The sequence below is a fragment of the Pullulanibacillus pueri genome, assembly GCF_014639255.1.
Classification (GTDB): Bacteria; Bacillota; Bacilli; order Bacillales; family Sporolactobacillaceae; genus Pullulanibacillus; species Pullulanibacillus pueri.
Window position 1 is genome coordinate 1 of the sequence record NZ_BMFV01000002.1, and the last position, 55,780, is coordinate 55,780.

The 55,780-nt window shown below is 39.9% G+C and carries 66 protein-coding genes, 1 tRNA gene and 2 riboswitches (1 of these 69 cut by a window edge); of the genes, 16 read left to right on the top strand and 51 right to left on the bottom strand.

Annotated features, from left to right (window positions below; translation table 11 throughout):
- Positions 1 to 77: 77 nt before the first annotated feature.
- Positions 78 to 254, bottom strand: a complete 177-nt coding sequence (locus tag IEV91_RS01830) for a hypothetical protein (RefSeq protein WP_188495505.1) — start codon at positions 252 to 254, stop codon at positions 78 to 80.
- Between the two features lie 1,105 nt (positions 255 to 1,359).
- Here IEV91_RS01830 and IEV91_RS01835 point away from each other — a divergent pair.
- From IEV91_RS01835 to IEV91_RS01845, 3 genes are all read left to right on the top strand, one after another.
- Positions 1,360 to 1,827, top strand: a complete 468-nt coding sequence (locus IEV91_RS01835; RefSeq protein WP_188495507.1) for a GNAT family N-acetyltransferase — start codon at positions 1,360 to 1,362, stop codon at positions 1,825 to 1,827.
- 52 nt (positions 1,828 to 1,879) lie between these two features.
- Positions 1,880 to 2,023, top strand: coding sequence for a hypothetical protein (locus IEV91_RS01840; RefSeq protein WP_188495510.1), 144 nt, complete (start codon positions 1,880 to 1,882; stop codon positions 2,021 to 2,023).
- A gap of 102 nt (positions 2,024 to 2,125) precedes the next feature.
- On the top strand, positions 2,126 to 2,647 hold the full coding sequence (locus IEV91_RS01845) for a hypothetical protein (RefSeq protein WP_188495512.1): 522 nt from the start codon (positions 2,126 to 2,128) through the stop codon (positions 2,645 to 2,647).
- Between the two features lie 6 nt (positions 2,648 to 2,653).
- Here IEV91_RS01845 and IEV91_RS01850 read toward each other — a convergent pair whose 3' ends face one another.
- Positions 2,654 to 3,133 (bottom strand): GNAT family N-acetyltransferase, encoded by a 480-nt coding sequence (locus tag IEV91_RS01850; protein WP_188495514.1) that lies wholly within the window; start codon positions 3,131 to 3,133, stop codon positions 2,654 to 2,656.
- Between the two features lie 78 nt (positions 3,134 to 3,211).
- Complete coding sequence (locus tag IEV91_RS01855) at positions 3,212 to 4,111, bottom strand: AEC family transporter (RefSeq protein ID WP_188495516.1); 900 nt, start codon at positions 4,109 to 4,111, stop codon at positions 3,212 to 3,214.
- Positions 4,112 to 4,364: 253 nt separating this feature from the next.
- Between IEV91_RS01855 and IEV91_RS01860 the strand changes: the two genes are divergently transcribed.
- On the top strand, positions 4,365 to 5,561 hold the full coding sequence (locus IEV91_RS01860) for an MFS transporter (protein ID WP_188495518.1): 1,197 nt from the start codon (positions 4,365 to 4,367) through the stop codon (positions 5,559 to 5,561).
- Positions 5,562 to 5,674: 113 nt separating this feature from the next.
- Here IEV91_RS01860 and IEV91_RS01865 read toward each other — a convergent pair whose 3' ends face one another.
- The 5 genes from IEV91_RS01865 to IEV91_RS01885 all read right to left on the bottom strand — a co-directional run bounded on the left by IEV91_RS01865 (position 5,675) and on the right by IEV91_RS01885 (position 10,146).
- Positions 5,675 to 7,339 (bottom strand): glycerol-3-phosphate dehydrogenase/oxidase, encoded by a 1,665-nt coding sequence (locus tag IEV91_RS01865; protein ID WP_188495520.1) that lies wholly within the window; start codon positions 7,337 to 7,339, stop codon positions 5,675 to 5,677.
- A gap of 189 nt (positions 7,340 to 7,528) precedes the next feature.
- The gene (locus IEV91_RS01870; RefSeq protein ID WP_188495522.1) at positions 7,529 to 8,068 is read right to left on the bottom strand and encodes a glycerol-3-phosphate responsive antiterminator; all 540 of its coding nucleotides are present in this window, start codon (positions 8,066 to 8,068) and stop codon (positions 7,529 to 7,531) included.
- Positions 8,069 to 8,475: 407 nt separating this feature from the next.
- On the bottom strand, positions 8,476 to 8,841 hold the full coding sequence (locus IEV91_RS01875; protein WP_188495530.1) for a RepB family plasmid replication initiator protein: 366 nt from the start codon (positions 8,839 to 8,841) through the stop codon (positions 8,476 to 8,478).
- A 59-nt stretch (positions 8,842 to 8,900) separates the two neighbouring features.
- Entirely contained in the window at positions 8,901 to 9,098 is a 198-nt protein-coding gene (locus IEV91_RS01880; RefSeq protein ID WP_188495532.1) for a DUF5370 family protein, read from the bottom strand.
- Between the two features lie 307 nt (positions 9,099 to 9,405).
- Positions 9,406 to 10,146: a YqcI/YcgG family protein gene (locus IEV91_RS01885; RefSeq protein WP_188495534.1), complete on the bottom strand. Its 741-nt coding sequence runs from the start codon at positions 10,144 to 10,146 to the stop codon at positions 9,406 to 9,408.
- 343 nt (positions 10,147 to 10,489) lie between these two features.
- Here IEV91_RS01885 and IEV91_RS01890 point away from each other — a divergent pair.
- Both IEV91_RS01890 and IEV91_RS01895 read left to right on the top strand, forming a co-directional pair.
- Positions 10,490 to 10,563: transfer RNA gene (locus tag IEV91_RS01890), tRNA-Ala, on the top strand.
- 440 nt (positions 10,564 to 11,003) lie between these two features.
- The gene (locus IEV91_RS01895) at positions 11,004 to 11,354 is read left to right on the top strand and encodes a transposase (RefSeq protein WP_444544432.1); all 351 of its coding nucleotides are present in this window, start codon (positions 11,004 to 11,006) and stop codon (positions 11,352 to 11,354) included.
- Between the two features lie 251 nt (positions 11,355 to 11,605).
- Here the strand turns inward: IEV91_RS01895 and IEV91_RS01900 are convergent, their stop codons facing one another.
- The gene (locus IEV91_RS01900) at positions 11,606 to 11,854 is read right to left on the bottom strand and encodes a hypothetical protein (RefSeq protein ID WP_188495536.1); all 249 of its coding nucleotides are present in this window, start codon (positions 11,852 to 11,854) and stop codon (positions 11,606 to 11,608) included.
- A gap of 165 nt (positions 11,855 to 12,019) precedes the next feature.
- Between IEV91_RS01900 and IEV91_RS01905 the strand changes: the two genes are divergently transcribed.
- Entirely contained in the window at positions 12,020 to 12,355 is a 336-nt protein-coding gene (locus IEV91_RS01905) for an antibiotic biosynthesis monooxygenase family protein (RefSeq protein ID WP_188495538.1), read from the top strand.
- A 127-nt stretch (positions 12,356 to 12,482) separates the two neighbouring features.
- Here the strand turns inward: IEV91_RS01905 and fumC are convergent, their stop codons facing one another.
- The 4 genes from fumC to IEV91_RS01925 form a co-directional block, all read right to left on the bottom strand.
- Entirely contained in the window at positions 12,483 to 13,871 is a 1,389-nt protein-coding gene (gene fumC / locus IEV91_RS01910; RefSeq protein ID WP_188495540.1) for a class II fumarate hydratase, read from the bottom strand.
- A gap of 102 nt (positions 13,872 to 13,973) precedes the next feature.
- Positions 13,974 to 14,270, bottom strand: a complete 297-nt coding sequence (locus IEV91_RS01915) for a YggT family protein (RefSeq protein WP_188495542.1) — start codon at positions 14,268 to 14,270, stop codon at positions 13,974 to 13,976.
- A 267-nt stretch (positions 14,271 to 14,537) separates the two neighbouring features.
- Positions 14,538 to 15,887, bottom strand: coding sequence for a glucose-6-phosphate isomerase (locus IEV91_RS01920; protein WP_188495544.1), 1,350 nt, complete (start codon positions 15,885 to 15,887; stop codon positions 14,538 to 14,540).
- Between the two features lie 185 nt (positions 15,888 to 16,072).
- Positions 16,073 to 17,236 carry an iron-containing alcohol dehydrogenase gene (locus tag IEV91_RS01925; RefSeq protein ID WP_188495546.1) on the bottom strand — a complete coding sequence of 388 codons (1,164 nt, stop codon included), beginning with the start codon at positions 17,234 to 17,236 and terminating at the stop codon, positions 16,073 to 16,075.
- A gap of 199 nt (positions 17,237 to 17,435) precedes the next feature.
- Here IEV91_RS01925 and IEV91_RS01930 point away from each other — a divergent pair, with 199 nt between their 5' ends.
- Complete coding sequence (locus IEV91_RS01930; protein ID WP_188495549.1) at positions 17,436 to 17,666, top strand: DUF378 domain-containing protein; 231 nt, start codon at positions 17,436 to 17,438, stop codon at positions 17,664 to 17,666.
- Positions 17,667 to 18,009: 343 nt separating this feature from the next.
- Here the strand turns inward: IEV91_RS01930 and yugI are convergent, their stop codons facing one another.
- The 3 genes from yugI to IEV91_RS01945 form a co-directional block, all read right to left on the bottom strand.
- A complete protein-coding gene (gene yugI, locus IEV91_RS01935; RefSeq protein ID WP_188495551.1) occupies positions 18,010 to 18,432 on the bottom strand; it encodes a S1 domain-containing post-transcriptional regulator GSP13 in 423 nt (140 codons plus the stop codon).
- A gap of 102 nt (positions 18,433 to 18,534) precedes the next feature.
- Positions 18,535 to 20,418, bottom strand: coding sequence for an asparagine synthase (glutamine-hydrolyzing) (asnB, locus tag IEV91_RS01940; RefSeq protein ID WP_188495552.1), 1,884 nt, complete (start codon positions 20,416 to 20,418; stop codon positions 18,535 to 18,537).
- Between the two features lie 385 nt (positions 20,419 to 20,803).
- Positions 20,804 to 21,010: a helix-turn-helix domain-containing protein gene (locus tag IEV91_RS01945; protein ID WP_188495553.1), complete on the bottom strand. Its 207-nt coding sequence runs from the start codon at positions 21,008 to 21,010 to the stop codon at positions 20,804 to 20,806.
- 167 nt (positions 21,011 to 21,177) lie between these two features.
- On the opposite strand from IEV91_RS01945, the gene IEV91_RS01950 reads away from it, so the two are divergent.
- Positions 21,178 to 21,546 carry a helix-turn-helix domain-containing protein gene (locus IEV91_RS01950; RefSeq protein ID WP_188495554.1) on the top strand — a complete coding sequence of 123 codons (369 nt, stop codon included), beginning with the start codon at positions 21,178 to 21,180 and terminating at the stop codon, positions 21,544 to 21,546.
- Positions 21,547 to 21,711: 165 nt separating this feature from the next.
- Here IEV91_RS01950 and IEV91_RS21825 read toward each other — a convergent pair whose 3' ends face one another.
- From IEV91_RS21825 to IEV91_RS01965, 4 genes are all read right to left on the bottom strand, one after another.
- A complete protein-coding gene (locus IEV91_RS21825) occupies positions 21,712 to 21,846 on the bottom strand; it encodes a hypothetical protein (protein ID WP_268236341.1) in 135 nt (44 codons plus the stop codon).
- Between the two features lie 152 nt (positions 21,847 to 21,998).
- Positions 21,999 to 22,328, bottom strand: a complete 330-nt coding sequence (locus tag IEV91_RS01955) for a YuiB family protein (protein WP_188495555.1) — start codon at positions 22,326 to 22,328, stop codon at positions 21,999 to 22,001.
- A gap of 147 nt (positions 22,329 to 22,475) precedes the next feature.
- Positions 22,476 to 22,613, bottom strand: coding sequence for a YuiA family protein (locus IEV91_RS01960; RefSeq protein WP_188495556.1), 138 nt, complete (start codon positions 22,611 to 22,613; stop codon positions 22,476 to 22,478).
- 536 nt (positions 22,614 to 23,149) lie between these two features.
- Entirely contained in the window at positions 23,150 to 24,379 is a 1,230-nt protein-coding gene (locus IEV91_RS01965) for an NAD(P)/FAD-dependent oxidoreductase (protein WP_188495557.1), read from the bottom strand.
- A gap of 255 nt (positions 24,380 to 24,634) precedes the next feature.
- Between IEV91_RS01965 and IEV91_RS01970 the strand changes: the two genes are divergently transcribed.
- Entirely contained in the window at positions 24,635 to 25,024 is a 390-nt protein-coding gene (locus IEV91_RS01970) for a hypothetical protein (RefSeq protein WP_188495559.1), read from the top strand.
- 49 nt (positions 25,025 to 25,073) lie between these two features.
- Here IEV91_RS01970 and IEV91_RS01975 read toward each other — a convergent pair whose 3' ends face one another.
- From IEV91_RS01975 to IEV91_RS01995, 5 genes are all read right to left on the bottom strand, one after another.
- Entirely contained in the window at positions 25,074 to 25,430 is a 357-nt protein-coding gene (locus IEV91_RS01975) for a HesB/IscA family protein (RefSeq protein ID WP_188495560.1), read from the bottom strand.
- 99 nt (positions 25,431 to 25,529) lie between these two features.
- Complete coding sequence (dapF, locus tag IEV91_RS01980; protein WP_188495561.1) at positions 25,530 to 26,399, bottom strand: diaminopimelate epimerase; 870 nt, start codon at positions 26,397 to 26,399, stop codon at positions 25,530 to 25,532.
- A 122-nt stretch (positions 26,400 to 26,521) separates the two neighbouring features.
- Positions 26,522 to 26,758: a hypothetical protein gene (locus IEV91_RS01985; RefSeq protein ID WP_188495562.1), complete on the bottom strand. Its 237-nt coding sequence runs from the start codon at positions 26,756 to 26,758 to the stop codon at positions 26,522 to 26,524.
- Positions 26,759 to 26,866: 108 nt separating this feature from the next.
- Positions 26,867 to 27,103, bottom strand: coding sequence for a YuzB family protein (locus IEV91_RS01990; RefSeq protein WP_188495563.1), 237 nt, complete (start codon positions 27,101 to 27,103; stop codon positions 26,867 to 26,869).
- A 110-nt stretch (positions 27,104 to 27,213) separates the two neighbouring features.
- Positions 27,214 to 27,525, bottom strand: coding sequence for a DUF1462 family protein (locus tag IEV91_RS01995; RefSeq protein WP_229745361.1), 312 nt, complete (start codon positions 27,523 to 27,525; stop codon positions 27,214 to 27,216).
- An 806-nt stretch (positions 27,526 to 28,331) separates the two neighbouring features.
- Here IEV91_RS01995 and IEV91_RS02000 point away from each other — a divergent pair.
- Entirely contained in the window at positions 28,332 to 28,556 is a 225-nt protein-coding gene (locus IEV91_RS02000; protein WP_188495566.1) for a NifU family protein, read from the top strand.
- Between the two features lie 50 nt (positions 28,557 to 28,606).
- On the opposite strand, the gene IEV91_RS02005 is transcribed toward IEV91_RS02000, so the two are convergent.
- Positions 28,607 to 29,581, bottom strand: coding sequence for a 2-hydroxyacid dehydrogenase (locus tag IEV91_RS02005; protein ID WP_188495567.1), 975 nt, complete (start codon positions 29,579 to 29,581; stop codon positions 28,607 to 28,609).
- A 21-nt stretch (positions 29,582 to 29,602) separates the two neighbouring features.
- On the bottom strand, positions 29,603 to 30,565 hold the full coding sequence (locus IEV91_RS02010; RefSeq protein ID WP_188495568.1) for a YutH/CotS family kinase-like spore coat protein: 963 nt from the start codon (positions 30,563 to 30,565) through the stop codon (positions 29,603 to 29,605).
- 121 nt (positions 30,566 to 30,686) lie between these two features.
- On the opposite strand from IEV91_RS02010, the gene IEV91_RS02015 reads away from it, so the two are divergent.
- Positions 30,687 to 31,172 carry a phosphatidylglycerophosphatase A family protein gene (locus IEV91_RS02015; protein ID WP_188495569.1) on the top strand — a complete coding sequence of 162 codons (486 nt, stop codon included), beginning with the start codon at positions 30,687 to 30,689 and terminating at the stop codon, positions 31,170 to 31,172.
- Between the two features lie 7 nt (positions 31,173 to 31,179).
- Here the strand turns inward: IEV91_RS02015 and nucF are convergent, their stop codons facing one another.
- Both nucF and IEV91_RS02025 read right to left on the bottom strand, forming a co-directional pair.
- On the bottom strand, positions 31,180 to 31,944 hold the full coding sequence (nucF, locus tag IEV91_RS02020) for a 5' nucleotidase NucF (RefSeq protein WP_188495570.1): 765 nt from the start codon (positions 31,942 to 31,944) through the stop codon (positions 31,180 to 31,182).
- Positions 31,945 to 32,094: 150 nt separating this feature from the next.
- Positions 32,095 to 32,547 carry a DUF86 domain-containing protein gene (locus IEV91_RS02025; protein WP_188495909.1) on the bottom strand — a complete coding sequence of 151 codons (453 nt, stop codon included), beginning with the start codon at positions 32,545 to 32,547 and terminating at the stop codon, positions 32,095 to 32,097.
- Positions 32,548 to 32,627: 80 nt separating this feature from the next.
- On the opposite strand from IEV91_RS02025, the gene IEV91_RS02030 reads away from it, so the two are divergent.
- Positions 32,628 to 32,933, top strand: a complete 306-nt coding sequence (locus IEV91_RS02030) for a cytosolic protein (RefSeq protein WP_188495571.1) — start codon at positions 32,628 to 32,630, stop codon at positions 32,931 to 32,933.
- A 112-nt stretch (positions 32,934 to 33,045) separates the two neighbouring features.
- On the opposite strand, the gene IEV91_RS02035 is transcribed toward IEV91_RS02030, so the two are convergent.
- Entirely contained in the window at positions 33,046 to 33,345 is a 300-nt protein-coding gene (locus IEV91_RS02035) for a YutD family protein (RefSeq protein WP_188495572.1), read from the bottom strand.
- A 130-nt stretch (positions 33,346 to 33,475) separates the two neighbouring features.
- On the opposite strand from IEV91_RS02035, the gene IEV91_RS02040 reads away from it, so the two are divergent.
- On the top strand, positions 33,476 to 34,156 hold the full coding sequence (locus IEV91_RS02040) for a YhcN/YlaJ family sporulation lipoprotein (RefSeq protein WP_188495574.1): 681 nt from the start codon (positions 33,476 to 33,478) through the stop codon (positions 34,154 to 34,156).
- Between the two features lie 68 nt (positions 34,157 to 34,224).
- Entirely contained in the window at positions 34,225 to 35,193 is a 969-nt protein-coding gene (locus IEV91_RS02045) for a M23 family metallopeptidase (protein ID WP_373284387.1), read from the top strand.
- A 49-nt stretch (positions 35,194 to 35,242) separates the two neighbouring features.
- On the opposite strand, the gene yunB is transcribed toward IEV91_RS02045, so the two are convergent.
- The 4 genes from yunB to IEV91_RS02065 all read right to left on the bottom strand — a co-directional run bounded on the left by yunB (position 35,243) and on the right by IEV91_RS02065 (position 37,521).
- On the bottom strand, positions 35,243 to 36,142 hold the full coding sequence (gene yunB / locus IEV91_RS02050) for a sporulation protein YunB (RefSeq protein ID WP_188495577.1): 900 nt from the start codon (positions 36,140 to 36,142) through the stop codon (positions 35,243 to 35,245).
- A gap of 180 nt (positions 36,143 to 36,322) precedes the next feature.
- Positions 36,323 to 36,628: a YunC family protein gene (locus IEV91_RS02055; protein ID WP_188495579.1), complete on the bottom strand. Its 306-nt coding sequence runs from the start codon at positions 36,626 to 36,628 to the stop codon at positions 36,323 to 36,325.
- A 106-nt stretch (positions 36,629 to 36,734) separates the two neighbouring features.
- Complete coding sequence (locus IEV91_RS02060) at positions 36,735 to 36,986, bottom strand: transcriptional regulator SplA domain-containing protein (protein ID WP_188495581.1); 252 nt, start codon at positions 36,984 to 36,986, stop codon at positions 36,735 to 36,737.
- A gap of 91 nt (positions 36,987 to 37,077) precedes the next feature.
- Positions 37,078 to 37,521, bottom strand: a complete 444-nt coding sequence (locus IEV91_RS02065; protein ID WP_188495583.1) for an NUDIX domain-containing protein — start codon at positions 37,519 to 37,521, stop codon at positions 37,078 to 37,080.
- Between the two features lie 107 nt (positions 37,522 to 37,628).
- Here IEV91_RS02065 and IEV91_RS21590 point away from each other — a divergent pair, with 107 nt between their 5' ends.
- Complete coding sequence (locus IEV91_RS21590; protein WP_229745362.1) at positions 37,629 to 37,961, top strand: hypothetical protein; 333 nt, start codon at positions 37,629 to 37,631, stop codon at positions 37,959 to 37,961.
- 658 nt (positions 37,962 to 38,619) lie between these two features.
- Here the strand turns inward: IEV91_RS21590 and sufB are convergent.
- The 17 genes from sufB to IEV91_RS02155 all read right to left on the bottom strand — a co-directional run.
- A complete protein-coding gene (gene sufB, locus IEV91_RS02075; RefSeq protein ID WP_188495585.1) occupies positions 38,620 to 40,017 on the bottom strand; it encodes a Fe-S cluster assembly protein SufB in 1,398 nt (465 codons plus the stop codon).
- A 106-nt stretch (positions 40,018 to 40,123) separates the two neighbouring features.
- A complete protein-coding gene (gene sufU / locus IEV91_RS02080) occupies positions 40,124 to 40,564 on the bottom strand; it encodes a Fe-S cluster assembly sulfur transfer protein SufU (protein WP_188495587.1) in 441 nt (146 codons plus the stop codon).
- Complete coding sequence (locus IEV91_RS02085; protein WP_188495589.1) at positions 40,554 to 41,774, bottom strand: cysteine desulfurase; 1,221 nt, start codon at positions 41,772 to 41,774, stop codon at positions 40,554 to 40,556. The genes sufU and IEV91_RS02085 overlap by 11 nt, the downstream gene beginning before the upstream one ends.
- On the bottom strand, positions 41,774 to 43,084 hold the full coding sequence (gene sufD / locus IEV91_RS02090; RefSeq protein WP_188495591.1) for a Fe-S cluster assembly protein SufD: 1,311 nt from the start codon (positions 43,082 to 43,084) through the stop codon (positions 41,774 to 41,776). Before sufD ends, IEV91_RS02085 begins: the two co-directional genes overlap by 1 nt.
- A gap of 12 nt (positions 43,085 to 43,096) precedes the next feature.
- Complete coding sequence (gene sufC / locus IEV91_RS02095) at positions 43,097 to 43,882, bottom strand: Fe-S cluster assembly ATPase SufC (RefSeq protein ID WP_188495593.1); 786 nt, start codon at positions 43,880 to 43,882, stop codon at positions 43,097 to 43,099.
- Between the two features lie 207 nt (positions 43,883 to 44,089).
- Positions 44,090 to 44,248, bottom strand: coding sequence for a YuzK family famiily protein (locus IEV91_RS02100; RefSeq protein ID WP_188495925.1), 159 nt, complete (start codon positions 44,246 to 44,248; stop codon positions 44,090 to 44,092).
- 511 nt (positions 44,249 to 44,759) lie between these two features.
- Positions 44,760 to 45,749, bottom strand: coding sequence for a homoserine dehydrogenase (locus tag IEV91_RS02105; RefSeq protein ID WP_188495596.1), 990 nt, complete (start codon positions 45,747 to 45,749; stop codon positions 44,760 to 44,762).
- Between the two features lie 33 nt (positions 45,750 to 45,782).
- A complete protein-coding gene (locus IEV91_RS02110) occupies positions 45,783 to 47,081 on the bottom strand; it encodes an O-acetylhomoserine aminocarboxypropyltransferase/cysteine synthase family protein (RefSeq protein ID WP_188495598.1) in 1,299 nt (432 codons plus the stop codon).
- A 234-nt stretch (positions 47,082 to 47,315) separates the two neighbouring features.
- Positions 47,316 to 47,423: riboswitch (SAM riboswitch) on the bottom strand.
- 137 nt (positions 47,424 to 47,560) lie between these two features.
- Positions 47,561 to 47,667: riboswitch (SAM riboswitch) on the bottom strand.
- A 94-nt stretch (positions 47,668 to 47,761) separates the two neighbouring features.
- Positions 47,762 to 48,112: an SCP2 sterol-binding domain-containing protein gene (locus IEV91_RS02115; RefSeq protein ID WP_188495600.1), complete on the bottom strand. Its 351-nt coding sequence runs from the start codon at positions 48,110 to 48,112 to the stop codon at positions 47,762 to 47,764.
- Positions 48,113 to 48,244: 132 nt separating this feature from the next.
- Positions 48,245 to 49,144, bottom strand: coding sequence for an anti-sigma-I factor RsgI family protein (locus IEV91_RS02120; protein ID WP_188495602.1), 900 nt, complete (start codon positions 49,142 to 49,144; stop codon positions 48,245 to 48,247).
- A gap of 70 nt (positions 49,145 to 49,214) precedes the next feature.
- Positions 49,215 to 49,958: an RNA polymerase sigma-I factor gene (gene sigI, locus IEV91_RS02125; protein WP_229745363.1), complete on the bottom strand. Its 744-nt coding sequence runs from the start codon at positions 49,956 to 49,958 to the stop codon at positions 49,215 to 49,217.
- Positions 49,959 to 50,225: 267 nt separating this feature from the next.
- Positions 50,226 to 50,537, bottom strand: a complete 312-nt coding sequence (locus IEV91_RS02130) for a thioredoxin family protein (RefSeq protein WP_188495605.1) — start codon at positions 50,535 to 50,537, stop codon at positions 50,226 to 50,228.
- Positions 50,538 to 51,542: 1,005 nt separating this feature from the next.
- A complete protein-coding gene (gene gcvH, locus IEV91_RS02135; RefSeq protein WP_188495607.1) occupies positions 51,543 to 51,938 on the bottom strand; it encodes a glycine cleavage system protein GcvH in 396 nt (131 codons plus the stop codon).
- Between the two features lie 69 nt (positions 51,939 to 52,007).
- Complete coding sequence (locus tag IEV91_RS02140) at positions 52,008 to 52,367, bottom strand: arsenate reductase family protein (RefSeq protein WP_188495608.1); 360 nt, start codon at positions 52,365 to 52,367, stop codon at positions 52,008 to 52,010.
- Positions 52,368 to 52,391: 24 nt separating this feature from the next.
- On the bottom strand, positions 52,392 to 52,676 hold the full coding sequence (locus tag IEV91_RS02145) for a hypothetical protein (RefSeq protein ID WP_188495610.1): 285 nt from the start codon (positions 52,674 to 52,676) through the stop codon (positions 52,392 to 52,394).
- A gap of 241 nt (positions 52,677 to 52,917) precedes the next feature.
- Positions 52,918 to 54,699, bottom strand: coding sequence for an acyl-CoA dehydrogenase FadE (locus IEV91_RS02150; RefSeq protein ID WP_188495612.1), 1,782 nt, complete (start codon positions 54,697 to 54,699; stop codon positions 52,918 to 52,920).
- A gap of 51 nt (positions 54,700 to 54,750) precedes the next feature.
- Positions 54,751 to 55,780, bottom strand: partial view of an acetyl-CoA C-acetyltransferase gene (locus tag IEV91_RS02155; RefSeq protein WP_188495614.1) — the 3' portion only. The gene runs 143 nt beyond the window's last position; 1,030 of the gene's 1,173 nt are visible here — the last part of the coding sequence; its start codon lies beyond the right edge, outside the window — the gene reads right to left on this strand; the stop codon is at positions 54,751 to 54,753.

The following is a 55,780-nucleotide window of genomic DNA, read 5'->3' on the forward strand; positions in this document are numbered from 1 at the left end:
GGAATCATCTTCTAGTTGCTTAACCTCTTTTTTTATTGTGTCCTTGACATAGGTGCCAGATTAGTTCGGGCGCCTTTTTATTTTTCTTTTATAAGTTCTTTAATATCATTGATCAATGCTTCATTATTTTCGCGGATCAGAACCACTAACCCTTCACGCAAGCGCTCAACGTCCATTGTCTCGCCTTGTTTGAGAACATATTGATCCATTATTCTTTGAATTTCAGCATTTCCAATACCATATTCTTTAGTCAAACTTATCATCTCCTTATCTAACCTAACTCTATGGTAATCAATTTTTATTAAAATATCAAAGATTTGGATGAGATAAGCCCCTAAAACAAGCCTTATTGTTTTTAATTTTTACTCTGGTACTTACTTTTCAGAAGTCGTTGGGAAAAAAATGATTGTTCCCCCCAAATTAACCACGCTAATGATTAGTTTTTTCCCAATACCAAAACCCGCTTAATCATGTTATTGTTATTACATACCAACCATAACTTCTTTTAGAAGACCTTATCTTTTATAAGAAGTTGCGATATACCTTCTTGAATTGTAGATGGGGAATCTAATCTTGTCCACCTCTTATTGAAGTGGACAACCTATTCAATAAGCGTATGTCAATGGTTCATCTTTTAAGTATGACCCCTTTTATAACTCGGCATAAAGTTTTTGGGCTAAGCGACTCCCCCTCGCTTAGCTCCTTTTTTTTGAATTTGTATTGAAGATTAACGCTCTCACCAATCAATCCTAAAATTGAGGAGGTACTTGTTAAGCTGAGAAAGGAAAATCTTTAGTCGTAAATGACTCTAAAATACATTTAAAAAAGGAAAAGCGTCCGGTGCGTCCGGTCCTTACTCAGAGGCTTCGGAACAGTTTTAATCTAAAGTGCATCGATAGGCAACACATTGATTGAAGCGGAAGGTGCTCTGACTCCTACGGGAACAGCACGCGTCCGAAGATCCACTTTGGAGCACCAAAAAACTGACTCTAAAGTTAGCTGAGGTCGTGCCCGTGGAAAGCGAGCAGCCTGGAGCGGAAATCAACACCCGTTCACTCCCATCCAACTTGAAATTGTATGCTTTCCTATCACCTAAAAAAAAAGCCTGAAATGCTTCTTTGCTTAGAGTTGCCTAAAAACAGATCAACACCCAATTGAGTGGGGGGACTTGACAGTTTCGTTCATATCAGGAGGCTCACCAGCGCCCGCGGAAAGCGGAGTGTATTTCCGTAGTGGTGCTTATGTGTGGTAAGTTACGTCGCCATTCCTTCAATTATGCCTTTCATTAAAAGGAAATGAATTTTCTTTAGCGAAATCCTTTATAGGCAACTGATATTCCAAGAGAAAGGGCGAAAGCGGATGACAATAGAATTAAAAGCCATGGATGCGACAACTTTTCAAAATTATATTTCACAATCTATTGAGGCCTATGCAAACGAACATATACGAGCAGGCAATTGGCAAGAAGAAGAGGCTTTAGAAAAAGCTAAAAGACAATTTGAACAGCTCCTACCTAACGGTTTAAACACAAAGGGCCATTTACTTTTTTCTATTTATCATAAACATGAAGCTATTGGTCACCTATGGCTTCATGTAAATCATCAAGGGCTTTATAAAAAAGCCTTTATTTATGATATTGAACTTCTGGAAAACTATAGAGGCAAAGGATTGGGAAAGGCAACGCTAGAAGCACTCGATCAATACGCTCAGAAATTAGGGATAAAGGAAATAAGACTTCACGTCTTTGCTCATAATAAAAGAGCCATCGCACTCTATCAAAAAATGGACTATAAAACAACAGATTATCACATGATGAAAACATTTTAGAGGTGGATAAAAACCTCCACATCGTTGAAGACTATGATGTGGAGGTGTTCAAATGGCAACGCGAAATAAAGAAATCAGAGCAAATAGTGGAAAAACAGCATCAAGTGTCAATCCTCAAGGGCTCTCCGAGGATGTAAAGGATCAACAGCCCCATACAGAATTAGAAGAACGGGCGAAAAAGAATCCAAAAAAATAAAAGCTACGGGTGAAATCCCGTAGCTTTTCCTTTACACTTGGGATAGAATCGAAACTAACAAAACAAATCACCTAAGCTCTACTTTTTTGGGGAGGAAAAAAAATGTTTGATCCAACTGTTTTTGATAATCTTAAGGTGGTTTTAGAAGGCGCCATCTACGACCTTGACTTAAATGAAAATGAACATATCGAGATCATTGATCGTAGTGATACTGTTGACCTCGCCAAAATGTCACGTTCATATAGTATTAGTTTATCTAGAGGAAAAGTTGAATCTGTAATAGAGCTCAGTACGGATGCCTTAAATTGGTCAGGAGAGATTCTCGCACCCGACCAAGATAATTATCCCTGCCAGCTTTATGTTGAATTTTTACTTAAAATAACTGACGTAAACCATGATTGTTCAGCCATTCGTTTTCGTCTGAATCAAATTTGGAAAACGTTCAAGCCAAAAATAGAACAAAATATCAGTTTCCTTTATGGAGATGCCTCAGAGATCTATGATAATCAAATCATTCTTTCCTTTAAAGAAGAAATTGATGAAAGTTTTATCATTGACATTCCCTTTATTATCGAATGCGCTTTAAACACTTTAGAGGCACTGGAAATGTTTGCCCATCAGTAAAAGGTTCTAGAGCTGCTTTCGCATTCTGATCACTTTTTGTGTGAGGTACTCTGTCATCATGGGCTTCATCCCATGTTTCTCATAAAAGCGCAGAGCCCTCTTATTCGTAGGCGAAACTCTTAAATGATACTCTGAAAGTCTCTTATTTTTAAAATAGTTTTCGGCATAATCTATCTGGATTTTTCCATAACCTTTGCCCCGAAACTCTGGTATTAAGTAAAATAGGTCAACATAACCAATAGGACGTCCCTCATAAACGATCATTTCAAGTTCTATTTGTCCAACTGGAACACCTTTGTACTCCATGATGACAAAGCCCTTAGGATACATGGAGGCAGCCATCGCCATCCAGGCCACATACATGTCTTCATCTCCAAGTTCTTCTGGAGTACCAAAACTTACAATATAAGAATCCTTTCGGAAATCAATAATAGTTTGCCGATCACGAAAGACATCAATCGGTCGGAAAGTAAAGTGTCGAGCCATAACAATCCCCCTCAAACACCACTATATTCATAAAGGCTGGCTCGTGTTCCCTTATGAGGGTTTTTAAGCTTTGACGTTCTATAGTAATAAGTGAATGAGGACTGGAATCGTCACTACACTTAGCAAAGTGCTTAAGAGTGTTGTGGATGTAACAATATTAGGCTTTGTATTAAACTGAAGCGCATAGATGGTTGTATTGGCAGCAGTGGGCATGGCTGCAATCAAAAGGATGACTTTAGCTACCATCCCGCTAACTGGGAGTATCCAAATAAGAACCAGGGCTATGAGGGGTGAAATAAATAATCGCGCGACCACCGCAACAGTCACTTTTTCAATTTGCATATTCTTCAAGGTAATATTGGCCAGTTGCATCCCTAATAACAGCATGACCATGGGAATGGTAGCATCAGAGATAAGATTAACAGGTCGTTCTAAAGTCTCTGGAAGGCTAAGAGACAGACTGTTAAATCCGACACCAAGTAGCGCTCCATAAGCAATAGGAATCTTTAACACCCGTCGCCAAGGGGCAAGCTTCTCACCCTTATCTCCACCTTTAGCCGCAAAATAAATCCCTACTGTACTCATTGACAACGATTGTATGACCATTAAAATTACTGCTGTATGTAGACCAGCGTCCCCGAAAGCAAATAAAGCAACAGGGACCCCATAATTTCCTGCATTCATAAAAACAGTGCCTAAAACCAATGCACAATAATCTTCCGTTGAATGCTTTCTAATACGTGAATAGGCATAGATAAGTGCAAGCAATACAATAGTTAAGGAAAATGCATAAATCACCAAATAAAAGGTATCCATATTTAAATCAGCTTCATAAAACGTTTTAAAGGCTAAAAAAGGCGACAATATATAAATAATCGTTGTCGATAGTGACCGCAATTCTAGGTGAAACAATTTTTGAACAAGATACCCTGCGCCAAATACAATAAATACTGGAACGACAATATTTAAAAAAACCATAGGCACTCCCCTTCTTCTCCTAAAGCTTATTTCAATTCCTCACGTCGTGACTTCGAGAAAAAGCAATACTCCTCATAAACGGCCTTTTCTATTTATTTCTATTTTCATTCTATTATAAATGAGTAATTGAACACAGTTCATTTTTCAAATCTTTATTCCTTCTATAAGAGATTGTACTAAAAAAGCATTGCGAAGGTCATGAAGGAATGATAAAATTTCTAGAATGACTTCATTAGAAGAAGGGATAAACAAAATGAAATCGTTTACCTTAGCCTCTTATGCGACTTATTTTTTGGCCGGATTAGTGGTCACAACGCTTGGTTCTGTCATGCCTCAATTGCTAGACTTTTACAACCTTTCTTATACTAAAGGCGGACAGTTAGTTTTTATCGGCTCGATTGGCTTTTTATTAGGAGTCCCGATATCGACTTTCTTATTGTATAAGTATAATGAGAAAACAATTTTATCTCTTGGTGCCTTTTTAATCGCCATGGCTCAAATCGGCTTTTTCTTCCTGCCGTCCTTTTATTGGCTCTTTGTATTAAATTTTATAAATAATACTGGTGCCGCGATCTTTGAAACCATTGTCGCTACACTGATTATGGAAGTCTTTGTAGGGCGAAGAGCGGTCATGATGAGTTATTTAGAAGTCTCCTTTGGATTGGGTGCCTTAGTGATGCCGATTATTGCCAGTGGTTTTATCGCTTTGGATCATTGGAGATATTCCTTTTTAATCACAAGTTTGACTGCTTTAGTCATGATGATATTCTGGAGTGTTATCAAATATTCTAAGACAGACATTGACGACTCCAAAGCACGGGATGCTGCTGCCCCATCTCCAGTTAAAATGTCCACGAGTGTGAAATGGGTTGTTTTATCTTTGTTTGTTTTTATGATCTGTCTATACACTGGCGTTGAAGGAAGTCTTAATAATTTTCTTTCTTCAATCTTCATCAATTACATTCATGCCATTCCTTACATAGCTTCGCTTAGCATCGGAGCCTTTTGGGTTACAATGGTCATTGGGCGAATGGCAACAGGCTTTATTATTCGGAAGGTCACTTATGATCATTATTTATTATGGAGTATGAGTATCACAGTCCTTTGCTTTATTGCCTTTATTCTGTTAAAAAATCAACTCATTGGATTTGGTCTTATTCTTTGTTTAGGCTTTACCATGTCTGGTGTTTATTCCATTACAATGGTGTATGCCAATCATAGTTTTCCGGGCTTTTCCAGACAAATTACCAGTGCTATCACTGCTTTTGCAGGCATCGGTAATGCGGTCTTTCCTGCTTTAGTGGGTTTGACAATGGATGCTCTTAACATTCAGATGGCACTATGGTTAATTGTTATCTTTTCAACGGTCTATATCATCGGCTTAATCTCTATTTCAAGACTCCATAGAAGGAAAAAACAAGGCCATTTACAAGCAAAAACAGGGGCTTAATTTGTAGGTCAACAAAGCGAACTGAAGTAAACCATTAGAGACAGAAAATATTTCTTTAAAGTAAAAAAGGTTACCGAGATTTCTCGGCAACCTTTTTTCATTCATTCTTTATTTTATTCCTCTGGAGAAACGGATTGTTTAATCATGGCATCGAGTTCTTGTTCGTATTTCTCACGAACTTCAGAAGTCCAGTTAAATTCATTCGCCATGAAATCAATAACAGGCTTTTTCCACTCATAAACAAAGTCAATATTAAAGAGAAGCGCTCCGGTTCTTCTTAAGAAGAAGTCTAATGGTGTTACGGTTAATTCATTGTCAATGCTATAGCGAAGGACCGCATAAACATCCATTGAAAGACCGAAGCTTTCACCTAGATTCCCTTGTTCTTTGATAATGCTATAGATGTACTGAATATTACTGCCGTAACGATGAGCCAACTCTTCCGCTTTTTCCTCAGTCAAACCAAGAGCCTTACCTTCTTTAACCTTCTCAGCAATGAACGCTGGCAATTTGTCCGAACCGCCGATGTCACCGCCAGATAACCGTTCATTCTTAGTTTGGCAGCCTGGGAAGGAGCGTCCTTCTTCTTTACTAATTTGTTCCCCCACAAAGTCAACCACTTTTTCTGCCATTTTACGATACCCTGTCAGCTTACCCCCAGCAATGGTAATTAAACCAGAGTCTGAATGGAACATTTCATCCTTACGAGAGATTTCAGAAGGTGATTTTCCTTCCTCATGAATAAGAGGTCTTACGCCTGCCCAGCTTGATTCAACATCGTCTTTTGTCAGACCAAGGCTTGGGAAGAGTCCATTGACAGCTTCTAAAATATAATCACGGTCTGCTTTTGTCATTTTGGGATTCTTAGGATCATCTTTGTAGTTGGTATCTGTTGTCCCGATGTAAACCTTACCCTCTCTAGGGATTGCAAAGAGCATCCGGCCATCGCCATTAGGTGTATCAAAGTAAACGGCGTTATGAAGAGGGAATCTTTCCCCATCAATGACAAGGTGAACACCTTTAGTTAGGTGAAGCATTTTTCCTTTTTTAGAATGGTCAATTTCTCTTAGCGTATCCACCCAAGGTCCAGCAGCATTGACAATCTTCTTCGCATAGAGATTATATCTTTCACCAGAAATTTGGTCGACTGCTTCAACACCGATAATTTTTCCATTATCATCATAAAGAAGATTTTCCGCCTTGACGTAGTTGACCGCCTTAGCTCCTTTAGCTACAGCTGCTTTCATGGTTTCCAAAGTTAATCGGGCATCGTCTGTACGGTATTCAACATAAACACCGCCACCCTTTAGATCTTCGGATTTTAATAAAGGCTCTCTTTTCAACGTTTGTTCTTTGTTAAGCATGGAGCGACGCTCTTCACGCTTAACTCCAGCAAGAAAGTCATACACCCTTAAACCGATTGAAGTCGAGAAAGTCCCAAAGGTACCTCCTTTATAAAAAGGTAATAGCATCCACACTGGTGTTGTCACGTGAGGCGCATTTTCATAAACAATCGCTCTCTCTTTACCAACTTCAGCCACTAGCTTCACTTCAAATTGCTTAAGGTACCTTAAACCACCGTGTACAAGTTTTGTGGAACGACTAGAAGTACCTGCCGCGAAATCCTGCATTTCGATTAAACCTATATTCAGACCACGGGTGACAGCATCAAGTGCAATACCAGCTCCCGTGATCCCACCTCCGATAACTAAGAGGTCCAAATTCCCTTCCTGCATAGCTTTCATATATTCGCTTCTTTTCAAGCTTGAATAAGTCATGTTTTGTCCACCTCATTGATATAGTACAAAATCAAAAAAGAGACCACAAGTAATCCAATGCACAAAATATACATTAGAATTCTCGTAGTCTCTCAATTGACTCATACGACCTTATTAACTTATCTTTATTATACCCCTTTTGATAGGTATTTTCAATGGTCATTTTAAAAATAAATGGTTTCATCCTTTTTAGTCCCAGAGCTCTGGATTAGACGTTGTCACAGCCGTTGCTCCACAAGCCAGGGCATCTTCCACATTTTGCTTAGTCCTTATTAATCCACCTGCGATCACTGGGATGCCTGTTTTTTCATTGACTTCCCTAATCAGGTCAGGTACGAGGCCTGGTAACACTTCAATATAATCCGGATTGACTTTATTCGTCAGGCGATAGCTTGTCTCTAGGGCAATAGAATCGAGCAGGAATAGACGTTGAACGATCAAAAGCCCTTTTTTCTTTGCGGTTTGCAAAACATTTGCTCGCGTTGAAATAATGCCGTCGGGTTTGAACTCCTGGCAAATAAACTCTGTCGCTTGTTCATCACTTTTTAATCCGTGGATGAGATCGGCATGCACGAATACTTTTTTTCCTTCTTGATGAATCGCTTTGACTATGTTTTTTAAATTTGCTAGATGTGCATCTAATAAGACCACATATTCATGATCACTTTTAATCCCTTTTTCAAAATCTTTGAACTTGCGTATAGCTGGGACAATACTTTGGTTTAACATGGCTATTCATCTCCTAGTGGAGTATTCATTATGATTAAAATTATTTTAACATCTGTGTATAAAATAGTGGAGAACGTCAATAATGAAAGTAAGCTATCTATCTTCTCCCCCTTGTATTCCCCCAAACGAAGGTTTGGGGGTTTTTTAAAGAATAAGAATGTATAAAATTATGGTCATCAGGAAAGCGTGGGTTTCCGATTAGAACGCTCGCCTTCCTCATGCCCACACGACATGGGTAGGATTGACGTTCGCCGCACCATCGCGGTCCCCGAAAAGTGTTCTTTACTTTTTGGGGTGGTTGATGTGCTAGCTTCGGCGGTGTCACCACGGACGCAAAAAACTTTTTCCGTGTTTTAATAAGGACCGGGCTTTGGCCCGGTTTTTCTTATTGCCCAAACTATGAGAAACTATAAGGAGTAAGGATGGTCCAGATAATCGAGGACATCCCTAAGCTCAAGATAATAAGGCTTTAATAGAGAGTTAAAGGTCAATATAACTTTTTTATCATGATCCTCATACTTCATGTGCGTTAATAAAGGAACATAAGCAAGCTCTCCATCAATGGATACCTTCACGGATACTTTTACTAATTTCTTTAGGCGCTCGGTAATATCAGAAGGATTGAGATGATCCAATCCAAAATCGATCAGGTTAATAAGATACGCTTTTGTGTCTTCATCATCTCTATTCACTTGTTTAATAATACCGTTAATAATTTTTTGGTCAAATAATGTGAGTTTATTATAGATTTTGATCACAGGATTATTTTCCATATGTCTCCCCCATTTTTGTCTTTTCTCTCTGACTAAAGCATACCCAATGTGTCTAAATTTCAGCCTTCTTTTTCTTCTTCAATAAAAAATTGATCAACCATTCGGTCGATGTCTTGTGGATCTGGCTCCTTCCCGGTAAACTCAAATGGTATTTCTTTAAGAAAAACACCATTTTGGTACACATGGACGGCCGCTCTCTGATGCGTCACACTGTATTCTACATCAAATGTATAACCGTCTCTTTGGATTGCCCCCATTTGTATCACCCTTTTTTCTATAGTTTAAAACAAATGGAAAAGCTTATACCTTAAATCTTTATCCACGATCTTTTGGATTCAAAAAGCAACTATCATTATTCCTCGTTCTATTAATCCTACGATTTGGAGACCTATAAATATTCCCTCTCACTATTCCTATCTCTAACCCTAGATTTTAGTCATCAAATTTCATAGTAAAAACTTGCTGTAAACCTTCAGCATAAAAAAGCACCTCCATTTGTTAGTCATTCTAACGATTGGGGCGCTGTTCATAAACATTATTTAGTAAATAATCCTTGAGTTTAAGCTAATGTTTCGAGTAACTTGAAAAAGGACAGCTTAATGGCGACGTCTCATCGTCCCTTAAGAAATATTGTTTCCATTCAAAATTATCCTTATCACCATATTCTTTGAGGTCAGGATGAATGTCGACAGCATCATAAGCCTGTAGACGCTCATGAATTTTCTTTTGAATCTGATGTGCATGTTTACTGTCTTTTCTAAATTCCTCAAAGACCCATCGCGGTGTTATCGCCAACATGAAGTAAGGAAAGTGACGACTTTTTCTTTTTTCATGAGAAGGTGTGGCACAATACATAAATAATGGCTCTCCATGAAAACAAAATTGCCAAAGAGCCTCTTCAGGCTCTTTCGGGATAGGGTCTGGCCATGGTTTTTCATCATGTTCCTTTAAACGATTTAACAAGTCCCAAAATAAATAAAAAAAATCCTCTGTCGCGATTGAATTCGCCTTTTCATGTATCCCTTCTATGAAAATAATTAATGATGTATACTTTCCATATTCTTTAGCATGGTTAATATATTCCTTGAGAACTAAACTGAACACTTCATCCACATGGTCACTCCAGAGGATAAAGCCATAATTCAATTGATTTAAAGCAAATCCCTGTGTCGCAGGTATGCAAGGAAATCGATTTTTCTTATCTGTTATCTTTTGCTTAAAGTGTTCGTAAGCCTCTTGTTCCCAGTCTTGTAATAGAGAGAATTCACTTTCAAGTGTCACTTGATCTAAAAGTCGTTCATGCATTCGACACCACACCACCATTTCTTTTCCTTTCTCATCAAGATATGAAAAAGAGCGGAATTGGGTGAATGTTCCTATGCAGTTATTCCTGTTCAATGGCACACTTTCCCTAGCTTAGAGAAAAGCAAAAACGTTCAAGTGCATAGATGAATGACTGATGCTTGTTAATGTAGAGAAATGATGTAAATAAAAATGGGATGCCTGCCCAAAAGTCAAGCTGAGTTCCTCATTTTCCTTCTTGACGAAATTCTATTTAATTGGTATAGTAATTTTGGCTAATACATAGGGTTATACCCTTCGATACTTAGCCTGGAGAGTTCACCAGGCATAGTATTACATATCATTTGGGGCTATAGTATAGCGGGAATACGCCACAATGGCATTGTGGAATCAGGGGTTCGATTCCCCTTAGCTCCACCATTATATTGAGAGACAACGGGGTTATCGCATTTGCGATGCCCTGTTTTTTATGGCTCTATTATATATGTTGGGGTTTGTAGAAAATTTACAATGCTGTTTTGGTTAAGTGAAAAATAACTCGCTTTCCGCGGGCAATCCGCAAGCCTCCTCGGACTTATCCTTTTGTGTCCTGCAGGGCCTTGCCTGGCTTGCTGCTCCCGCAGGAGTCTCGCCATTTTTCACTTTGTGTTCTTGAACCTTTTAAAAGACAGCAAAAAATACACGTAAGCTCCTATATCCTTTACACTTGAATTGACGAGAAACAAGGACAAGGATTGGAGTTACGTGTCTATGCAGTTTAACATGAATTTACCTGGATTAGAAGACGTTAAGATTACCAAAACAGAAGAAATTAATGGTAGCTTTTATCTTTATATTGAGGTCCCAAGAAAAAAACACAAATGCCCAGTATGTGGGAGCGAACCAACAAGGTACATGATTACCGTACTCAAAAGATGCAACAACTTAAGGTGTTTGAAAGAACTTCCTATCTGTTTTATAGAAAGCGAAGATATGTATGTTCATGTGGAAAGCGTTTTTTAGGGACTGAGTTTGTGAAGGCAATTCAAACAATTAAAAATTGGCAAGTTGATGTTTTAAATAGTTTTGCCTTTGGCTATAGTAATGGATTTATTGAAGGCTTAAACAATCAAACAAAGGAAATAAAACGAAATGCCTTTGGTTTCCAATGTTATGATCGTTTAAGATTAAGGGTTTTATTGCATCAGCAATATAAATGGTTAGATTTTTAAGTGGGGATAAAGAGTAGGAGTTTTACCCCTACCCCAAGAACCAAAAAAACAGGGAAAGAGTATACATGGCTCTTATTAAAAGTTTTTTCATATCACATTGGAGAATATGCCGAAACCTCATTAACGTTCACTCTTTTAATACATATATACAGTTATTTTTTCAAATGAAAACTGGTTCACTATGAACCAGCCTCAAAGAAATCTATATTTTTATATAACGAAGCTTTGCAATACATTAAGTATGAAGTGAGTTAAGTTGCCAAGTGCTTTTCATTGTAATGCTTTATGGTATCTCGTGCGATTTCCATTTTACTGACCGCATATGATTTACTATGTCGAGACATCCCCTCATCGGTTAATGCCTTTACCACCCGGCAAAGATGGTCAATAACATAAATTAAATCTTCCTTATTATATTTTTCTACCTCCGAACCGAACCGTGTCATTTCTGAAAAAATCTCTTCTGACATCAACTTGATTTGTCGATTCTCGCTGCCCATCTCATCCCCTCCTAGTGTGAATTTTATGCATTTCACCTGTCTTTATTACCATCAATTAGGAGGACAAGTTGGGTATTTTTATGGAAGAGGATGCATTGATAATAATTGAAAATGATTCTCATTATAGTTATAATTGAACACATAGAAAATAAGGAGGGATTGCTTATGTTCGTGATGCAAGCCAAATTTGAAATCGAGAAAGAACATGAAGAACGCCTTGAAAGAAAAGCACAAAACAATAAGCGTGAAATTGAAAACGCTGAGGGATTGCTTTCTTATGAATGCTGGAGACGTGAGTTAAAAGAAACCGTGGAATACGCCTTCGTATCAAAGTGGGAAACTCAGAATCATTTTAAAGCTTGGATTTCTCGTGAAGAGCACGTGAATCAACATAAGGCGGCCAATGCCCAGCGTAAAGAAGGTATTATTGATCCCGTAAAAATGAAAAAAACACTCCATAGTTATGAAGTCTTAAACGAAGGCCTTCAAATACAAGCATAATTATTGATAAAAAATTTTAAAAAATCCAGGTATGAGCACGGAGAGTTATTTTTGACCCCCAAGCTGATCATTTTACCTATAAAGAACAAAGGATGGCCAAAACATGGCCATCCTTTATTTTGCTTGCTTATGCTTTTGGTCCAATCATTTCTTCTGGGCGCACGAGCTTGTCAAATTCTTCTTCTGTTAAAATTCCCGTTTTAATCGCTGCTTCTTTAAGTGTGGAACCCTCTTTATGCGCTGTTTTTGCAATAAGTGCTGCTTTCTCATAACCAATATGCGGATTTAGCGCAGTAACAAGCATTAATGAATTATGCAGATATTCATCAATTTTCTCTGTTTCTGGCTCGATGCCCACAGCACAGTTATCATTAAAGGAAATCATCGCATCCGCAAGTAAACGTGCAGATTGCAAGAAATTATAGGCAATCACTGGTTTAAACACATTAAGTTCAAAATTTCCTTGACTTGCTGCAAAACCAATGGTTGCATCATTCCCAAAGACTTGCGCGGAGACCATCGTCACTGCTTCAGATTGTGTAGGATTCACTTTTCCTGGCATAATAGATGATCCGGGTTCATTAGCTGGAATCGAAATTTCACCAATGCCACATCGTGGACCACTTGCTAACCAACGAACATCATTCGCAATTTTCATGAGATCCGCAGCTAGAGCTTTAAGCACGCCGTGAACCGTTGTAATTTGATCATGACTTGTTAGGGCATGGAATTTATTATCCGCAGAGGTAAACGTTTTTCCAGTAATAGAGGAAATCTCCTCAGCGGTCATGCGTCCAAAATCAGGATGGGCATTTAGACCCGTACCAACAGCTGTTCCTCCGATCGCAAGCTCCTTAATATGCTTTGTTGTTTCTGTGAGCATGGTTTCACATTTTTCAAGCATTGCTACCCAGCCACTGATTTCTTGTCCTAAGGTAAGCGGTGTCGCGTCTTGTAAATGTGTACGGCCAATTTTAATAATCGCATTAAATTGCTCCGACTTTGCCTGAAGGGTTGCTTTCAATTTATGTAAAGCTGGAATCACGTCGTCCTCAACGGCAATAACAGCAGCTACATGTAACGCTGTAGGGTAAGTATCATTAGAACTTTGTGATTTATTGACATCGTCATTTGGGTGAACTTTGCTGTCAATCCCTTTTTCTTTTAGGATTTGATTCGCACGATTGGCAATCACTTCATTCACGTTCATATTTGATTGCGTGCCACTTCCCGTTTGCCATACCACAAGCGGAAAATGCTCATCTAATTGCCCTGAAATGACCTCATCAGCGGCTTGGACAATGGCGTCCGTTTTGTCTTGGTCAAGTTTTCCTAATTTGTTGTTTGCGAGTGCTGCTCCCTTTTTTAAATTCGCAAAGGCTTTCACAATTTCTAGAGGCATTTTCTCCCAACCAATTTTAAAGTTTTCCTTGCTTCGTTGGGTTTGAGCTGCCCAAAGCTTATCGGCTGGAACTTTGATTTCACCAATAGTATCTTTTTCAATTCTATAGTCCATTTGGGACCCTCCCTGATTTTCAAAACGTTCACCCCTAGTATATCAAATCATGTAGAAAAATGATGCTAAAAACCATCCTGTCCCAAAACTATTTTTCATGCTTTATCTCGATTCAATCGCCATGACGAGACGAATAATAATATAACCGACAATACTATAGATAATTAAAGCAAAAAGGGCGGACAAATCTAATAAATATTCCTCCTGAAACAAAATCGGTTTGAATACCCCCTCAAAGGGAGCCAGGAAGGGTTTACTTAAATCATAAATCCAACGTACAAAAGGGACCTCAGCCGCGCCAAACAATTTTAAGACAATATATAGTCCGAGGAGAATTTGAACGGCGGACACTACAACATTTAAAATTTTTGTCACTAAAAATCTTTTTCGACCTGCCACGTCCGCATACCCTCCTTCCCATTCCTTCATCTCAGTTGCCATTAGGTCGCTATTAAAACAATGCTAATGGACTCCTAAGATGCATCCACTTTACTAGCACATAGTTTACTCAAGGAATAAAAAATTCATTCTGGTTTTTAGAAAACCTGGCTTATGGGCCAAGACCTTAATGGCAAAAACCAAAATTGCATTTATAGGATCTTTTACAAGGTTGTACATTCCGATTTACGAAAAAAGGATCGCCATGAAAGGCGACCCTTTAAAAATTTATTTTAAACGTTTTTCAAGCTCTGCTTTTTCTTTTTCAAATCCTGGCTTACCAAGCAATGCAAACATATTCTTTTTGTAAGCCTCAACTCCTGGTTGGTCAAACGGGTTAACGCCGAGGAGATAACCACTCACAGCACAAGCCTTTTCAAAAAAGTAAACAAGATAACCGAAATAATAAGGCGTAAGTTCTGGGATATTCACCACTAAATTAGGAACATCGCCGTCAGTGTGAGCCAACAAGGTCCCCTGTGCGGCTTTCTTATTGACAAAATCCATCGTCTTTCCAGCAAGATAGTTGAGTTTATCCAAATTATCAGCATCTTCTTCAATCGTGATTTCCTGCCGAGCGGATTCCACCATAAGAACAGTCTCTAAAAGATGCCGACGCCCTTCTTGAACATATTGTCCCATTGAATGTAAATCGGTTGAAAAATCAACAGAAGCAGGGAATAAGGCTTTTTGGTCCTTCCCTTCACTTTCCCCAAAGAGTTGTTTCCACCATTCAGAGAAGTAATGTAGCCCTGGTTCATAATTAACGAGAAGTTCAATCGCCTTCCCTTTGTTATAAAAAATTTGCCGACTCGCCGCATATTGATAGGCAGCGTTCTGACTTAATTCGGGAACTGAAAAGTCAGTTTGAGCATCTTGTGCCCCTTTCATAATCTCTTCAATGTTAATCCCAGCAGCAGCAATCGGAAGTAAACCTACTGGAGTCAGAACCGAATAACGCCCACCGACATCATCAGGGATGACAAAGGTTTCATAGCCCTCTTCATTTGCTAAAGTTTTTAATGCCCCTTTTTCACGATCAGTGGTGGCGTAGATCCTTGCTTTCGCTTCTTCTTTCCCATATTTCTCTTCAAGTAGGGATCGGAATATACGGAAAGCGATAGCCGGTTCCGTCGTTGTCCCTGATTTCGAAATGACATTGACGGAAAAATCTTTGTCCTTTAATACATCAATAAGCTCTTTAGTGTAAGTAGAACTAATGGTATTCCCAACAAAAAAGACTTGAGGTGCTTGCCGTTCTTCTTTGCTTAGAAGGTTATAAAAACTATGATTAAGCATCTCAAGAGCAGCTCGCGCGCCTAAATAAGAGCCACCAATTCCAATAACAAGAAGAACATCGGAATCAGCTTTAATTTTTTCCGCAGCCTTTTGAATACGAGCAAATTCAGCCTTATCGTAATTCGTAGGCAAGTCTACCCAACCGAGAAAATCATTGCCGGCCCCAGTCTTATTATGTATGGTCTCGTGAGCTGTTTTTACCGCACTCTCCATTTGCCCGAGTTCTTGTTCTGAGAAAAAAGAAAGGGCATTATGGTAATCAAAGGTTACTTTATTCATGTCGTCAACCTCCATATAAGGGCTTGTCCAATAAAACACTGAAGCTATTAGTATTTAACTATGCTTTCTGTTTTATTGAAACGCCGCTTTAATCTCTCTATTTTACTTTACAGAAAAGTTGATTATTAAGCAAACAAAAATGAAAGCCCCCTCTGAAAAAGGAGGCCTGTGATCCACTCTATTGATCAGAGCGCCATTTTATAGATCGCCGCAACATCTTTTCTATCGAGGGTTGCAAACCCACCAAACGGCCCATTGGCCATGGCACGATCCACCATAAGCTCTAGCTTCTCATCATTGATATTATACTCACGCAAAGTTGAAGGAGCCCCTATACTATCCCAGAAGGCACGCAACTTCTCAATCCCTTCAAGCGCAATATCTCGATCTGATTTGCCTTCAGGATTGACATTGAAGACTCTGATTGCGAGTTGCTTTGTTTGTTTCAAGCCCTGATCTAATGTGTATTTTAGCCAATTAGGGAAAAGAATTGCCAACCCACCACCATGTGGAATATCATAAACCGCAGACACTGCATGTTCGAGGTTATGAGTGCCCCAATCGCCTTTCGTTCCCATCCGAATCATATTGTTTAATGCCATGGTTCCACAATAAAGAATCGTCTCTCTATATTCGTAATTTTGCAAGTCATTAATCAGCTTAGGTGCTGTTTCAATAACGGTTTGCATCACTGACTCACATAACCGCTCTTGTAATGGAGAGTTTGGAGAATGGAAATAATATTGTTCAAGGACATGACTCATCATATCAACGATTCCGTAAACGGTTTGGTCCTTAGGAACCGTATATGTATTTTGTGGATCCAAAATTGAAAACTTCGGAAATAAAAGTGGTGAACCCCAGCCATATTTTTCATTGGTTTCCCAATTAGTTATGACGGCACCAGAATTCATCTCAGAACCAGTAGCGGCAAGAGTAAGCACCACTCCAAGCGGAAGAGCCTCTGTAGGTATTGCTTTGCGTGTAACTAAATCCCAAGCATCCCCATCATATTTTGCCGCCGCTGCAATCGTTTTAGCACAGTCAATGACACTGCCCCCACCAACAGCTAAAATAAGATCGATGTTTTCTTTTTTACAAATATCTGCCCCTTTATTGACAGTGGTCACTCTTGGATTGGGTTCTACTCCGCCAAGTTCAAATGCCGACGCATTTACCGCTTCGAGTTCAGTCTTTACTTGATCAAGCAGACCATTCCGCTTCACGCTCCCCCCACCATAAACAATTAACACTTTATTCCCATATTGAGGAACTTCCTTACGAAGGGCCTCAATTTGATCTTTACCAAAAATAAGTTTTGTAGGATTTTCAAACACGAAATTATCCATTTATAAGCCTCCATTCACAATACGTTCTTAAAACAGTAGGTACAGCACTTAATACTCTTCTGACCCTTTTTTATTATCTTATTTATTATGACCATATGTAAAGCAAGAAACACTACGGATAATTATGCCCATCAAAAGAGATTCTAAAAGGAAGACACTTTTAAGTTTTTTTAATTTCATTCAGAAAGGAGGTTAGACCATGAATGGACTACAACGAACAGCTTTAGCGCTCATTATCATCGGCGGCATCAATTGGGGGCTCATCGGTTTCTTTCAATTTGACCTTATTGCGGCCATCTTTGGAAGTCAATCCGCCACCCTCTCTCGAATCATTTATGGGATTGTCGGACTCTCAGCCCTTTATTGTCTTACCCTTTTATTCAAGCCATCAGCTGAATTCAGCACTGAACCTGAAAAACAATTCCGTTAGTCTCCGTGCCAAAATAAATAAGGCTGAGCTTTTTTCTAAATGGATTTAGATCACAACCTAAAAGCGAGGCTGTACGAAACACGGGGGAAAATTTAAAAAAAGGGCCTCGCTCCCGCACATAAGAAGAAGCAGCTGACTAATAAAAGAGCATCGTGCCCGTGGAAAGCGAGCGTCCTGAAGCCGAGATCCACACTATCGACTCGGGTAGTTATCATTCTGGGGTTACGTCGGAATTTCTTTCAACTCCTAACATTGAGTCAGTAACACCCTTCCCTGAGTTTATTGCTGCTTAAGTCCAATATATTAGTAAAGCATAAAAATAAAGGTATCCCAAAGGATACCTTTATTTTTTTAATCTTTTATTTAATTGTGCTTGTTTCTCATTGGATTCCTTGATCCAATTTTTTAATTTTTGCTCCAATGTATTAAATCCGCCTGTGTTATCATTGGATCCACGTCGGTTATTGTTGCTGCTGCCACTGGCTTGCGTTGTACGTTTAGTCGCTGCAGGACGCTCTGGTTTGGGCTGTGTCTGACGAATAGATAAAGACACCTTTCCCGCGTCTTGATCAATCTTAAGGATTTTCACTTTTACTGTATCTCCGACGCTGAGTTTCTCATTGATATCCTTAACAAAGTCATGTGAAATCTCCGAAATATGCACAAGACCTTGGTGTTTGTCGTCCAAGGCAACAAAAGCTCCAAATGACTTAATTCCCGTAACCTTGCCTTCGACGATATCTCCGACGTTGTATTGATCCAACATGCAAACAACTCCTAAGGTTTTTTAACTTTTAAAGTATAACATAGGCCCTTTTCTATTTAAAGCAAAGCGCCTATACCTGTAAACGGAATACCCCAAAACCGTTTATCTTAAACGTGCTTTTTCCGAACTTTGTTGCATAGCCTTTTCAACATAAATTTGATGCCAAAGCATGAAGATAAGTGTCGTCCAAATTTTACGGCTATTATCCCTTTTATCATTCCTATGGTCATCAAGAAGTTTATATACATAGGATTTATTAATCCACTCATCGGTTCCACTTTCACGGATTAAATTCTTCGCCCAATCATAAAGTTCGTTCTTTAGCCAGACGCGAATAGGCACAGGGAAACCAAGTTTTTTTCTATACAAAATAGAGTCAGGAACAATGCCACGCATGGCTTCGCGCAATGCATATTTCGTTGTTTTATTGGCTGTTTTTAATTCTGATGGAATTTTTGACGCAACAGCAAAAACTTCTTTATCCAAAAAAGGTACCCGTAATTCAAGAGAATGCGCCATGGTCATTCGATCAGCCTTTACAAGAATATCGCCACGTAGCCATGTATGAATATCCACATATTGCATGGTTTCAACATCCGTATAGCGATTAGCCCGAGCATATATATCCGAAGTGACTTGCGTAAAGTGTGTCGTTTCTCTATGGTGCTTCATGATAAAACGCTTCTCATCTTCATCAAACATGAAGGCATTGCCAACATAACGTTCTTCCATTGGTGTACAGCCACGAATGAGGAAACTGCGTCCTTTCATGTCACTCGGTAGCTTATTCGCCACACTCTTAATGAAGCGCTGCGTGCCCTTAGGCATTTTCTTTAACCATTTTAAATCCAATGGCTCACGATAAATATTATAGCCCCCAAATAATTCGTCAGCCCCTTCACCGGAAAGCACCACTTTCACATGCTTACTGGCCTCTTTTGCCACAAAATATAATGGGATTGCAGCAGGATCAGCAACAGGGTCATCCATATGCCAAATAATTTTGGGAAGTTCCTCTATAAAAGCCTCTGGCGTAATCACAGTGTGAATATTTTCAACACCGAGCTTCTCCGCAGAATCTTTGGCAATATCAATTTCACTATAGCCTTCACGTTCAAAGCCGACGGTAAATGTTTGAATGTTAGGATGAAATTCCTTTGCTAATGCCACAATACTCGTTGAATCAATCCCACTGGATAGGAATGCACCTACAGGCACGTCACTGCGCATATGCATTTGTACGGAATCACGTAGTGCTTCTCTTATACTTTTCTTGGCTTCATCTAACCCTTGATTAGACGGACTAAAAGTCGGCTTCCAATAAGATTTAATAACCATCTCTTCGCCGACTTTCTTAGTTAAATAATGACCAGGAGCAAGACGACGAATATTAGCATTCATGGTTTCAGGTTCAGGAACAAATTGGAACGTTAAATAGTGCTGCAAAGCTTCTTGGGCAACCGGATGAGGCTCCTCACCTATGAGCAAACTTTTCTTTTCCGAGGCAAAAAAGGTCCCATCGTTTGTTTCCATATAGTAAAAAGGTTTGATCCCAAAAGGATCTCTAGCAGCAAAGAGTTTTTTCTCTTGTTTGTCCCATATCACAAAGCCAAACATACCACGTAGGCTTTTAACTGCTTCTTCTCCACGGGTCGCATATAAAGCGAGGATGACTTCCGTATCGGAAGTTGTGGAAAAAGTGACACCTTCTTTAACAAGTTCCTCTTTTATTTCAAGGTAATTATAGATCTCACCATTAAAAATAATGTGGAAACGATCATCTTCAAAGCTTAAAGGTTGATGACCACCTTCCAAATCAATAATACTCAAGCGACGAAAGCCAAATTGCACAGTATCATCGGTATAAAACCCATTGTCATCGGGTCCACGATGTGTGATGATATTCGTTCGCTCCACCATATTATTTTGTTCATGCTTTCCTGGTTCCAATAATCTATTTGAAACAAATCCTACAAATCCACACATATTACAAACTCCTTTCGAAGAAGCCACAAATATTTCTTCATATTCATTTATTCGCAACTTACCCATATCTATACAGTCGTCGTACGAAAATTTTTTACTAAGATAGTTTACCACTCTCTTAAGTAAATGCCTAGTATCGAAGCATAATTTATCAAGGGCTAGCTATTCATCGAAATCATCCTATTAGACATTCATGGCATTAGAAAACTTCGCTTATCCTTCACCGCTTCGTTAAGCACAACCTGATGTTCAGACATCTGTGTTCACACATTAAAGGTGTCACCAATTCTTAATAGCGAAAGCCAAAGGTCTTCCACAAAGGTATAAATATTGACATAAAAAAAAGAGCGATGAGCTCCTTCGCAATCAGGTACAAATCCTGCTTCTATTTTTTTGTAAAAAGCTCCTGAATGTCTACTTCTAATACTTCTGCCACTTCAGCAAGCTTTTCAGCAGAGATTTTACTTCTGCCTTTTTCAAGGTAATAATACCCATTCGGACTGCGAAACCCTAGAGTCTTTGACATTTCTTCAAGAGACATTTTCTCTTTTCTCAGTCTCTTCATTTTTTCTAAATCAACCACACGCTTCATCACACACATCCCCTTTTGTATTTTCCGTTATGGTAACATATTTTTACTTATATTCACAGTTATTTGTGTGAATAAAATAACTTTTTACCTTTTTGGAAATATCATAGAGGATAAATACTTTCTCATGATAGAATTTTACACAAAATTATCGAGACAGGGTGCAGGCTATGGGGGATTTTTTAGGAGATCGTATTCGTTTTTTACGGGAAAAACATCAATTATCTCAAAAGCAATTGGCAGCACATTTGAATATCAGTAATGTCCAGCTCTCCCGATATGAATCAGGATCTCGTACACCTGATCCCGAAATCATTACGCGCTTTGCTTCTTTTTTTAAAGTATCCACTGATTTTCTTTTGGGTCTTACACCTTCAATACAAGAAAATCATATGCCCTTTATCAAGAATGAAGACATCCAATTTCTCCAAGCGATTAAATCGATAGCAGGGCTTGAGGAATTCATTCGTTCAGTGATTCAAACGCCTAAAGACTTCGAGAAATTGAATCAAATATGGAAAATAATAAAAGATCAATAGCACTGAAGTCTCTGTACATAAAGTTTAAGAAGAGGATGACATTAAAGGGCCCTAGGACCTGATGATGTCATCCTCTTTCTTCTAAACTTGCTTTTTAACAAGAGATGGACTATGTGATATTTTCATTCATACACTGAAAGTCAAGCTAATCGTGAAAGAAGCAATTTATAAGACAAAGAAGATTGTTTTTAGCATTTCAATCGGATGAAGCCCAGAAATAGACTCAATCGTGACATTGAGAGCGGCTAACACCAAAAAAGCCATCAAAATCCTTCTCAGCACTGTTTTTACTAACGGCATGCCCTTCACTCTCCTTAAGTTAAGACTCTCCAGAAAAGTAAAGATTTAAACGTTACTAGCCTAACAGGTAGAACACGAGAGGATGATAGCTTTGGCTACTAGAAAGCGATTATGTAATTGACTCTAAAGCTTTTAAACATGACACTAAAAACTTAAAACATTTGATATCCTTTTTTTCTTAAGGTTCTTATGGTTATTCCAGCAATTATAGCCCCCACTAATCCCATAGCAAGCACAACGATATCGGATATCTTTAGATTAATAAAACTAATCCAGAGGTCTGAAAACGCATACGATGTATTCGTAAAATAATCCCAAATGGACACATGATCAATAATTAAAATAATAAAGAAGGGATAGAGAATAGCAATCAACCAAGTCGTTTTTAGCAGCATATTTACAATAAAGCCTATCCCAAAAAACAAGACAGCAAAGAGTAAAATTGAAAGAATAAGCTGTGGTATTGAAAGAGCTCCAGACATATTTCCACCTCCTGAGTCAACGTTAGTTTACTTAAAAAAGAGTCTAACGTCAATGAATAGATGCGAGATCCTTCTTCATCTTTAGACTGTTAGCGGGGGCAGAAAAGGCTCACTCTTAGAGTCATAAGATGTGAGCCTTAATAAAAGCTATTGTTTATCCCCTGACGTTTTGCCTGTGCCGGCACAGTTTTCACACGTCTCAGATCCTCCCAATAATAGTTGAAAATAACCTCTACCATGACAATAAGGGCACGGATGATTTTTGGACATTTTATCTTTAGTCATTAATGACACACCCTTTCGACTTTTCTGATAATAATACAGATTTTTTTGTTTATTGTAAAGAAACATTACAATCGAAATATTCAAATGTAAGCGTGAACAACTCGTTTTTGATTCTATTTTCTGCGTTTTAATAAGATTTTCTAAAACGCTAATAACAATGGCGAAATCGTATACACCATCTACTCTCTACCTCTTTAATTCTGAAAGAGCGCATTAGAAAGCTGGGCAAAAAAGCCCGGTCCTTATTAAAGCATTGAAAAGGTTTTTTATCCCAAGAGGCAACGACAGCACCAAGTGGTTTGGAGCGGAAGACGTGACATTCGGAACACTTATATAGAGTGTATGCCTCAGCGCCGCTGACTCACGGATGCCTAGACGAGAGTCCTTCGAGATCAGCAGCCAGCGTTACTTCTCGAATAAACTTCAAGTTGTTCTGAGAAAGTTGACGACGAAGCGTTACGATTAAACTTTTAAATTCTGATTTATAAAAAAGACAAGGCTTAGGCCCTGTCCTTAAAAATTTTATAAGTGCATGATTATTTACTTAACAAATTTAACTTCCCTTTTTTGAGGACTAAGCCAATACCTCCAAGTTTAAGCAAGTAGCGATCATCAATGATTTTTTTCATTGCAGCTGCTGAGGTCCCTTTAAGTTTCGTCTTTCCAAAAATAATTCCAATGGCATCGCCATGCCCGAGCGAAGCAACCGTTCCCATATTATTGAATACAAAAGGCTCATAATCTTCTCCATTTAAAACCTTAGGCATATTTTTTGATAGGTAAAGCGCTTGTTGAATCGTGATTTGAGCTGTTGTTGGATAAGGTCGATCTGAATTAGGGTCCGGAGTGTTGGCACAATCCCCAATAACAAAAATATTATCATATCCAGGGACTCTTAACTGATTGGTGACATTGACTCTTCCACGAACGACATCGAATCCAGAATCTTCAACAATGTGATTACCTCGGACACCACCCGTCCAGACAACGGTCCCTGCCATAATTTCTTCAGTTTCTTTAGTACTTTTCTTTTCGATGATGACTTTATTACCCAAACATTCTTTAATTAAATAGCCAAACTTAAATTCGACACCTTTACTTTCGAGACGTGAAATGGCATAAGCAACAAGCTCTTTATCAAACATAGGAAGAATGGAAGGAGAACCTTCAACGTTAATGATTCTGACTAGCTTACGGTCAATATCATATTCTTTACAAAGTTCAGGAATACGATTGGCTAACTCACCAAGGAATTCAACACCTGTAAAGCCGCCGCCACCGACCACGATATTAAGCCGTTCATCTTCCTTCTTTTCGGTGCAGTGATAGCAAGAAAATTGGTATTCAATATGTTCACGGATTTGACGAACAGAGTTCAAATTCTCTATTGCTAAACCATTTTCCTTCATGCCTTTGATGCCAAAAGTGGCTGATTCAAATCCTAAGGAAATAATAAGATAATCATAATCAATCTCTCCGCTTTTTTCGAGAACAACTTTATTTTCATCCTTATTAATTAAAGTTACAGTATCCTGGATAAATTCGACACGATTGGTATCAATCACATCTTTGATTAATATACGAGCTCGATCAGCCGGTAATGTCCCTGCAGCCGGTTCATGGAGCCATGTTGATTGGTAATGGTAATTATGCTTATTGACCAAAGTAATCGTTGCTTCATTTTTTCCTAAGTACTTCGGCAATTTCGTCGCTGAAATCATTCCGCCATAACCAGCACCCAGAATTAATATTTTTGGCTTATTCAAGTTATCACTTCCACCTTTTTGTCATACTTTCATTAAAGTTTGTGATGTATTTCACGTACTTAATCAAAAAATAATCCCAATGACAATAATATGTCTTTTATCTTTATATTTCAACCACTTTTTTAGTCTTGGAGAGAAGAATATAAGCGCAAAACCATTTCAGCATTTCAAGTGGGTTTATTTTAGCTTTGATATGGTTAAATTGAAAAAATATTGAAGAAGGAAACTTATATCCTAAGGGATGTGGTAACGATCATGTTCAAACGCGTATTTAAACATATTTTTATTCCTCGACGCTCGAAGTCAAATGTTCTATTTTTCCCCAAGGTAGATTACCAAAACGATATCCATGAAGCCACACGTTCAACCCGTCACTATCTCTTGGAACTTTTAAGATTACAGGGATATATAGTTGAAGAAAATTTATTTTTAAATGAGCATTTTTTTGATATTCTTATACCAGAATACCGCTATATTATTTATTGTAGTCTAAGTGACCCTGATGATGTTATGACTAAAGTCTTTCATAAACGCCTTAAAAACATCGCGACTGCACATGGTTATCGATTATGCGTTATCTCTAAATCTCACTTCTATAAAGACCTTCACCATCTTTTAGCTTTACTCAAACTCAATCTGCATTAGAAAAAGCTCCTCCCTTTTTGTTTCTAGAGAGGAGCTTTATATATTAGAACTAGCAATCCTTACTTGGCGTACCTGCATTATCCGCGGTTCTAAAGGACTGCCCACACCCACATGTCATGAGTGCATTCGGATTATCAATGGTAAAACCGCCACCCATCATGTTTTGTTTAAAATCGATGGTGACACCATTTAAAAGCGGTGCACTGTCAGCATCTACAACGACCTTGAGACCTTCTGTTTCAAAAAACTGGTCATCCTCTTTTTGTTCGTTGTCAAATCCCATTCCATAGGATAATCCAGAACAGCCGCCACCTTTGACACCCAAACGAAGATATAAATGATCGCCTTCTTCATTCGCCATCATTTCTTTAATACGGTGATTAGCGGATTCAGTAATAGTAATCATTGATCATGCCTCCTTATTTTGTCAGCTTATCAAGAACCACCGAATAGTCCTCTGTTCTTACGTCTATTATATGCCATTACTATTCTTAACCTCAACCTTTTAAACAGCATCATAATAATAGCCTTCACAGCTTACAACTGCAGGACCTGTCATCAAGACATGGTTTGTCGCATCATCCCAAGTAATGACCAAATCACCACCAGCAAGATGAATGGTAATGGCCTCACCCTTCTTGGCTTGCTCAGTCAAGACAGCGGCAACTGCAGCCGCACAAGCACCTGTGCCACAAGCTTGAGTAATACCTGAGCCTCTTTCCCATACACGATATTGAAACTCTTGGTTTGTTATTTTTTCAACAAAACCAACATTGACTCCCTCTGGAAAGTAAGGATGACCGTCCGCAAGCAATGGGCCAAGTTGTTGAATCGGAGATGAAAAAATATCATCTACAAAAAAGATACCGTGAGGATTTCCCATAGAAACACCCGTTACCCTATATTCCTCGCCTTCTAAGCTTATCGTCTCATTGATAACAGGCTGATCTTGTAGGTCCCCCGCCATTGGAATGGTGCCTCTTTCCAAGCGAGGGACTCCCATGTCAATGGTCACTTGCGATACAGCCCCTGCTTCTACAATTTCCGCCTTAACATTTCCACCTAATGTTTCAATCGTAAATGTCTTTGAAGTGACTAACCCATTGTCATAAGCATATTTGGCTACACATCGAAGGCCATTTCCGCAATTTTTAGCCTCTGAGCCATCCTTATTAAAAACGCGCATTCTAATATCAGCAACTGCGGATGGCAGAATAAGAATCATACCGTCTGAGCCAATCCCTGTATTCTGATTAGAAAGCCGAATCGCTAACTCATTAAGCGCGGGAAGCGCCATCTCCTCACTCACGAGATCCAAATAAATGTAATTATTCCCTAATCCGTGCATCTTTGTGAATTTTATTTTTTGGTCCATCTATACTGTCACCTCAAATTAACCTATCGTCTTGTCCGCCTTACAATTAAAGGAGTCACTGTGTATTTCCTTCACTAAAATAGACCATCGGTTTCTCCGGAAGGCGAAACACGTCGTTTGCCCTATAAGGAGCGTAACGGTTGGTCGGACCAAATATAATCGTCATCCATGTTAACAATGACAAGTTTTTCATGACAGCATGGCATTACCGCATGGGTCTTAAAACCCTCCTGAGCAAGTCTGATGTTTTCTTTCTTTAGAGATAAAAGGACAGAACGTTCTCCACAGAAAGGACATTCCTCTACATAAAGATCATCCATCACCCATTCGAAGGGCCAAGAATGCGAAAACTCGTACATGATCATCCTCCATATTTTTTAATGGCTTTTCAAAAGGATACTTAAAACACCGCTCATTCCACGCGGTGTTATAGATAATCGCTTTTGTAATGTTATCTTTTTATATAATTAAAACATTGGATTTTCCTCTAAAAATTGATACACATTCTTTACGAGCTCCTCTGCTGTTTCTCCCGTCACAAACTCCCCATTAACGAGAGCATAAGGTCCCTCATAGCAAAGATCGCAATAATCGAGACAAGTATACTCTATCACATCGAGATTGGCATCTTCTTCTAGAATGGCAAACGCCTTTTGTGAGTCAGCAGCTAGGTTGCTCATACAAAACTCAATAATTGGATTCATAAGACTCACCTCTTATCAAGTCTATAGTACTCACATCCTATGAGCTCGTCAACTTTTGTGACTTTGTGACATTAATAGGTATTCTCTAAAATAGTCACATTTTATCATTATTATTCTGCTTTAGCGACACCCTGCTCCGATAAAAATTGAAAAATGGTTTTTAGCCGTGGATCCCCTTCAGCAATAACTTGCCCGGAAGCAACTACTAAAGGATAAAAATATTCATCTTTTAATATTTTTTCAGTAAAATAATGATCCTCTTCAGTTAGAGGGTGATAGATATCGACATACTGAACCTCAATAGGCGCATTTGGAAACTTACGCTTAATGGCCGCATCTAACCATTCCATGGTCTCTATAGATGAAGGTGAGTGTATACAACTTGGACAAGGTACATCGGCACCATAAACGGTTAATCGCATCTTTATCTCCCCTTTTATTTCCATAATACGTTTTAATACTCATAAAGTACGACCCTTATCTAAAAGGACGCTACGTTTCACACAATCATGAATTTTCTGAGTTGAAGGATACTGCGACGTAACGGATTGGTGGATTTCCGCTCCAGGGCGCTCGCTTTCCATGGGCACGGCCTCAGCTAACTTGGGAATGGATGATTTATGTTCTCAAGTCTTTAAGCCACAAAGCCCCTCTTCCTGCGTCTACGAGTATTGCTCCGTCGTCAGCTTCCTCGGAACAACTCGAAGTGTATTTGTGAAGTAACGCTCGTTGCTGTTCCCGTAGGACTCTAGTTTAGGCATCCGTGAGTCAGCGACGCTGAGGAACACACAATGTTTAAGTGTTTCGAATCTCGCGCCTTACGCTCCAATTCACTTGCGTGCTGCGATGCTTTTTGTTAGTTAACTGCCTCTTTTGTGAATCCAACGCTTCTTATGTGCAGGTGCAGTACTCATTTGTTAAAATGATAAGCGGTTGGCTTATTGTTATACACCAAACTAGCGGACTGGATTTCCAGAGCGCAGATTAAGACACCCAACCACTTTCTCATGTGATGTCGCAGTCTAAATCAATAACAACACATGCTGCGAATCGCGTCTAAATAAAAATGAAAATCTTTATCAATTAGGAGTTGCTCATTTTTCTATTTCATTTTACAATAGAAGGGTGACATAATAAAATCACTATATCACGTTTAGTATGAAGAATCAGCAATATAGATTTTTTTTCTATAACCTTTTATAATGAAAGTTGAAAGGGGTCGTCTTTAATGGAACAACAAGTACAAGAAGTCCTCGAAAAGCTTCGTCCGTTTCTACTCAGAGATGGCGGAGATGTAGAGCTTGTTAATGTAGATGATGAAGGGGTCGTTCGTGTCCGTTTGATGGGTGCTTGCGGAAGCTGCCCAAGTTCAACGATCACTTTAAAAGCAGGGATTGAACGTGCCCTACTTGAAGAAGTCCCAGGATTCACTGAACTTGAACAAGTCTTTTAAAAGACTGTTGTAAAAACCGCTTAGCCTTATGGGTTAAGCGGTTTTTACTTTTACCTAGAGGTTTCAATAGGTGTGATCGGCTTTTCCCCCGCTAAAGTCCGCATCAAATTTTTACAACAAAGGGAAATCATCTGTTTTCTTGTTTCGACACTGGCACTCCCAATGTGAGGGAGAGCAACCACTTGTTCCAATGTTAACAAGGGATGCTCCTTAGGGATCGGTTCCTGTGAAAACACATCAAGTCCCGCACCGGCAATCTCTCCCTCCAAAAGCGCTTGATACAAAGCGTCCTCGTCAACGGTTGCCCCTCTTCCTGCATTAATAAAAAGGGCTGTCTTTTTCATTTTAGTAAAGGCGTTTTGATTAAATAGCCCTTTTGTTGTTTCAGTATATGGAATTAAATTCACTACAAAATCAGCGGTTTCTAACAAAGACTCAAATCCGCAAAAACGAGCCCCTAACTCGGACTCAGCTTCAACATTTCTCCGGCGATTATGGTAGATAACATTCATAGCAAATCCTTGAGCTCGACGGGCAACGGCAGTCCCAATTCTCCCCATTCCAACAATCCCTATTGTCTTATGATGGATATCGGCTCCTGCCATTAAAAACGGTCCCCATTCTTGCCATTTCCCTTGTTTTAAATAATCATTCGCCTCTATAAGTCGGCGACCACTAGCCATTAAGAGTGCAAAAACAAGATCCGCTGTTGTCTCCGTTAACACGTCTGGGGTATTACAGGGGATCACATGATGTAATCGGCATGCTTCTAAATCAATATTATCATAGCCCACTGCTAAATTAGCGACACACTTCAATTGGGGGGCCTGAGCGAGCAGTGTTTCATCCACTCGATCGGAAAGCATGGTCAATAAGCCATGAGATGTTTGCACTTCTTGTAGTAATACCTCTCTGGGTACGGGCTTATATTCTTCTGACCACATTTTTACTTCTGCCACTTGTTGTAACGGTTTTATGCATTTTTCTGGAAGTCTTCGTGTAATAAATACTTTTGGTATGGCCATGGGTTCCTCCATTCGTTGGCTTTAACTCAACCACTGGATTTTAGGCAGTGTCTTCATATACACCTCAGAAAATTGCGATAGGATCTCTTCCTCTAACGCCGCATTAGCTGACAACTTCTGCACTTGATCTAAAGAAACCCGTGCTAAAGTTTTATCCTGGACGAACACTTGATCTACAAAGTCAAAAAAGGTCACAGGAAAGAGGAGGCGACTATATATGAGACCATAGTCAGAGGATTGAAGCGAATGGACCTCGTTATAATCGTTGATGAAAGCTGTCACTTCTTTAAAATCAGCATTCCCTTCATGTATTTGGGAACGCATCCACTCAGCAATATCACGCCCCGGGTGATCGATCACCCATTCCGGACTATAGGCTAGTTTTTCTAACCGAGCATCTAATCTATGGTGACAAATGGTCGGAGGTGACCCTATCCAAAAATCCATCATAAAATCAGTCATATATTGAATCGCGTTCTCTGCCCTTCCTATAAAATAGGGATACACAGAAAGAAAACGCCGTTCAAACTCAGTGTGCGTTTCTTTTTGCAAGGTGTCAAGATAATATTGTTTGACCTGATCCGTACGGGCAATCCAAAATTCAGCCCAACGATAGTAAGGGGTAAGTTCAGCTCTCTTAAAAGAAAAGGCCTGCGCATTTCTATGAAAGTGTGCGAGCACTCTACCTGATTCGCCACTCTTTTTTTCTGCTTTAACAAAAAAGGCGACAATTCCCCGTCCTTGCTCTTCATCCCCTTCCGTCACCCACTCACCATTTTTATTTTTTATAGGGATAGGGACATCAAGAGCTTCACTCTCCATAAGCCATTGACACATTTGGGCTAATTCTTCTATATCTTGATGCATGATATTTTCTAAAGGAATGAGGATAATATACCCTCCATCCACAGCAAACCATTGCTTTCCGTCCTGCTCACCAATAAAATGGGCTGAAATCCGGTAGTCTTGACTCACTCGATTCATTTTTTCAACTCCACTCCGTTTGCCTATTGTATTTTATAGTATGACAAAGAACGAAGGACCATGAATCTCTGCATAAACCACAGAAAACACGCGCAACATAAAATGAGGATGGTGATTTTTAATGGCGGATATTATAGAAACAACCGCACTCCAATGGCTAAAGGAAAGAGGCGTTGAACTCAAGGCTATTTCAGAGCTTGTTTACTTTTTACAAAAAGACTATCATGAGAATCTGACTCATGATGAATGCTTAGAGAATGTTAAAGCGGTCTTAACTAAGCGAGAGGTTCAAAATGCAATTCTTACCGGTATCCAATTAGATCGCTTAACAGAAAAAGGACTCATTGAAGAGCCCCTTTTAGACATGCTAAAACGTGATGAAGGATTGTACGGTGTCGATGAAATTATTGCCTTCTCTGTAGTCAATGTCTATGGATCCATTGGTTTTACCAATTATGGTTATGTCGACAAACTTAAACCAGGGATCCTTAAACGCCTGAACGATAAAAGTACGGGTGAATGTCATACCTTTCTTGATGACATTGTTGGAGCGATAGCCGCCGCTGCTTCTAGTCGATTAGCACATAGTGCAGGGAGTCAAAAATAAACCTCGTCTATAACTCCCAATCTTGAAGAGAGTGGACTGTATAGGTAGGCTGTTCTTCAAATGAGAGCAAATCACGCTCTTGAGTTACTCCAGTGTAGACAAGTAAGGTATCAACATGCGCATGAATGCCAGCAAGAATATCGGTATAATAGTTGTCACCAACCATGATCACATCTTTACGATCGAGTTCAATCCGTTGTAGCGCCTGCTCAACAATTTCTCCACTGGGCTTCCCAATAATAATAGGTTTGACCCCTGTAGAGGTTTCTACCACTGCACTCCAGGCCCCATTGCCTGGCATTAAGCCACGCTCCGTTGGCAAAGAAACATCAGGGTTCGTCGAAATAAAAGTCGCTCCGGATCGAACAGCTAATGTTGCTTTTGCCAATTTCTCATAATTAATCTGTCTGTCCAAGCCAATAACAACGACTTCAGGATGATCTTCATCATAACGCAACTCCGCTTCTTTAATGGCTGAAGCTAAGCCCACTTCACCCGTGAAATAAACAGACTTTCCTGGGAGATGTGTTTGAATATACCCTACCGTTGCCATGCTTGTCGTTAAGACATCCTCAGGACTCGCCTCAATGCCAAAACTACATAATGTTTGGGCAACCTGCTCTTTTGTCTTCGTTGAGTTATTGGTGACAAAAAGGTATTTAAGGCCAGCCTTTTTTAAACGTTTTATAAAGTCAACAGCCTCTTCAATCACTTGCGTCCCTCTGTACATCGTCCCATCTAAATCAATAAGATAACCCTTGTAGTGTTTCATTATTACTATATCCTCCTGCCTACGACTATGATCCTTAAATATTCTCTTCGATTGTTGTGTCAATTAAAAGACTCAATAAAACACATCGATTAAAAGAAAAAACCGCCAGATTCGACGGTAACCTTCTCATAAATTTCATCATTAATACCATTAATCCGTTTCGTTTTCAGGTTTAAAAGCAGAAACCGGCCCAAGTTCTTGTTGCAAAAATTGCCGGACTTGATGAGGGAAATGCGACCAGGCCTCTAAGTGGGTCTCCATTAACGTCAAGAGAGCGGCTATATCCACCTGATCATAGTATTGCACCAAACCTTTTCGCTGTTGCACGAGTAATTTAAAAGCCTCATGATTACCCTTAGGCACAACCTTTTCATCAACGAGGATATCCACAATATCCTCATAACTTCCAGGATCTCTCATAATAAAACCATCAATCACTTGATTCCCAATATCTAAAAATGATTCTATCGTCACATGGATGAGTCGTTCCAATGCTAATTGCTCCAGCTTCGAATCCCATGATTTCTTTGTCTTCAAAAGTTCAAACTGCTCTGTCATGTAGGTTAAAATACTTTCAATTCTTTGCCTGTCCACAAAATACAACGTCATGCATCCCCTTAACTTAATCTCATATTCATGTGTCTTTTGGACAATATAAACCTGTACCCCAATAAAAGAGGTGGGTGAAAAGAGTGAAAAAGGAAAAAGAAGAAAAAAAATATACAGATTTCGCCAATGTTGAAGATCAGAGAAAACTCCTTGCTACGGAAGAATTCCCTGAAGGGTCCTTTGGAACCCCTAGAAATAGTGACACACCCGTAGAGAATAAGGAGACGCCTTGGGAAGAAGGGCAACAATTCACCTCCGGCTTTACCTATGAAAACCGTACACTTCACCAAGGTCTCCCACGCCAATTTCCTGGAGCCCATCCTCCTCATGACAATCCTGACGATGACAAAGAACCCCCTTACGAAGACTATAATGCCTAATGTAGTTAAACTAATCCACGGCCCCCGCGTCTCATGGGGGCTCTTCTCATCTTCACAAAGCCTCAAGCTGTCGCCGCGTCATTTTTTAAATTCCCTTTATGTATAGTCTCTCTTATACAGAAGTCCTTATTTTTTTTAAAACAAAATAGGCACAACCGAAATTACAGTATTCAATAATATAATCTGTAAGCGTACTGATTTTCGTATCAAAGGTTGCCTTTTGATTACGGTCATCATAAAAGCCACGAAGTCTAAGCTGTTCATATCCCCAATCGCCTACGATATAATCGTATTTGCTAAGAATTTCACTGTATCTCTTCATAAAGGCTTCTTCATTCCAACCTTGTTGATAATCCTCTATAAGCTCATATTCAACATCATTTATTTTGATAGGCCTCTTATATTCAAGCATTAGACTTCCCTCCATCGCCATCATACCATAAGAAACAAACAACTCACAACATTAGTATCCATCACTTTCCAAGCAATTTCTTATATAAATGAGACATCCTATACCTAAGAGCATACGAGGAGGACTTTTTATGAAAAAATTGTTAATCACCGCTTTAATGACAGTTTTAACAGTCGCCGGATGTGGACTTGATACTCATAATAACCATAATTCTTCTGGTCTAAAACGCATGCAAGACCCCACAGAGGATGTCACCTATAAAGGCCCTTCACAAAATATTAAAAGTCATGAGGAATCTGATGCCGCTGATGGACAGTTTGGCTTTGTTCATTATTCTCGAAAACAAGGAGATGAACACGCCTTAACCGCTCAGCACATGCCAAAAATGGATTATAAGGCGACCGCAGATATTATTACACGACAAGAGCTATCCCTTCCTGATATTTATGATGCAGCAACCTTGGTGACGGATGAGTACGTCCTAATCGGCTATAAAACCACTAATGAAAATCGAGATGAATCAGCCTCTCAAGTCCGCCAAGCAGCATTAGCGGTCATCCCTAATTATTATAAAGTGGTGATTTCAGATGCTGACTATGCTTCATCTGACATTGCACGTTATAAAGATTTTAACTCTAAAACAACGGGAGTTCAAAGTTGGCTGCAAAACATGATTGATGAAATGCAGAAGTCACCACAAGGTTATGCCAATAAAAAAGATACGAATATGAATGTGAAAGATGAAAAGGAACAAAGTAGAACCGAAGGCAATGATAAATACAAGAATGAGGAGACATCAAACGAAGGCTAAAATTTTTAAAAATGGAGTGGATCGGATGTGCAGTATCCGGTCCCTTCCTCATTAAGGGGGTGAAACATTTGCAGAAGTTCATCTTTGTTATATTAATTCTCGCTGTGCTTTTATTTGGGCACTCCCCTTCAACCACATTGGCAAAAGAAGATGCGGCCCAAAAAAGAAAAGCGCTCTACTTAAAAACAGCAGCCATTACGCATATTCCATGGTATTATTTAGCTGCCATTGATCAATACGAGCGAAATGTGAGGTTTTCACGAAGCACTTTACCTGATCCCAAGGGCTTACAAGGAATATATGTTGAGCCCAGGCGCTGGGTCGGGGCCCTCAATCCCAATTCAAAAACATCCAATCCGACGCTTATTACTCTTTTCAATGGTTTTGGAAAGGATGGAGATGGAGACGGAAAGGCGGATCAAGATAATCCCGAAGACGTCCTCTATGCAATGGCCGCTTATCTGATGCCATACGGTGTGACAGAGGATGACCTTAAAATTGCATTGTGGAATTATTATCACCAAGATAAATCTGTGGCTATCATTTTAGAGTTTGCGCATATGTTTAAACATTTTAATACGACCGATCTCAGCGGACATGCCTTTCCCATTCCAAGAAACTATCGGACAGATTATCAAGCAACATGGGGTGACCGTAGAGGTTGGGGGGGCATTCGGATTCATGAAGGCACAGACCTTTTTGCTCATTATGGGACACCTGTCCGAGCGACTTCCTACGGTGTAGTCGAGTTGATCGGTTGGAACGAATATGGCGGCTGGCGAATTGGTATCCGAGATCCGCAAAACATATATCACTATTACGCCCATCTTAACGGCTATGCAAAAGGAATTAAAAAGGATACCATTGTAAGACCCGGTCAAATCATTGGTTATGTTGGGAGTTCGGGTTATGGTCCAAAAGGGACACAAGGTAAATTCCCACCACACCTTCACTACGGGATGTATAAATACAATGGCATCACTGAATATTCCTTTGATCCTTATCCTCATCTTAGAGCCTGGCAGCGTCAACGTTAATAGTTTAATGGCACCCTTCTACAAGTGTAGAGAGTGCCTTTTTCTGTATTTATTGCTCAGAATTTGATTCTGTACTCGTGGTTGCTTTATCAGCAGACGTTGCTTGAGAATCTGGGTCACTTTCAGCTCCCGTGCTCGAATTTGTTGGATCGGAAGTCCCTTTCTTCTTCTCAAACTCTGATTGATTCAATATTTTGTCAGGAAGAGCGATGGATGCATTATCTTTTCCTGTTGAATAATAATTGGGCACCTTACCATTAATGTATTGGGCTGTTATTGGAATCGTATTATGGACCTTAATTTGTTTTGTTTGGAAGGGTAATACAATTTGCACTTCAACAATGACATCAAGATAGATTTGAATATAAGCACTATTAATATTCACTTCTGTCACTTGATTTTTAATATCGGGCTTCACATTACTGGTGACAGCTAATTTGACTGGAATGGTCGGTCCAAGATTAGAGAACATCACATTTTTCGTCGCCTGCCCAAGAGGAACCTTAGCAATGACACCTTTCTCTCCACCTTCAATTTTTGTGTCATTAAAATCAGTATTGACTGGATTAATGGTCCCTTCCTCCACAGCCCTCAAATACTGTTGAATGCGCTGAGTGACTTCAGAAAAGATCCGTGTCACAGCTGCCATATTATAATTGACATTAGTAATATAATGATCATCGTCCAATGTCAATTGAATCAGTTGCTTACTTCCCTCTTCTGATTGGTACTTTTCCATTTCGTTGGTTGTTTGTTTGCCAACCCCATAATTAACAGCATACGTGGCAATTTGTTTTGTTTTCGCCTTTCCAATCTCTACAAGGACAGGGGAAACATTCTCATTAATAATCCATAAACACAATAAAGTAAAAAGGATAAAAAAGACGACCGCGGTAACGAAAACATGACGTAAGGGAACCATTCTTTGTTGACGAATACGTTTCTTCATAACACCCCTCAGTTCCTGCATATGACCTGAAGTTCATTCCCTTTAAGAAGGAGTTACTACCTACCCATTCTCTTTAGCCAGTAGGAACTGCTTCTAAGGCATGTATATGCTATTTAAGGGATAAGTTATGACAGCATAAGAAAAAGCTCCTCTGGGAGGAGCTGAATGTTTTATTTATATTTAGTCCACCATCTTGAGTAATGCCTCGCGCCCGATCATTCCTTTAGTGATCCCATATTTTTCAGCTTCGAGTGTCACCGATTCAAGTGGAGCGTCTAATAACTGATCAATGGTCCTTACACCAACCGCTTTTCCTGCAATAATGCCACGATCAGCGAGTTTTTCATTAAAGAAAGCAACATCAAGAGCACCACACATGATATACCCTTTGTCATTATAAACTGCCATAAGATTCGTCTTTGGCAATTTCACACTGACAGCAGTAAACGGATGTCCCTCAATAAACATTGGATTTAATTCAACCATTAGAAAACCACTCCTTCGTCAATAGCTTATGGGAATCAGTCACTATTTGTGCTTGGATACGGTTTTCTACTTTATTTTGGAAAAAACCATTGCTGCAGGGGAGAGCTTAGAATATTTCACCCGGTGGACTTTGACTATAATCTTCCTGATCAGTGGATCCTCGTTCAGCTACCGTTCGATAGACAGCAATCTCATCAGATAATGGATAGTATGTATCCTGAATCCATAAGCATAACTCTCCCGGATGATCAGGATCCTCTACGATTGTTGCCTCCTGGACATTTGCGATACTGTCACTAAGTGGATGATGATATTTCACATAGACAGCTTCTCCAGCTTGAAAGTGTGTCTCATTCATATTTACCAGCCAACCTCCTTGTAGTGGTCTTACACACATTATGTCTCATGACACTGTAAAATATGAGTAAGGGGCTGGTAAAGTCCTTCAGCTATAATTCTAGAGGCTCTTGATCAAGATTGAAGATATAATGGCTTCTGCTTTCCTTAGCCTTGATGAAGGACAGAGGGACAGCAATCGGACGAAAGGATATGTATGAAAGTATCTCATTGCTAGAAATATACTGAACTTCAAGGATGTCTCCATCGGGGTCATCGACACGAAGGGCCCCACCAACTACCTCCGCATAAAAATATAATTGTAAATAATGACCCCAATCCTCCTTATGAAACTCAGTGATAAAAGCAAGATCCTTTACGCTTACCTCTAGCCCCGTTTCTTCTTTTGCCTCTCTACGTGCAGTCTCTTTTAACGTTTCGCCTAACTCATGACCACCTTTAGGAAGCCCCCAACGTTTTCTATCTCTTACAATCAGAAGCTTGTCTTGCTTTTGTATAATCACACCCGCTGCTAATTTTACATTACAGTTTTCCATCCATCCTTCCTCCTCCTTAGCATGCATCAGTTTAATTATTTTAGTTACTTGTCCGTTTCATTTTTTCTTGTCAGAGCATCTACTATTGTAAAAGGAGGTGAATTCATATGAGTAATCACAACGACCCTTCTTGTAACAACTGTCAAAATCACTGTCCTGAAAATGAAACAATTTATTGTGACCCTCAAACCATTGTTCATGACACTTATATCCCGCGAGTGGTCACCTACGTTCATCCCATTGTACACGTTAACCGTCAGAATATAGTAGATGTGCCTCGCCATGTCTACCCACAATCTTATGAAACAGTTGTCGCCGATACCGACAACGCAGGCACTGGTAACACAGGTGCTGGCGGTCCTGGAGCGGGCGGTTTTGGTGGCGGTGCCGGAGGATTCGGTGGTGGCGCTGGCTTCGGTAACGCGGGTTGGTTCTGGTAAAAAGCTATATTTCTCTAGTAGTAGAGTGTCATCTCTTCTGATGGCACTCTCTACGCCCCCTGCTTCTCCTTCCCTTATAATTCCCTGTTACTAACACTATCCTATGACAGAATCCTATCATCTGCAATGGTCAAAGGCCTAAAATCACTTGGATAAGAGCACTCATAAAGAAAAGCTCACGAAATTTGGCGTTATCTTATTTATCATGACTAAAAAGTGCTGTTTTCAGGAAACTGGACCAAGTATATAAAAGGGGGACATCCGTTGAATCTCCATAAAGAACATATTGCGATTAACTTTGCGCAAATTTCACCTGATAAAGACATTCAGAGGTTTATGCTTCAAGGATCCGACCATTAAAGAAAAACGTTCTTTAGCTAAGGCCAAGGGAAGATCACCCTTTTAAGTGAATTTCAATCTCATAATTTCCATATCAATGACTCACAGTTTTTTTGGCACAGCCCTAATTCTGCGTAAGCATAGGGCTATTTTCTTTTGATAATTAGAGAAAAACGAGAGCACTGTCTCCTTTTTAGCTAGAAACCTCTTACAATGTATTATTCACGCATTGATTATTAACATGTCTTAAACAAAAAAAGCCCTCAGCCGTTAGGGCTGAGGACCTTTATTCATTTAATTGTAATGTCAATAGTTTTAATTAACCGATAGACCCTTCCATTTCGAACTTGATTAAACGGTTCATTTCGACCGCATATTCCATTGGAAGTTCTTTTGTAAATGGCTCAATGAAGCCCATAACGATCATTTCAGTGGCTTCTTGCTCAGAAACGCCACGGCTCATGAGGTAGAACAATTGCTCTTCGGACACTTTGGATACTTTCGCTTCGTGTTCAAGAGAAATATTTTCATTATTAATTTCATTGTATGGAATCGTATCGGAAGTCGATTCATTATCCATAATCAACGTATCACACTCAACGTTTGAACGTGAGTTAGAGGCTTTACGTCCAAAGTGAACTTTACCAAGATAGGTGACCTTACCGCCACCACGTGAAATCGATTTTGACACGATTGTGGATGAGGTATTTGGCGCAAGGTGTTCCATTTTAGCCCCAGCATGTTGGTGCTGACCTTTCCCTGCAATCGCGATAGACAACGTATTTCCACGAGCGCCTTCGCCTTTAAGCAAGATGGAAGGATATTTCATCGTCAGTTTTGAACCGATATTTCCATCAATCCATTCCATCGTTGCATTTTCTTCAGCAACCGCACGTTTCGTTACAAGATTGTATACGTTATTTGCCCAGTTTTGGATGGTTGTGTAACGGCAATAAGCATCTTTCTTAACAATGATTTCAACAACAGCACTGTGTAGTGAGTTTGTCGTATAAACAGGCGCTGTACAGCCTTCAACATAATGGACAGAAGCCCCTTCATCAACAACGATGAGTGTTCTTTCAAATTGTCCCATATTCTCCGAGTTAATCCGGAAATAAGCTTGAAGTGGTGTTTCACACTTTATACCTTTTGGAACGTAAATGAAGGAACCACCAGACCAAACCGCTGAGTTCAAGGCAGCGAATTTATTATCAGAGTAAGGAATCACTTTACCAAAGTATTCCTTAAAGAGATCTTCATTTTCACGAAGGGCAGAATCAGTATCTTTAAAGACAATCCCCATCTCTTCAAGGTCTTTCTTCATACTATGATAAACAACCTCAGATTCATATTGAGCCGAAACCCCTGCTAAATATTTTTGCTCAGCTTCTGGAATACCGAGTTTATCAAAGGTACGCTTAATTTCTTCAGGGACTTCATCCCAAGTACGCCCTGATTTCTCAGATGGCTTAACATAATAGGTAATGTCATCAAAGTTAAGATCATCTAAATTACCGCCCCATTGTGGCATTGGACGTTTGTAAAAATGTTCAAGTGCCTTTAAACGATAGTCAAGCATCCACTGAGGTTCGTTTTTTCTTCTTGAAATATCTTCAACGACTTCTTTCGTTAATCCACGTTCCGCACGATAAACAGAAACGTCTTTGTCATGAAAACCATATTTGTAATCACCGATTTCCGGCATTTGCTTTGCCACGAGAAATCCCCTCCTTTAGGTATGGGTGATGATTGTAAGATTAAAAATGAGCACATTCTCATTATTTCTTAGTTTAACACATGTTCATCTATACTTCTTAGATTTCTTATTGATTTCCCTTAATTCCCTTTTCCATTGCCTTCCAAGCAAGAGTAGCACATTTGATGCGCGCTGGAAATTTAGAGACACCCTGTAAGGCTTGAATATCACCAAAATCAAGGTCTTCTTCTTCGTAATCATTGCCTTGAATCATTTCTGAAAAGAGCTCTGACATATGCAAAGCTTTATCCACCGACAACCCTTTGACAGCTTCAGTCATCATTGATGCCGAAGACAAACTAATCGAACACCCTTCACCCGTAAACTTAGCATCGACAATTTTATTATCTTCTACTTGTAAATGCAATTGTATACGGTCACCACAAGTGGGGTTATTCATGTCTATGGTTAATTTATCTTCCACATCCAGTTGACCCTTATTGCGAGGGTTTTTATAATGATCCATAATCACTTGCCGATAAAGCTGATCTAAGTTATTAAAGGACATCACTAAAATACTCCTTCGTTTTCTTTAATCCCTCAACAAGTGCGTCTATCTCGTCAGTTGTATTGTATAAATAAAAGCTTGCTCGAGCGGTAGAGGATACTCCCAACCATTTCATTAACGGTTGAGCACAGTGATGTCCCGCCCTAACCGCAATACCTTCAGCATCAAGGACAGTCGCGACATCATGTGGATGAACGTCACCTAAATTAAACGTGACTAACCCCACGCGATCACGGGGTCCATAAATTTGGATGCCTTCAATGGTTTCGAGCCTTTCTAAAGCATAGGTCGCAAGTGCCGTTTCATGTTGATGAATCGCATCGAGACCAATGTCTTGTAAAAAGTCAATAGCTGCCGCAAGTCCAACCGATTCAGCGATAGGCATGGTCCCTGCTTCGAACTTCCATGGAAGTTCTTTCCATGTCGAATCATAGTAATCGACAAAATCAATCATTTCCCCACCAGTTTCAAGAGGCTCCATATTCTCTAACAAGCTCTGTTTTCCATAAAGAACCCCGATTCCCGTAGGTCCTGACATCTTATGACCAGAGAAAGCAAAAAAGTCTGCGTTTAGGTCCTGAACATCCACTTTCATGTGGGGAGTACTTTGCGCGCCATCCACAACAATAATAGCGCCATTATCATGTGCAATATCGGCTATTTCTTTTACGGGATTGATCGTCCCAAGAACATTGGATACATGGGCGATGGCCACAATCTTCGTTCGATCCGTCACTGTTTCTCGAACAGCTTCTAACTGTATGGTTCCGTCTTCTTGTAAAGGAATATACTTTAAGGTAGCACCTGTAGCCTTTGCCGCTTGCTGCCACGGGATTAAGTTCGCATGGTGCTCCATTGGGGTAATGACAATCTCATCGCCTTCAGTAAGTTTTGCACGGGCATAACTATGTGCGACTAGATTGAGTGCAGCTGTCGTTCCCCGCGTATAAATAATCTCTTTACTGCTTTTCGCACCGATAAACGCACGGATTTTTTCCCGAGCACCTTCAAAGGCATCTGTTGCTCTTGTACCAAGGGTATGAACACCACGATGAATGTTTGAATTATATTCTCTATAATAGCGATCCATCGCCTCAATGACCGCAATCGGCTTCTGAGACGTGGCCGCACTATCTAAATAAACAAGCGGATGACCATTAACCTCTTGATCAAGTATCGGAAACTGACTGCGAATCGCTGAGATGCTCATTACTTAACTTTCCCTTCGATAACCTCAACCAATTGTTGCTTGACACCTTCAACTGGAAGCTGTGAGACAACTGGCTCTAAGAAACCATGAATGACAAGGCGTTCTGCTTCATGCTCAGAAATCCCGCGGCTCATGAGATAATAAAGTTGTACAGGATCAATGCGCCCAACCGAAGCGGCGTGTCCTGCAACAACATCATCTTCATCGATGAGTAGAATAGGGTTAGCATCGCCACGAGCGTCTGAACTCAACATGAGCACACGTTGGGTTTGTTCACCATCAGACTTGGAAGCCCCATGTTCAATCTTGGTTACACCATTAAAAATTGCACTCGCACCTTCACGTTGAACACCATGAATGAGCATATCACTCTCAGTATATTTGCCAAAGTGCTTAATGTGGTTGGTAAAGTTTTGCTTTTGCTCACCATTACCGATACTTACAGCCTTAGTATTGGTTACCGCACCTTCACCAACGAGCGCCGTGTACGTTTCAGAAAGCGTATTGCCATCATTCATTTGGCCTAGTGCCCATTCCAATTGGCCATGGCGTCCAACATAACCCCGACGATTGACATAAGCCGTCACATCTTTTGCAAGGTTATCAACAGCACCAAATTGAACTTTCGCATTATCACCAACATAAATTTCAGCAATAATATTTGCCACTGCTCGACCATCTTTTTTATCAGAAAGGAAGTTTTCAACGTAAGTGACCGAGCTCCCCTGATCAGCAACAATAATGGTATGACTGATTAAGCCAGCATTAGGGTTCTCCTGCCAGGATAATGCTTGTAATGGGACGTCAACTTCAACATTTTTAGGTACGTAAAGGAACACGCCACTATTCACAAGGGCTGCATGTAATGCCGTTAAACGATCGGTATCATAGTCCGCCGCTTCTGTGAAATAATACTTTTTCACTAAATCGCCATGTTCTCTCAACGCTGTTTCTAGGTCTGTGAAAATAACACCCTTATTCTTTAAGTCCTCAGAAAGCTGAGTATAAGCATTCTTACCGTTTTGCAAGACGAGTAAGTTTCCAGATTGTTCACCTTGACCCACTAAACGACTTACATGTTGTGGCAAATCTTCTGGTGACGTTATCGGAGTATAATCAACTTCATGTTCAAATTCAGTAAAATTCCAGCCAACAATCCGCGTTTTTTCAGGTTGTGGCATAGGTAACGATTCTGAAAGTTCAAGACCTTTTTTCCTTAAATCAGTAAACCATTCAGGCTCATTACGACGTTTGGAAAATTCTGCGATGTAGTTGGCATCGTAATTTGCCCCTTGTATTTCCGTTGCCATAGTTATCCCTCCTTACGCTTCTTGATTGACCGTTTCGTCTTCAATACCCAATTCTTTTTTAAGTCCATCGTAACCTTCAGCCTCAAGTCTTTCTGCAAGCTCAGGACCGCCTGATTTGACAATACGTCCTTGCATCATAACATGGACTTTATCAGGTTTAATGTAATTTAACATTCTTTGATAGTGGGTAATGATTAAGCAGCCAAAATGAGGTGATCGCATTTCATTAACACCCTTAGCTACGACTTTCAAAGCGTCAATATCAAGACCAGAATCAATCTCATCTAATACAGCGAGTTTTGGTTCTAACATCATCAATTGAAGAATTTCATTCCGCTTTTTCTCACCGCCAGAAAAACCTTCATTAAGATAGCGTTGAGCAAATTCTTCACCCATATCTAAAGTTTCCATTTTTTTATCAAGTGTTTTAATAAACTTCATCAATGGAATTTCGTCGCCTTCTTCACGGCGAGCATTAATCGCTGTACGTAAGAAATCGGCATTCGTTACCCCACTGATTTCACTTGGATATTGCATCGCTAAAAATAGACCTGCACGCGCTCTTTCATCAACTTCCATTTCTAAGAGGTCTTGTCCTTCAAAGAGCACTGTTCCCTCTGTGATTTCGTACTTAGGATGCCCCATAAGAGCAGAAGCGAGTGTGGATTTCCCCGTACCGTTTGGTCCCATGACCGCGTGGATTTCACCGCCATTTATTTCGAGGTTGAAACCTTTTACGATTTCTTTACCTTCAATTGCAACGTGAAGATTCTCAATCTTAAGAGTCGGTGTAGACATGCTATAACCTCCATTTTTCATATGTTCTCTAGTGTATCGTTTATCTTGAAGACAATTCTCAGTCTAGTATCATTCTAATCTAATACTAACTTCAAATCAAGCCAGAACCTTTCTCGATTTCAATCGCTGTTTCCTGTTCACTAATAGAAAAACCAGTCCTCAAATAAGGAACTGGTTTTCAAAAATTAAAAACTCCTATGACGGCTGTTAACGATTGGCTTCATTTGCGATTGCTGTACTTATTTGATAACTCTTTTCACGTGACTCTTCCACTTTGATCCGCAAGTCAAGATTCTGTTGATATTCAGCATAACTCATGCCATGACTTTGTTGCAATGCCTTTTCCATTTCATGGGTATGTTGCATTCGGATCATCCTATGGTTATAGATAAGTACCATCCCTTTCATATTTATCACATTAGAAAGGATACCACGTGGCAGATTGTTTAACAATTCGCATAAAGACTTATAAAAACCAAAATACAGCCATAAATGTTCCTTGAGTTTTCATACTGTTATTAGATAAGAAATACCGCCAACTTGCTCTCATTTAACCACTTATGCTCATTAAAGGATTAAAGTGTCCTCGTTTTGCCTAACTACTAAATCTAGTTTCTCTTTTTTTCACGCTTTTCATTCCTACGAAGAGGGTTGAATTTGCAATCCCCTCAAGATTGATGTGGGATAAAGAGTGTTTAAAAAGAACCTGGACCAAAACGACAGCCAATGATTCTCAATCGGCTCCACTCTTTCGTTATCATTTCTGATAAAAAAAGAACGACCATCCCGTAATTAATACCTTAGGATTGTCGTTCAAATTTTATTACTCACTTCTTGACCCAGCCCTACCCTTTAAACCTAAACGGATAAAAAAGACTTACACAGGGGCCTTCACTTTCGAAATCGAAAGGAATTCCGTGCATTTTACTAAGTCACTGAATACGGCACTGGCCGTAGCGTTTCCTCCAGCCCCAGGTCCCTTTAATGTAAGTGTGCCCAGAAGGTCTGTGTGCAGTGTTACCGCATTATCGACGCCTTCTACCCCATAAAGCGGATGTTCATTATCAATTAATTGTGGTTTGACACTGGCCTCAACTTCGCCGTCATCATTTAGTGTAGCTTCAGCAATTAACTTGTAACGATTGCCTCGAAGGGCTTCGACTTCAATATCAACAGCGCTAATAGAATGAATGCCTGTAACGGGAACCTCTGACCATGCAGGGGTTTGACCGAATATCGTTTGACAGAGAATCATCAACTTATAAAAGGCATCTGTCCCAAGAATATCATTTGAAGGATCTGCCTCCGCGTACCCAAGCGATTGCGCCAAGGCAAGGGCTTCCTCAAATGAATGACTCTCCGTCCGCATATCACTCAAAATGAAATTGGCTGTACCGTTTAAAACCCCTTCAACCTTAGAAATGCGATTCACATGCAGTAGGTCGATGAGTGTCCTCATGATTGGAATACCACCAGCAACAGTAGCTTCATAACCAACCGTTGTCGCGTTCTTCCCTGCTAACTTTTTTAATAAGTCTCCCTTTTGAGCAAATAGAACTTTATTCGCTGTTATGACTGGGAGACCTTTCTCCAATGCTTTAGATAGATAAGAAAAAGCAGGCTCCACTCCAACAATGGCTTCAATGACCACGTCTATTTCTGGATTTGAAAGCACCTGATCAATTTGCGTTGTTATTCGTGTAAAACTATCAATCTCTCGTTTCTTATTTTTATCTTTTATCACAATATCAGTAATACGAATTTCCTGACCAATAAGCTTCTTGAATGCTTCACGGCGGGTATGAATGAGCCGATAAACCGCAGAGCCTACTGTTCCAAATCCGATTAACGCGACATTAAGTGTCATTTCGAACCTCCTACCTTTTCTCTCTATAAAAAATTAACCATTTAAAACTACATTTTGCTCGAAGGCTTGATTCAAATCACGAATAAGGTCCTCTACGGATTCAATACCAACCGATAACCGTACAAGGTCTTCGGTGACCCCTGTTTTTTTCAAATCCTCAGCATTTAGCTGTTGATGAGTGGTAGAGGCAGGATGGATGATGAGTGATTTGGCATCCCCAACGTTAGCAAGATGGGACCATAAGGAAACGGCATCAATAACCTTCCGCCCTGCTTCACGCCCGCCTTTTATCCCAAAAATGACAATTGAACCATATGCATCATCAAAATATTTTTCGGCTAACGCATGAGAAGGATGGCTCTCCAGACTCGGATGGGACACCCAATCAACCTGAGGATGACTGACAAGAAATTCAACAATTTTTTCAGCATTCTTATTATGAGCAGGCATTCTTAAATGCAAAGTTTCCAGTCCTTGTAAAAGCAAGAAAGCATTAAACGGGCTTAAACTCGCGCCAATGTCTCTAAGAAGTTGTACGCGAAGTTTGGTTATAAAGGCTGCAGCTCCAATGTCTTGAGCATAGCGTATCCCATGGTAGCTTTCATCTGGCTCAGTAAAGCCAGGGAATTTTTCGCTGTTCCAATCAAACTGACCACCATCAATAACGAGGCCACCAATAGAGCTTCCGTGTCCTCCAATCCACTTTGTTGCAGAGTGAATCACAATATCTGCTCCCCATTCGATAGGACGGCAAACATATGGCGTAGCAAAGGTGCTATCCACGATTAGAGGAAGGCCGGCCTGATGCGCAATGTCAGCTACCCTCTCGATATCAAGGACATTTAAGCTCGGATTACCAATAATCTCTCCATATAAAGCTTTCGTATTGGGCTGTATAGCTTCTTTAAAGTTTTCAGGATCTGTGGCATCAACAAAAGTCACCTCAATGCCATAATTGGGGAGAGTGGCAGAGAACAAATTATAGGTTCCGCCATAAAGATCTGTAGCCGCGACAATATGATCACCCGCCCCCGCAATATTTAAGATAGATAAGGTAATCGCAGCCATTCCTGAAGACAAGGCGAGTGCCCCAACCCCTTTTTCAAGTAGGGCTATTCTTTTTTCCAAAACGTCGGTTGTTGGATTCATAATTCGAGTATAAATATTTCCTGGTTCTTCTAGAGCGAAAAGAGCCTGAGCATGATCAGTGTCTCTAAAAGTATAAGAAGATGTCTGATAAATGGGGACAGCTCTTGAACCTGTCGTCGGATCAGGTTCTTGCCCTCCGTGAACTGCTAACGTTTCTAAGCCAAGGTTTTCTAATTGCGCCATTCTTATCACTCTCCCTAAAAATTTTTTAAAAAGCAATATTATAAAAACTCAGCGTATACGTCTCCCTCATTCTGAGACTTCGATTTGTTTTGTGAAAAGAGACATAAGAAAATTTGGCTATCGCCAAGCCTTAATGGCGATAGCCTAAGCTACACTTATAAAGCCTCCATAAAATGATACATTTTGACGATATAAAAAAACTCTCTATTTTCTGATAAGAGAGGGCTTAAACCACTCTTATCTTCCAGGCTTTTACCTGTAGGAATTAGCACCTTTCCGAATACGCTCATTCGGGGTTGCTGGGCTTCATCGGGCCAGTCCCTCCACCTCTCAAGATAAGAGAAAACTTTTATGGAATTGGAATTGAATGTTTCCCCATGCTTAATAAGCCTATATGTATGCTGGCGAATAGATGAGGTCAACACTCGGCTTAAAATAAAAAAACCTCTGATAGACAGAGGGAGATACCTGATATGCACCTCTTATCTACCAAGCTACCGCTTGCAGGATTTAGCACCTTTCCGAAATACCTCTCGGGGGTTGCCGGGTTTCACAGGGCCAGTCCCTCCACCTCTCTGGATAAGTCAAACACACTTAAAATTCAATTTATTATATGTGAAACTATAGCAAACCAATTTCTTATTGTCAACAGATGTTAAAGATAATTTCAATCTTTTTTCCTAATGTTTCACTAAACTTGATTGTTGGCCAGTCAATAAAAACAAGGACTCAAGAGCTAATAAATGATGAAGATTGCCATCAATATTTAAGTTCCCTTCAGATTCCAATAACATTAACCGCTCACTGCCATTCATGAGGGACTCTACAAATTGACTTGGTCCATAAACACTGATGTCAACCACCTCTGGTTTAACATCGGAGACCTCACAAGTACCATTTTTAAAACAAAGCCATGTCTGTTCTTCGTTATCTTTGATCTCCACTACAATATTACGATTTTTATACAATGGCTGTAATACTGCCTTTTTTGTCAAAGTATCTGCAAATTGTTTTGAAGCCTCTTTTAACATTTAGTCACCCCATTTGGAATTACTTAGATCTGCTTTTAATGTGAAAGCCACTCACTCTTATTTTTATTGTCTTCCTTTAGTTTATACATAAAAGTTTATTTTACTGTAAATAAGTAATTTTTTTGTTTTTTATTAACGTAAAGACTCGGATTCAATATTGAGATCTCGTGAATCATTAATATCATGGGTAGCAAATGGGGTTGCCGTCTTAGGTTGAGGTTCTTGACTTGATGTTTCTTCATCGTTAGATTCTGAAGCTTCGGGTTCTGGGTCCGTTTCCGCTATACTTTGAGCCATATTTCTCATTTCTCCGATGGTCATTTCCTTCACTTGATCAAGCGTAAATTCTGTCGAGTTCCCGAATAAAGTTTGATAAAGCATATACTTTCCTACTGTTAATCCGTATTTCCGAGCAATGTTTCGACTTTCCTCTGAAGCATGAAGGATGGCAAAATGAGTATTCCTCTCACGTAGTAACTGCTCCTTTTGCGTTCGATTTAGAACATCAGTCAATTGACTTTCAAAATGACTGTGCTCTTGTTTTTTCACCTTATCGGTCACAACTGTACTCATGACGATCTCTCCATCACGATCGACATATCCCTGCTGAATCAGCGAATCAATCACCTTATCTGTAAAAGTCTCTATTGAGGGATGTGCCTCCATATCCTCACTCTTAAGAAGGGCTTTAGCCTCATCATTTAGGGGTTCAACAGAAAGCACCTTCATATGCCTATTAATGCTTGCCTCTAGCCCTGGATCGACATCATAACTTACATAGGCTACAACTTTATTATTGAAATAAAGCTGAAGGACAAGAAGAATGATGGCCAAGAGAAGGACGCTATACATAATAAGGACAGGAAAACGTCTTATAGACAATAAATTGGGGTGAAAATGGGCACTTGAAATATGTTGACCTACCTTCAAATTAACTGCAGCTTTTTTTAGTCGAACGGAATGAAAACAGCCATCTTCTGTTAAAACGACTGCCTTTTGCTTCTTTTTTGAGATAATAATGCCGCGGGTCAATGCGCTCCCCCCCACTTATGTATGTCATTACCTTACCATACTAAGGGGTTTGCCCCAACCATATTGCCCCTTAGAAGGTTTCGGGCTCAACATATGGTTGCAAGGCATAAAAACCACCAAGATATATAAGTGATAAGGCTATTATATACTTTCGATTTCTCTCTATGGTTTTACGACTACAGGAGACATATTGTAATAATTCTTTGATGGGAAGTTGCTTTTTTTCCTTTAAATAGCTGACTAATGCCTGATTTGAAACAAGGATATTGGCAATTTTTTTAGCATTTTCCCTGGCATCAATATGCTTAGGACAATGCTTACTCAAACTCTTAAAGGTGATCCCATAGTCCTTTAACATTTCTTCATAAGCCTCAATCTGTTCAAGGCGTTCTGTAATTTGTTTTTGCTCTTCAAAATATTCAATTGCTGCTTTTTGTTCAATAAAGCTTTCCTCTTGTTGTGTGTCGTCTTCGATCTCTGTATGCACAAGATGAATCGCTTTGTTTCGTCGTGACTCTTTCCGAATATAATCAATGATTCGTCTCCGAATCACCATATCTGCAAAGGTCAAAAATTTGCTTCCTTGCCCGGTTTTATATTGATTAATCGCCTCATTAAAGGCAAATAAGCCAATACTATATTCATCCATTGAATGGTCAATAAATCGATTACAGACCTTAGAAACAACCTTTTTTATAAATGGCTGATAAACCTTGATGATTTTATCTCTTAAATGTTCATCACCAATTTGAATTAATTGTATTCTCTCTTCAAGCGTTACTGCTGGCATTTTTGTCTTTGTTATTGTTTGCACAGTGGTTTCACCTCTCATTATTAAAAGCTTGAAAGGATAATAATAAAGATTCCTTTTTGTGATCCGTATAATGTCTTTTCCCCTGGATCTTTTTTCTCTATGTCTTTCTTTATACCACTGTTTGCGCGTTAACAAGTATACAGTTTAATGACAAAAAGAAGATTGGCTTTAAACTCTTGTAATAATTGTTATAAAGTAATACTAAGCCTCTCTCATTTTTTTCTTTCAAACCGAAGCTTGGCTCACTCTCTACTTTATTTATTATAACTATTCATACTTTTTATAGAGCTCATAAAGTTTTGTTACAGATTCAAAAGCATAAAGCTTTTGCATCACGTGTCCATCCTTTATAAAAACCAAGCAAGGTACACTCTCAACCTGCCATTCCTCAATGTACGCCTGCCATTCCTCTGCTCTACAAATAAAAGTAGGCAACGCTTTTCCGTTCATTGTTTCCAATGTTAACGTTAAAAGTTGTTCGGCGAGCTGGCAAGTCCCACAAAATGGGGTCTTAAAAAAGAGGACATGAGTGCCTTTAGGTTTATTCGTTTTATAGGCCTCGATGGCTAATTCGTCCAAAAAAATCACCTCTGCTTTAGAAATGTGAAGTTATCCTTTTGTAACAATTGTAGCATCCTTGACTTTTTATTTCCCCTAATCCACTTCGGGCTTTTTGAGATTGCTCTAAAATTCGCCTTTTCTCAAAAAACTTTTTCATTCCTTCCTCAGTCTGCTTTCAAGCTTTAAAAAAGCTTCATCCGGATCATTTTTTGCTATTGATATAGATTGCGACATAACGAGAAGGCGCACACATACCAATCAAAGGAGAAACTCACAAGAGAGCGTTGCGCTTGCACATAAGAAGCCGTCGGCTAAGAAAAACTGGGCGAAAAGCATGCCCCTTCCTTATTAAAACACTGAATAAGATTTTAATCCCAAAAGGCACCGGCAGCAGCCCTGTTGATCGGAACGGAAGGCGCGAGATTCGGAACACTTATACAGAGTGTGTTCCTCAGCGCCGCTGACTCACGGATGCCTAAACTTGAGTCCTTCGGGAACGGGGCCATCGTGACTTCACGAGTAAACGTCGAGGTGTTCCGAGAAAGCTGACGACGAAGCGATACGAGCAGACACAGGAACAGGTGACTTTTAATCATAAATACTTTGGAACACACAGATTAACCATTCCAAAATGAACTGTGGCCACTAAGGAACGATCGGCTAAAAACGTCACGTCATTAAGGAACTTCGACTAAAGCCGTCACATCGGTGTGACAACGTCGAAGCTAGCACCTCAAGCACCCCAAAAAGTAAAGAGCACTTTTCGGGGACCCCGATTACCACCCCAAAAAGTAAAGAGCACTTTTCGGGGACCCCGATGGTGCGTCGAACGTCGACCCTACCCACATCTAAAAATCGTAAAAATACGATTTTTCTGCGAGGATGATTCTCTTAGCAGCTATCCTTAGTCGTGTGGGCATGAGGAAAGCGAGCGCTCTGGAGCGGAAGTCCGCACTGTCCTGATGACCAAAAATTTATACCTTCAGACCTTTAAAAAAACCTTCCACAAGGGAAGGCTTTTACCTAGTCTTCTTCATTAATGACTTTTTCGTAATCTTCAGGAGATAATAACTTTTCAACATCACCGAGATCATTAGGTTCAATCTCAATCATCCACGCTTTTTCATAGGGAGATTCATTGACGAATTCAGGTGAATCCTCTAATTCCTCGTTAACTGCAACAACCTTACCACTAATCGGAGCATAAAGTTCGGACACCGTCTTTACAGATTCTACGCTACCAAAAGCAGCATCTGCTTCAATGTCATCTCCGACTTCAGGAAGTTCAACGAAAACAATATCCCCTAGTTCGTCCTGAGCAAAATCTGTGATTCCAATCTTGACGGTCTGGCCTTCTGTTTTTACCCACTCATGTTCTTCTGAATAGCGTAGATCCTTTGGTACATTTAGCACGTTCATTTCCATACTCCCTCCGTGATGAATAACTTCCTCTTCATCATATCGAGTTATTAGCTTTCTAGCAAGACACTAAAGCCATGTCTTTTGAAAAATATCTTCTTTAAAACCGACGGTCACCTTTTTATCATTATCAGTCACAATCGGGCGTTTGATAAGCATCCCATCTGAAGCCAACCAATCTAAGAGTTCATCAAGAGAGGAAGTCTCCATTTTCTCCTTCATTCCTAAATCTCTATAACGTCTTCCACTTGTGTTAAAAAATTTTTTAATAGGCAAGCCGCTTATTTCATGTAACTTTTGTAACTCCACTTTACTCGGTGGAGACTCAACGATGGGGACTTCATGATACTCTATAGAATGTTCATCCAACCACTTCTTCGCTTTCCTACAGGTTCCGCACCCCGAATAGCCATAAAACGTTAAACTCATGTTCTACTCTCCTTTTCTCGCTTATTAGCCCTTTAATTCCTCACGATTTTTATAGATTTTATGTATTTCATCGGTAAGGTTTTGATCTGCTTTTATAAGAACAAGCATTAAAGCCAAATGCTCCGTTAATACTTCTGCACTTCCGATATCAAGATCACGAATCCGTAAAGAGTCATCACTAAGCTTTTCAATTTCTAAAAGTCCTCCAGAACTCCCAGAAGTGAGTCGAGCAGTGTATTGTCCTTGGTCATCCTCCTTCAATGTTATTGTGAAGTCACCTAATTGGATCTCTTTTAGAACCTTTGCCAAATTATCGCCTCCATAACAACTCATTAATAAACATAGTATACCAAAAAAAACGACAATTCTTTAATAAAATATTTCATCCATATTGTCACCTATTGGAATTCCCGAAAAAATCAAGTTCCTTCTCAGTGTTCTCCGCGGGTAGCAAAGTTATAGCCCCAAAGCAAAAAAAAGATCCACAGCATCGTGTGGATCCTAATTAAGGAATGTGATGTTTAAAACGTGTCAGTGAAATGAGATTTTATTAGCCGACATAGGCGTTAGCTTCAATCAAAACCCCTGCAATATCACGCTTTTTAGCGATAACGTTAACTGGGGTAAAACGCGTCAGTTTCTTTAAAGCTGATAACAACATTCTCAATTGATCGCCCTCTTCTACAGCAATCAAAGATTCCTTCGCTAACGTTTCAATCGTTTGGAAAGCCTCTTGCACGAAAACCTGGGTCATCAATAGTTTATGGTGACTCTTATCAACACCTGATTGAGCTATTGCTTTTTCAGTGCGTAAAATGACAGATTCCATAGCATAGATTTGACCCACAATATCAGCAACATTGGCTAGCAATTCTTGTTCATTTTCGAGAGCAGTACCAAATTTTTGAACGCCAAGTCCAGCCGCCATTAAAAAGATTTTCTTAGCATTTTTAAGCAAGTATTTTTCTTGCTCAAGCGGTTCACTTCCCGGTTCCTCTGGCATAAGCATCATTAATTCTTCTTGAAGCGTTTGTGCCTTTTGAAGAAGTGGAAGTTCTCCTTTCATCGCTTTTCTGAGAAGCTGCGAAGGCACTAGGAGGCGATTAATTTCATTCGTTCCTTCAAAGATACGATTTATACGTGAATCACGGTACATGGTCTCAACAGCATATTCAGACATGTACCCATAGCCACCATGAATTTGGACGGCCTCATCAGCAATATAATCCAATGCTTCTGAAGCAAAGACTTTATTAAGTGAGCACTCGATAGCATACTCAGCAATCGTTTGCGCTACTTTAGCGCCATCCTTCTCATCTTCCTCAGTGAAGTGATCCATGCGATCAGCAAACATCCCCACTGTTCGATAGACGGAGCTTTCTGTTGCGTAAGCTTTTATAGCCATATTCGCGAGTTTATTTTGTATTAGGGCAAAGCTTGAAATTGGTCGCTTAAATTGCTGCCGCTCATTGGCGTAACGAACGGAAACCGTCACCGCTTCTTTACACCCACCAACACAACCAACTGCTAGCTTATAACGACCAATGTTTAGAATATTAAAGGCAATTTTATGACCTTTACCAATCTCACCTAATACATTCTCTTTTGGAACAGCGACATCCTCTAGAATGAGGGTCCGTGTCGAAGAGGCCTTAATCCCCATTTTCTTTTCTTCTGGTCCTGTTGTCACCCCATCATAAGTACTCTCCACAATAAATGCAGTAAACTTTTCACCATCCACTTTTGCGTAGACAACAAAGACATGAGCAAATCCAGAATTCGTGATCCATTGTTTTTGACCATTTAAAATATAATGTGTGCCTGCTTCATTGAGCTTCGCTGTTGTTTTTGCACCAAGTGCATCCGAACCCGATCCCGGTTCAGTAAGCGCATATGCGGCGAATTTTTCACCTGTGGCTAAACTTGGTAAGTATTTATGCTTTTGTTCTTCTGTTCCAAAAAGAACAATAGGCAGTGAACCGATCCCAACGTGAGCCCCAAAGCTCAAAGAGAAGGAGCGTGAAGGCGCAAACTTTTCAGTAATGAGTCCAGAGGTGACTTTGTCCAAGCCAATCCCGCCATACGCTTCAGGAACATCTGCGCCTAATAGCCCCAGGTCTCCCGCTTGTTTAAGAAGTTTCGTCGTCAGTTCTAAATCCTGCTTTTCAAGTGTTTCTAAATGTGGCATTACCTCTTTTCTGACAAAGTCATCTGCTGTCTTTGCCATTAATTTTTGTTCATCACTCATATCCTCAGGCACAAAGATCTGATCAGCGGTGATCTCTTCAACTAAGAAGGAACCCCCTTTGATTTCTTGTGTTGTCTTCCCCATGTTTCAACCCTCCATTTATTTTTAATTGCTGAACACTCTTAAAAAAATGCATTAAAGGATTTCAAAAACCCCTGCTGCGCCCATCCCACCACCAATACACATGGTGACAAGACCAAATTGAACGCCACGCCTTTTAGCTTCATAGATACAAGATAATGTTAATTTCGTGCCCGTACAGCCTAAAGGATGACCAAGAGCAATGGCACCACCATTCACGTTGACGATGTCTTCATCGAGCTCAAGTGCTCTGATGACCTGAATGGATTGAGAGGCAAAGGCTTCGTTTAATTCCACGAGTCCGATGTCTTTAATGGAAAGGCCCGCTTGTCGAAGAGCCTTAGGCACTGCTTCAACTGGACCGATTCCCATAATTTCTGGTGGGACTCCCGTCACTGCGAAAGAACGGAACTTTGCCAGCGGTTGTAGTCCTTCACTCTCAGCCTTTTCTCTCTCCATGACTAAAACCGCCGCCCCCCCATCGGAAGTTTGCGAAGAATTCCCAGCCGTCACTGACCCTTTGATATGAAAGGCAGGTCGAAGTTTTGCTAGTGCTTCAAGTGAAGTATCCCGTCTTACCCCTTCATCATGCTCAAAGGTGAACGTTTTTTCTTGCCGTAGGTTATCCTCATCTATCCATGCTTGAGTGACCTCCACAGGGACGATCTCCTCGACAAATTTATTTTCATCAAGCGCTCTTGCCGCCCTTTGATGACTTCTCAAAGCAAAAGCATCTTGTTCTTCACGTGAAATCTTGTATTTGTTCGCTACTGCTTCAGCTGTGTGTCCCATGCCTATATAATATTCTGGGGCTGTCTCTGCCAACGTTTTATTCGGCTTAATCACATGCCCTCCCATGGGAACTAAACTCATGCTTTCTACCCCACCAGCAATGATAGCTTCAGAGGCCCCGAGCATTATGCGTTCAGCAGCGTAGGCAATGGTTTGTAGACCCGATGAACAATAACGGTTGATTGTCACAGCGGGCGTTGTCTCAGGCAATCCGGCTAAAGCCCCAATCTGCCGTGCCACATTCAATCCTTGCTCCGCCTCTGGCATCGCACACCCAATAATGAGGTCATCA

Bases quoted from the DNA above. Each gene is read 5' to 3' on its own strand.
- asnB (WP_188495552.1), bottom strand. From the start codon at position 20,418: ATGTGTGGATTTGTAGGATTTGTTTCAAATAGATTATTGGAACCAGGA.
- IEV91_RS01930 (WP_188495549.1), top strand. From the start codon at position 17,436: ATGAATGGACTACAACGAACAGCTTTAGCGCTCATTATCATCGGCGGC.
- IEV91_RS01945 (WP_188495553.1), bottom strand. From the start codon at position 21,010: ATGAAGCGTGTGGTTGATTTAGAAAAAATGAAGAGACTGAGAAAAGAG.
- IEV91_RS02110 (WP_188495598.1), bottom strand. From the start codon at position 47,081: ATGGCGCAATTAGAAAACCTTGGCTTAGAAACGTTAGCAGTTCACGGA.
- IEV91_RS01860 (WP_188495518.1), top strand. From the start codon at position 4,365: ATGAAATCGTTTACCTTAGCCTCTTATGCGACTTATTTTTTGGCCGGA.
- IEV91_RS01950 (WP_188495554.1), top strand. From the start codon at position 21,178: ATGGGGGATTTTTTAGGAGATCGTATTCGTTTTTTACGGGAAAAACAT.
- IEV91_RS01885 (WP_188495534.1), bottom strand. From the start codon at position 10,146: ATGCATGAACGACTTTTAGATCAAGTGACACTTGAAAGTGAATTCTCT.
- IEV91_RS01870 (WP_188495522.1), bottom strand. From the start codon at position 8,068: ATGTTAAACCAAAGTATTGTCCCAGCTATACGCAAGTTCAAAGATTTT.
- IEV91_RS02015 (WP_188495569.1), top strand. From the start codon at position 30,687: ATGGCGGATATTATAGAAACAACCGCACTCCAATGGCTAAAGGAAAGA.
- gcvH (WP_188495607.1), bottom strand. From the start codon at position 51,938: ATGAACGTGCTAAATGTACCAAAGGATCTACGCTATTCAGAAGAACAT.
- IEV91_RS01895 (WP_444544432.1), top strand. From the start codon at position 11,004: ATGCCCAGTATGTGGGAGCGAACCAACAAGGTACATGATTACCGTACT.
- IEV91_RS21825 (WP_268236341.1), bottom strand. From the start codon at position 21,846: ATGCCGTTAGTAAAAACAGTGCTGAGAAGGATTTTGATGGCTTTTTTG.
- dapF (WP_188495561.1), bottom strand. From the start codon at position 26,399: ATGGACCAAAAAATAAAATTCACAAAGATGCACGGATTAGGGAATAAT.
- IEV91_RS02085 (WP_188495589.1), bottom strand. From the start codon at position 41,774: ATGAGCATCTCAGCGATTCGCAGTCAGTTTCCGATACTTGATCAAGAG.
- IEV91_RS01955 (WP_188495555.1), bottom strand. From the start codon at position 22,328: ATGTCTGGAGCTCTTTCAATACCACAGCTTATTCTTTCAATTTTACTC.
- sufU (WP_188495587.1), bottom strand. From the start codon at position 40,564: ATGTCCTTTAATAACTTAGATCAGCTTTATCGGCAAGTGATTATGGAT.
- IEV91_RS02060 (WP_188495581.1), bottom strand. From the start codon at position 36,986: ATGAATGAGACACACTTTCAAGCTGGAGAAGCTGTCTATGTGAAATAT.
- sufC (WP_188495593.1), bottom strand. From the start codon at position 43,882: ATGTCTACACCGACTCTTAAGATTGAGAATCTTCACGTTGCAATTGAA.
- IEV91_RS01875 (WP_188495530.1), bottom strand. From the start codon at position 8,841: ATGGAAAATAATCCTGTGATCAAAATCTATAATAAACTCACATTATTT.
- IEV91_RS01975 (WP_188495560.1), bottom strand. From the start codon at position 25,430: ATGATTACTATTACTGAATCCGCTAATCACCGTATTAAAGAAATGATG.
- IEV91_RS02115 (WP_188495600.1), bottom strand. From the start codon at position 48,112: ATGTTAAAAGAGGCTTCAAAACAATTTGCAGATACTTTGACAAAAAAG.
- sufD (WP_188495591.1), bottom strand. From the start codon at position 43,084: ATGGCAACGGAAATACAAGGGGCAAATTACGATGCCAACTACATCGCA.
- IEV91_RS01835 (WP_188495507.1), top strand. From the start codon at position 1,360: ATGACAATAGAATTAAAAGCCATGGATGCGACAACTTTTCAAAATTAT.
- IEV91_RS01850 (WP_188495514.1), bottom strand. From the start codon at position 3,133: ATGGCTCGACACTTTACTTTCCGACCGATTGATGTCTTTCGTGATCGG.
- fumC (WP_188495540.1), bottom strand. From the start codon at position 13,871: ATGGACTATAGAATTGAAAAAGATACTATTGGTGAAATCAAAGTTCCA.
- IEV91_RS01925 (WP_188495546.1), bottom strand. From the start codon at position 17,236: ATGGATAATTTCGTGTTTGAAAATCCTACAAAACTTATTTTTGGTAAA.
- IEV91_RS02000 (WP_188495566.1), top strand. From the start codon at position 28,332: ATGGAACAACAAGTACAAGAAGTCCTCGAAAAGCTTCGTCCGTTTCTA.
- IEV91_RS02065 (WP_188495583.1), bottom strand. From the start codon at position 37,521: ATGGAAAACTGTAATGTAAAATTAGCAGCGGGTGTGATTATACAAAAG.
- IEV91_RS21590 (WP_229745362.1), top strand. From the start codon at position 37,629: ATGAGTAATCACAACGACCCTTCTTGTAACAACTGTCAAAATCACTGT.
- IEV91_RS02140 (WP_188495608.1), bottom strand. From the start codon at position 52,367: ATGAGTTTAACGTTTTATGGCTATTCGGGGTGCGGAACCTGTAGGAAA.
- IEV91_RS02035 (WP_188495572.1), bottom strand. From the start codon at position 33,345: ATGCTTGAATATAAGAGGCCTATCAAAATAAATGATGTTGAATATGAG.
- IEV91_RS01995 (WP_229745361.1), bottom strand. From the start codon at position 27,525: ATGCGATTAACCGTTTATGGTGCCGATGTACCTTGTCCAAGTTGTATA.
- IEV91_RS01840 (WP_188495510.1), top strand. From the start codon at position 1,880: ATGGCAACGCGAAATAAAGAAATCAGAGCAAATAGTGGAAAAACAGCA.
- IEV91_RS01920 (WP_188495544.1), bottom strand. From the start codon at position 15,887: ATGAATAAAGTAACCTTTGATTACCATAATGCCCTTTCTTTTTTCTCA.
- IEV91_RS01970 (WP_188495559.1), top strand. From the start codon at position 24,635: ATGTTCAAACGCGTATTTAAACATATTTTTATTCCTCGACGCTCGAAG.
- IEV91_RS02100 (WP_188495925.1), bottom strand. From the start codon at position 44,248: ATGCAACATACCCATGAAATGGAAAAGGCATTGCAACAAAGTCATGGC.
- IEV91_RS02105 (WP_188495596.1), bottom strand. From the start codon at position 45,749: ATGACACTTAATGTCGCGTTAATCGGATTTGGAACAGTAGGCTCTGCG.
- nucF (WP_188495570.1), bottom strand. From the start codon at position 31,944: ATGAAACACTACAAGGGTTATCTTATTGATTTAGATGGGACGATGTAC.
- IEV91_RS01990 (WP_188495563.1), bottom strand. From the start codon at position 27,103: ATGAATCCAATTATTGAGTTTTGTATGAGCAACCTAGCTGCTGACTCA.
- IEV91_RS01855 (WP_188495516.1), bottom strand. From the start codon at position 4,111: ATGGTTTTTTTAAATATTGTCGTTCCAGTATTTATTGTATTTGGCGCA.
- IEV91_RS02055 (WP_188495579.1), bottom strand. From the start codon at position 36,628: ATGGTTGAATTAAATCCAATGTTTATTGAGGGACATCCGTTTACTGCT.
- IEV91_RS01985 (WP_188495562.1), bottom strand. From the start codon at position 26,758: ATGTACGAGTTTTCGCATTCTTGGCCCTTCGAATGGGTGATGGATGAT.
- IEV91_RS01900 (WP_188495536.1), bottom strand. From the start codon at position 11,854: ATGGGCAGCGAGAATCGACAAATCAAGTTGATGTCAGAAGAGATTTTT.
- yugI (WP_188495551.1), bottom strand. From the start codon at position 18,432: ATGTTGGATCAATACAACGTCGGAGATATCGTCGAAGGCAAGGTTACG.
- IEV91_RS01905 (WP_188495538.1), top strand. From the start codon at position 12,020: ATGTTCGTGATGCAAGCCAAATTTGAAATCGAGAAAGAACATGAAGAA.
- IEV91_RS01880 (WP_188495532.1), bottom strand. From the start codon at position 9,098: ATGGGGGCAATCCAAAGAGACGGTTATACATTTGATGTAGAATACAGT.
- IEV91_RS02040 (WP_188495574.1), top strand. From the start codon at position 33,476: ATGAAAAAATTGTTAATCACCGCTTTAATGACAGTTTTAACAGTCGCC.
- IEV91_RS02010 (WP_188495568.1), bottom strand. From the start codon at position 30,565: ATGAATCGAGTGAGTCAAGACTACCGGATTTCAGCCCATTTTATTGGT.
- yunB (WP_188495577.1), bottom strand. From the start codon at position 36,142: ATGAAGAAACGTATTCGTCAACAAAGAATGGTTCCCTTACGTCATGTT.
- IEV91_RS01865 (WP_188495520.1), bottom strand. From the start codon at position 7,339: ATGACTTATTCAAGCTTGAAAAGAAGCGAATATATGAAAGCTATGCAG.
- IEV91_RS01960 (WP_188495556.1), bottom strand. From the start codon at position 22,613: ATGACTAAAGATAAAATGTCCAAAAATCATCCGTGCCCTTATTGTCAT.
- IEV91_RS02150 (WP_188495612.1), bottom strand. From the start codon at position 54,699: ATGGGGAAGACAACACAAGAAATCAAAGGGGGTTCCTTCTTAGTTGAA.
- IEV91_RS01845 (WP_188495512.1), top strand. From the start codon at position 2,126: ATGTTTGATCCAACTGTTTTTGATAATCTTAAGGTGGTTTTAGAAGGC.
- IEV91_RS02005 (WP_188495567.1), bottom strand. From the start codon at position 29,581: ATGGCCATACCAAAAGTATTTATTACACGAAGACTTCCAGAAAAATGC.